The following is a 57671-nucleotide window of genomic DNA, read 5'->3' as shown; positions in this document are numbered from 1 at the left end:
GCCATGATTCGCACCTTTGGCGAAAAACGCGCTCCGTTTGCGCTGGGCGTGGCATCGCTGCTGTTTGGCTTCCCCATTTTCTTTGACGCAGGCTTGGTAGTGATGCTGCCCATTGTGTTTGCCGTGGCGCGGCGTATGAAATCCACCGTGCTGGCGTATGCCTTGCCCTCCATCGGCGCGTTTTCCGTGATGCACGTTTTCCTGCCGCCGCACCCCGGCCCGATTACCGCCGCCGAGCTATACGGCGCCAATTTGGGCTATGTGTTGATTTTGGGCATCCCCATCGCCGTGCTCACTTGGCTGGTTAGCGGCTACGCATGGGGTTTAACCGCCGACAAAATGTTCCCCATCAGCGTGCCCGATTTAATCGCAGGCGGCAAATAAGACAACGACCAGCCCAAAGCTCCCGCCAGCGCAGGCTTGGTGGTATCGCTGATGATGATTCCCATGCTGTTGATTTTCTTGAACACAGGCTTGCACATGGCCAGCGCATCGGGCTGGGTGGACGGCAAATCGCCCGCCGTGCAATTTTTGCGCATGGTGGGCAGCACGCCCGTTGCCTTGCTGATTTCGGTGTTGGCGGCGATGTATTTTCTCGGCACCAAACGCGGCATGAACGGTAGCGCGTTGGAAAAAACGCTGGATGGCACGCTCGGGCCGGTTTGCTCCGTTATCCTGATTACAGGCGCGGGCGGGATGTTCGGCGGCGTGTTACGCGCATCGGGCATTGGCGACGCGCTCAAAGACAGCATGGCGCATCTGGGCGTTCCCGTGTTGCTCGGCTGCTTTTTGGTGGCTTTGGCATTGCGCATCGCCCAAGGCTCGGCAACCGTTGCCCTAACCACCGCCGCTGGCTTGATGGCAAACGCCGTTGCCGCCGCTGGCTATAACGACTGGCAACTGGCGGGCGTGGTGCTGGCCACTGCCGCAGGTTCAGTCGCCGCCAGCCATGTAAACGATTCAGGCTTCTGGCTGGTGGGGCGACTGCTCAATTTAGACGTGGCGACCACGCTGAAAACATGGACAGTCAATCAAACCCTGATTGCGCTGATTGGCTTTGCGCTATCAGTGGGCGCAGTGGCTCTGTTGGGCTGATTGCTGGCGGGGCAGTTTTCAGGCTGCCTCAATCGCCCCCACGTTATACAAAAAAGGAAACGCACTATGACCAAGCACTACATCATCATGGGCATTTGCGGCTGCGGCAAAACCACCGTCGCCCAAGCCCTGCAACAGCATTTGCATTGCCCCTTTGCCGAAGGCGACGATTTTCACACCCAAGCCAACCGCGACAAAATGGGCGCAGGCATCCCGCTCAACGACGACGACCGCCGCCCGTGGCTGGAACGCCTGCGCGACTGGATGAGCGAGCAAGCGAAAAACGGCGCGCGCCACAGCATCGTTACCTGTTCCGCGCTCAAACGCTCGTACCGCGATATTTTGCGGCAGGCGCAAGGCGAAGTGTGTTTTATCCACCTGTCGCCGCCGATTGATGCCAACCGCAAGCGTATGGAATCGCGGCAAGGGCACTACATGAAAGCCAGCATGATTCAATCCCAGCTAGACACCTTGCAGCCGCTCGCTGCCAACGAGCAAGGCGTGGTGATTAGCAGTGCAGGCAAGCCCGATGAAGTGATGATGGACGTGCTGCGCTATGTGAACGCACAAGCGTGATAAAGATTAGGCAGCCTGAAACAAAGTTCAGCGTAGCAAAAACCATTCGCCAGCGCACGGCTTGCAAGCAAGCCGTAGAAAGCGCGAAACCCATTTCAGGCTGCCAACCATTCCGCCCGCGCCCAAACATTTTAGGTTTTAGGCTCTTGTTGGGGGGGGCAAAGGTTTCAGACTGCCTATTCATCACAACAATAAGCAGCCTGAAACCCATCAGGCTGCCCTATCAGCATAAAACATTACCACAATGCGCCAATGGCAAACATTCAGCGCACCCAGCGTGGGTATGGCGGCGCAACGCCATGCAACGGCAGAATAAACAGAAATGAGCGATGGAAAACAAGCAAGGCAGCCTGAAAATAACCAAAGCCAAAACACCTATGGCTAAACGCCGTTCCAGCGTCACCCATTTTCAGGCTGCCCATTGTCTGCCCGATTACGTTGCACTACCCACCCAACCTTGCCCACCACACCAAAGCAGCCTGAAAAGCCACATCCCGCTTTTCAGGCTGCCTTTATCGCCGCATCAAACGCGTGCCCATCACCGCTTAATCGCCAACACCAACACCCCTGCCGCCACCAGCGCAATGCCCAGCCAAGTTTGCCCATTCGGCCGCTCCCCCAAAAACACCACCGCAAACACCGCCACCAGCACCACGCTCAACTTATCAATCGGCGCAACTTGCGAAGCATCGCCCATTTGCAACGCCTTAAAATACGCCAGCCAAGAAGCCCCCGTTGCCAAGCCCGACAAAATCAAAAATAACCAATTCTTCGCCGACAAACTGCCCAGCGGCTGCCATTTTTTCGCATAAGTCAAAAACGCGCTCAACGCCGCGATAATCACCAGCGTGCGGATAAACGTTGCAAAATCCGAATCCACGCCATGCAAACCCAGTTTGGCAAAAATCGCCGTCATCGCCGCAAAAATCGCCGAAGCCAACGCCCAATAAAGCCAAGATTGCGCTGCCATTTTGTGTACTCCTTTGTTTGGAATGTGATGCCAATCATCATAGTGGATTTGGCTGGATTTTGCACGGCTGGCGCATGGTTTATCGTGCGCGCCTATCACTATTCGCAGCAACCAATTTCAATAAAAACAATATGCTAGCCATTTTCAGGCTGCCTATTTGCCCAGCGCTGCAGCCATCTCAACAATCCTGCCAACTGCATAAGGCAGCCTGAAAATGCTAAAATCCCATTTTTTCAATTGTTTCCCAATCATCATGGCAAAACCCGATTACCCCATCACCCCCGCCATCCGCTTTCTGCGCGAGCACAACATCGCCTTTGAGCCCAAACTCTATCCCTATGTGGAACACGGCGGCACCGCCACTCCCGCGCAACATTTTGGCGTGGACGAACACGCCGTAGTCAAAACCATCGTGCTAGAAAACGATAAAAAACAAGGCTTAATCTGCATTATGCACGGCGACAAACACATCTCCACGCGCAACCTCGCCCGCGAGCTGGGCATGAAACACATAGAACCCGCCCAGCCCAACCAAGCCAACAAATGGACAGGCTATCTGGTCGGCGGCACCAGCCCGTTCGGCACCAAAACCCCGCTGCCCGTGTTCGTCGAAGAAAGCATCTACGCGCTGCCCACCATCTACATCAACGGCGGCAAACGCGGCTTTCTCGTCGCCATTTCCCCGCAAGACCTCGCCCCTCTCAACCCCACCAGCGTGCACGTCGCCACCGAATAAGGAAAACACAATGAAAAAAACATGGAAAACCTGCCTGCTCACCGCCAGCCTGGCCGCATTCGCATTCGCCCCCCAAGCCGCGCTCGCCCAAGCCCCCGCCCAGCACAGCAAAAAAGCCAACGCCCGCAAAAGCGCCACCAACCAAGCCGTCTACAACCAAGCCATCGCCGCCGTGCAAAAAGGCGACTATGCCACCGCGTTCAAAATCCTAGAACCGCTCGCCAAAAAAGGCGACGCCACCGCGCAGCACAACCTAGCCGTGCTGTATCAAGACGGCTTGGGCACCACAGCCGACGCCAAACAAGCCCTGCATTGGTATGAAAAAGCCGCCGCGCAAGGCGAACCCGAAGCCCAATTTATGGCGGGCCTGATGTACAGCGACGGCATCGGCACCGCGCAAGACTACAAAAAAGCCGCCCAATGGTACGAAAAAGCCGCCCAAAAAGGACACGCCGAAGCGCAAAACAACCTCGCCGCGCGCTACGCCACAGGCACAGGCGTAACCCGAGACATGGCAAAAGCCAAATATTGGTATGGCAAAGCCGCCGCGCAAGGCAACAAACAAGCCGCCTACACGCTCCAACAGCTTGAAGCATTGGAGAAAAACAACGGCAGCCTGAAAACCCAAATGCTCAACGAAGCGCAAAAAACATTGCCGAACAAAAAATAAATTTCAGGCTGCCTCAACCAGATAAGGCAGCCTGAAAACGAGTAAAGCACGTTTTAGCGAAATGAATCATTAGGGCAGAGCAGGGCGGTTGCAACCGAACTATTACAACCAAACAACTTAAAACAATCATGCCAACGTGTTTTCAGGCTGCCTCATCGCACACCAAAGGCAGCCTGAAAAGCAAAAACGCATCCCATCAACAGGATGCGTTTTATCTTGTTCACAGCATTACAACGTCATCTGCGCGATGTTGCCCAAAGAACGCGCATCGCTGGCGCGGCTGGCGGAAGTTGCCGACCCTAGCACCACAATCACAACAGGCGTTTGCCCCATTTTCGCTTGCAGCACCATGGAACGCCCCGCCTCGCGGATGTAGCCCGTTTTTTGCAGCGTGATATTCATCAAACCCTCGCGCACCAAAACATTCGTGTTTTTATACTGCTGCAACTTACCATTGCTGGTATAAGCCTGACCATAATTGGAAGTCGTCAATTCGCGAATCTTCGCATAATGGCTTGCCGCTTGCACCATTTTGCCCAGTTCCAGCGCAGTGGAAACATTGCGTGGGTCTAAACCGGTCGGCTCATAAAAACGACTGTTCGCCATTCCCAAACTGCGTGCCTTGGCGTTCATCGCCGCCACAAACGCCGACATGCCGCCGGGGTAAGTCCGCGCCAGTGCATGAATCGCACGGTTTTCACTGCTCATCAACCCCAAGTGCAACAGTTGCGCGCGCGTTAGCGTCGTACCCACCGATAAACGGCTGCCGGTGCCCTTCAAACGGTCAATTTCCGCTTCGGTAATCGTAATTTGCTCATTCATATCCAAATGCGCATCCAGCAACACCATTGCCGACATCAATTTAGAAATGGAAGCAATCGAACGCACGCTGCTCATATTCTTTTGATACAAAACTTGCCCCGTTTTCGCATTCATAATCAACGCAGATTGCGCTTTAAGCATAGGACCAGCCTGTGCCGCCTGATATTGAATCGTGTTGGTGTGAACAGCATTAACAGGCGCAGCATTAAAATTGGCAGAAGGCTGCATATAAGCCGCCAGCGGATCATATTCCGCCGTTTGCAGAGGAACATTATTTTGAACTTGTTGCGTTGCGAATTTTTGTTCCAAAAATTGCCCCAAAACATCCTCATCATCAACCGCATAAGCATTACTCATCAAGCCCAAGCTCAATAATGACGTGATACAAATGGTTTTGCCAAATTTCAAAATTGCCATAAGATTTTGTATTCCAAAAGATTTAGTTGCAGTGAATTAAAAAGAAAAAAGGTGATGCGCCAACCAATAAACTTGCCGCGCGAAAATAGGAAGAGAATATATCATTATTTCGCAATGAGTTAAAGAGTTTTTTTGCAAATTTTGATGAGTATGTAAGTTCCAATAATGTATATTATGTTAAATATTTGGTTTGGAAATTATCTTTACATTTTCCTTACGCAATTCTGTCCTTTTCAGGCTGCCTGAAACCTATCTTTTTGCAAGAAAATTGTGTAAAATCTAGGTACTTGGTAACAAATTGCGCCAATTCTTTTTTTCTGGCTGCAAACACAAACAAACCAAGTTCTCCGCGTTTTCTTTGTGTTCTCATTTTAACCACACCACTATTTAAGGACAGCCCGCATGACTGCGCTTCTTCTTTATGCTTTTATTTATCTTTCGTTTGCTGTGGGAGCGGTTTTAATCTCGCAAAAATTGGGCTTGGGCTCTGTGTTGGGCTACTTAATGGCGGGAATGTTAATAGGTCCTGTTTTACATTTTGTTGGCAAGGAAGCGGAATCTATTCAACATGTTGCAGAATTTGGTGTGGTAATGATGCTGTTTTTGGTGGGCTTGGAGCTTGCGCCAAAAATGTTGTGGCAACTGCGGCATAAATTGCTGGGGTTGGGTGGCTTGCAAGTGGTGCTGACGGTGGCGGCGATTACGGGCATTTCTATGGCTTTGGGCTATAAATGGCAAATTGGCGTGGCGGTGGGCTGTATTTTGGCGTTGTCGTCCACAGCGATTGTGTTGCAAACGTATAACGAAAAGCAGTTGATGCAAACGGCGGGCGGTCAAGCAGGGTTTGCGGTACTTTTATTTCAAGATGTGGCGGCAATTCCTATGCTGGCGTTGATGCCGCTTTTGGCGACTTCGGGCATTGCGAAAAAAGGCGAAGGCGGGCACACGGCGGGCAATCTTTTGGCGCATCAGCCCGGTTGGATTGTGGCGATTGTGAGCGTGGCGGCGATTTTGCTGATTGTGTTGGCGGTGCGTTATGTGGTGCCGTTTATGTTTCGCATCATCATCAAAAGCCGTGTGCGCGAGATGTTTACGGTGTTTACCTTGCTTTTGGTGGTGGGCATTGCCACGCTGATGTCGCTGGTGGGCTTGTCGCCTGCGCTGGGGGCGTTTGTGGCGGGGGTTACGCTGGCAAACAGCACTTATCGGCACGAAATGGAAAGCCGTTTGGAGCCGTTTAAGGGGATTTTCTTGGGGCTGTTTTTTATCACGGTGGGCGCGGGGATGAATTTTGCGATTTTGCAAAGCAAGTTTTTCCCGATTATTGGGATGACATTGGCTTTGCTGCTGGTGAAGGCTGCGGTGCTGTGGCTGCTGGCTAAGATTTTCAGGCTGCCTTCATTGGCGACCAAACTGTTTGCGCTGAGTTTGGCGCAGGCGGGGGAATTTGGTTTCGTGTTGCTGTCGATTGCGCAGGCGAACCATGTTTTGCCGAAAACGGTGTTGGACCGCATTAATTTGGTGGTGGCGTTGTCGATGGTGCTAACGCCGCTGTTGTTTATTGTTTATGAAAAGATTTTTGCGCCGCGTGCCATTAAGGAAGAAAACGAGGAAAGCCGTCAAAACGATACGATTGACGAAGCTAATCCTGTGATTTTGCTGGGGCATGGGCGGTTTGGGCAGCACATCAACAGCATGCTGACGGCTTGCGGCTACCACACGACGGTGATTGATAACCACGCGGAGATGGTGGAAGGCTTGGCGAAGCTGGGCATCAAATCGTATTACGGCGACGCGACCGACCCCGAGTTGCTCGGCTCGGCGGGTTTGGCGCACGCGAAGCTGCTGATTGTGGCGATTGACGGCAAAAGCGACACCACCGCGGTGGTGGAATATGTGCGCCGCCACTACCCTACCCTGCCGATTATCGCGCGCGCGCATGACCGTGTGCATGCTTATGATTTGCGCCATGCGGGGGCGAGTTACATCATCCGCGAGCTATCGGATTCTTCGGTGCGCGCGGGGCGCATTGCTTTGGAAAAACTGGGCATGCAGCCTGAAAAAGCGCGCGAGTTGAGCAAATTTTATGCGGCGCGGGATAGATATATGTCTGACCGCTTGGCGGAAGTGTACGACCCGAGCTTGCCGCTGTTTACCAATGAAAATGTGATGAGCGTGGTGCGCGAGGTGGATGGCGAAACGCAGGCGATGATGCAGACGATTTTGCACGATGGGCAGGTGGATTGGCATGAGCAAACGGAAGTGCCTGAAACCAAAATGAAAACGGGTATTTCGTGATGGACTACACGCTGTCGCTGGCGCAGTGCGAAGATTTGCCCGAAATTGTGGCAATTTACAACAGCACCATTGCTTCGCGCCAAGTTACGGCGGATTTGCAGCCTGTTTCCGTTACCGAACGCGAGGCTTGGTTTGTGGCGCATCAGCGCGAGAATCGTCCGCTTTATGTGGTGCGCGATGTTTCAGGCTGCCTGATGGCTTGGGCGAGCCTAAGCGATTATTATCCGCGTGCGGCATACCATCGCACCGCCGAAGTAAGCATTTATATCCACGCGCAACATCGCGGGGCGGGTTTGGGCAAATGGCTATTGGGCGAGATGATTCGGCGCGCGCCTGCGTTAGGCGTGCATAAATTGGTTGCGGTGATTTTTGTGCACAACACGGCGAGCATGGCGCTGTTTCGTGGCTTGGGCTTTGAGATTTGGGGGCGGCTGCCCGAGGTGTGCGATTTGGATGGGATGCTGGCGGATGTTGTGTTGCTGGGGAAAACGGTTTGAATAAAACCATTTGATTTAATTGAATAAAGCGTTTTCAGGCTGCCTATTGGTGATCACGATAGGCAGCCTGAAAACGCTTTTGGCGTTGTTGTAATGAAGAAAATTCAAATGCTGTAATCTTCTGTTTTCAGCGTTTCGGCGGTGATGCGCTGTTGGCGGTATTGCTTGGGCGTGCAGCCGTAGTGTTTTTTGAACACTTTGCCAAAGTGGGTTTCGGATTGGTAGCCTGATTCTAGGGCGACGGCGAGGATGGTGCTTTGGCTGTTGCGCAGGAGCATGGCGGCTTTTTGTAGGCGCATGCTGCTAACGAAGGCGTGGGGGCTGGTTTGCATTTGGCTGCGGAAAAGGCGCATCAGCTGGGCGCGGGAGAGTTTGGCGAGCTCGGCGAGTTCTTCTACGCGCCAGTCGCGCTCGGGCTCTTGGGTTACGGCTTGCACAACGCTGCGCAGGCGGCGATCGCGCCAGCCGTTGAGCACGCCTGTTAAGGGGGCTTGATGCTCGTTTTGGCTTAAATAGGTGCGCAGGATGTGAACGAGTAATACGGTGGACAGGGCGTTGATGGCGGCGGTCGTGCTGTGTTCGTTTTGGCTGATTTCGTATTGCAAAAGGCTAACGATGGCTTGGGTAGTGCTGTATGGGGTGTTGAGAATGATGATTTCAGGCAGCCCTTGCAGCAGGCTGTTGTGGGTTTCGTAGGCGAAATGGGCGCAGTATAGATTGAGCTGGGCGGCGTTGGCGCTGGCGTTGGTTTGCTTGTGGGTGATACCGCCTTGTTGGCTGATGCTGGGGGCGTGTTGCGTGTTGTTGCAGCCGATTTGGCTGCTGAGCGTGTGGGCGGCGTTGCGCGGGAAAAAGATGATGTCGCCTGCTTGCAATTGGCGGGCTTGGGCTTCGTTGTCTAGTTTTAGATAGCCTGTGCCGTGGGTTACGATGTGCACGACGCCTTGGGTGCGCTGGCTGCTGTGGCGCACATACCAATCGCCGTTGAAGCTGCATTGCACGTCTATGCTGCCTGTGATTTGGGCTAGGGTGATGAGGTTGTCTAGGATGGTCATGGCTGTGGGGTGAAAATGGATTGAGCTGGGATTTTAGGCAGCCTGAAAACGTTATACAAATGGTTTGTGGCTGCGATGCGCGTTTTGGTGGAGAGAATGCGTTTTTTGGCGGGAATGGGGTTTTCAGGCTGTCCCAATGCGCCCTACCCCATCAGCCAGCCTAAGATGCCCGATGTGGCGACGGCAACGATTACCGTGGGCAGCATGGAAAAGCGCGCTGCCATAAATAGGGTTACGGCAAGGGCGATGAGTTCATGCGGTTTGTGGGAAATAAAATGCGGCGCGATAACGGACAGCAACACGCAGGCGGGTGCGGCTTCCAGCGTGCGTGCCATGCGCGGCGAGAGGGTTTTGTTTTTTAACAAGAAAAAGCCGAGCAGGCGGGTGGAATAGGTTACGCACAGCATGCCGATGATGGTGAAAAACGAAGCCCAGCTAATCATTTGGCTTCTCCGTTGGCAAAGTAGGCAAACAGCAGCCCTGCGAGTGTGCCTGCAGGGACATACCAGCCGCCATTGGGCGCAATGGCGTACACAATAATGGCAACGACAAGGCTGATGAGCCAAGGTTTGGCAGCCTGAAAACCGCGCCACATACCGCGCACCAACACCAAAAACACGGCAGGAAACGCCATGCCAAAGCCGAAGCGGGAAACGTCGCCGAGCAAAGGCCCGATTGACGAGCCAAGCAAACCGCAGACCACCCACATCACATACAGCACAATGGCCGTGCCCATGTAATAAGGATAGCTAAACGGCGGCAAGCCTGCCTGCTGGCGGTGTTTAGCATCGGCGATGCCCATTGCCCAGCTTTCGTCTGTCATCACAAACAAGGCGGGCAGCAGCTTTTTGAGCGGCAAATCGCGCAGATAGGGCACGAAAGCCGCGCCCATCAGGATGTGGCGGCTGTTTATCATGGCGGTCATGGTGATGATGAGCAGCACGGGCAGCGGCGATGTCCACAAGCCCACGGCGGCAAATTCGGAGCCGCCGGCAAAGTTCAGCCCCATCATCAGGGTGGTCTCCAATACGCTCATGCCTTTTTGCCCGGCTTGCGCGCCGAGAATCAAGCCGAAAGGAACAATGCCTATCATGATGGGGATGCAGTCTTTTGCGCCGCGTTTAAATTCTTGTTGGGTTTCTGATTTCATGGTGTGGATTGGGGGGTGGTTAAAGATGGGCAGCCTGAAATGGGGGGCATGGGGGAATGGTTTTCAGGCTGCCTTTGAGTTGGGCGGGATATGAACGGATGGATGGCGGTACACAAGATGGTGGGTGGTTTGCTGTGCGATGTTTACGTTTTCAGGCTGCCTTGACAAAACGCATTGAGGCAGCCTGAAAACGGTTTGCACCCTTATCGGCACACAAAACTTTCCGCTTGGTTGACATCGCCGTGGGTGTAGGTTGCCACTTTGGGATAGGCGCACAGCGGTTGCGATTTGGCGGGGAAGGCTTTGCCTGTTGCCCGCATGGATTCGGGGCTTTGCCGCTGTCGTGCCATTGTTCCAGCGCGGTGAGCGGGTCAAAGTTGTCCAATGCGCTGCCGCCGCCGCAATGGGTCATGCCGGGGACGTTAAACAGGCGCACGGTGTCGCGGGCGTTTCGGGTGTCCGCCAAAAGCTGTTTGTACCAATCGCGCAAGTCCACAGCGGAGAACACGGGGTCGGATACGCCTTCAAAAACAATCATTTTGCCGCCGCGTGCTTGGAAGGTGGAAAGGTCGGTGCTGGTGGCATCGTTTAACGCGCCGATTTGGTTGGTTTTGGCGACATCGCGGTCAAAATTGAAATCAAACGTGCTGAGCTGCGGTTGATAGAGGGTCATAAAATAGCTGGGCAAGCTGGCTGCGCCCAGTGTGATGTTGCGGGCGTTGGGCTGCGCGGTTTGCGAGTCGCCCAGTTTCCACGCGCGCCAGTCTGCTTGGTTGATGCCCGCATCGTAAAACTAGCCGCTGTAAATGGGCTCGCCTTTGCTGTTTTTTGCGCCATCAAAAATGGCATGCAGCAGTTTCACTTTATCTTTGCCGATTTGGTTTTGCACCATTTCGGGTTTGAAATCGCAGCTTTCCCATGCGTTGATGATGCCGTCTTTTAAGCCGTCATTTTTGTCGCAGCGGTTTAACACGCCTTGTGCGACAGCATCCAAGTCTTTTTGCGTCAAGGCGTTGGCAAAGATGCATTCGCCTTGGGCGTTTTTGGGCGCGGCAGCCTGAAAATGCTGGTTGTCCCACGATTGGGCGATGGCGCCGCGGGATAAACGGAAGCCCGGATTGCCCGCAACTACGCCATCAAACTCGGTGGGATAGCGCATGGCGGCGAGCATGGCTTCGCGCCCGCCGTTGGAGCAGCCCATAAAATAGCTGTGTTTGGGCTCGGCGCGGTAGGCTTGACGGATAAGCAACTTGGCGGCTTGGGTTACTTTGCCTGTGGATTGGTAGGCAAGATTGAGCCGCGCTTGCTGGTCTGCGCCAAACGATGCGTCGCCCGCGCCTTGATGCCCGCCATCCATGCTGACCACGGCGTAGCCGCGTTTGAGCGCGGGCGTGGCGGTTGAGCCTGCCACGGGCGTTGCGCCAACGGCGGGGGCGATGAAGCCATCCATGCTGCCACCACCTTGAAACAGAAATTTGCCGTTCCAGTTTTCAGGCAGCCGCATTTGGTAGCCAATGTAATACGGCTTGCCGTCTGCGCCTGTGCGCTTTTCCAACTCGCCCGACACCACGCAATGCGCGCCAAATTCCACATCAGCGGCGGCGCGGGATGCGCCTGTGAACGCGGCTTGGTCGTCACTGGGCAGCTTGCCTGCGTTCACCCATTGCGCGGAAACCACGCTATCGGCTGGGCGTATTGCTGGGCATTAAAAGCAGCAGCCTGAACGCTGCTGGCGGCAAACGCGGCGGCGAGGGCGAAACAGAGTTTTTTGCGGGATAACATGGGAATACTCCTTTGGGCGGCAATGATGGGTTGCGATAAAATGAAAGCGGCGATTGTATCATTTTGCGGGCGGCGGGAGTTTCAGGCTGCCTAATCGGCTTGGTTATGAAAGGCAAAATATGAAAACATTTGGCGCGGCATTCTTGTATGTATTTGCGCAGGGCTTGATTGCGCTGCTGTGGCATTATGTTTGGAATGATGATGAAGATGAGCCGTTTTGGAAAACACTATTTTATATTTGCTTGACATCGTTAGCATTGGCGGGGTTGAAGATTTGGTTGGATTAACAAGTGTTTCAGGCTGCCTGTTGATTAAGAATGATTAGGCAGCCTGAAAATAAAACAGTTTAAGCAAATAACGGAGCAATACCCCTGTTTCAGGCTGCCTCATCCCCCCAAGGCAGCCTGAAAACCATCTATCTTACCTGCCCATCCCCCAGCACCACCCATTTTTGCGAAGTCAGCCCATGCAAGCCCACGGGGCCGCGCACATGAATCTTGTCGGTGGAGATGCCAATTTCCGCGCCCAAGCCGTATTCAAAGCCATCGGCAAAGCGCGTGGAGGCATTGACCATCACGCTTGCGCTGTCCACCGCGCGCAAAAATTGGTTCGCGCGGGTGTAGTTTTCCGTGATGATGGTGTCGGTGTGGTGGCTGCCGTGCGTGTTGATGTGGACGATGGCGGCGTTCAAATCGTCCACGATTTTGATGGACAAAATCAGTGCGAGGTATTCGGTGTCCCAATCTTCATCGCAGGCAGCCTGAATATCGGGCAACACGGCGCGTGTGCGCTCGCAGCCGCGCAGTTCCACTTGCTTTTCGGCGAGCTTGGCGGCAACGGCGGGCAGCAAATCGGCGGCGCGGTTTTGATGCACCAGCAGCGTTTCCACCGTGTTGCACGTGCCGCAGCGCGAGGTTTTGGCGTTGAACACGATGTTGACGGCTTTTTGCGCGTCGGCGGTTTCGTCCAAATAAATGTGGCAGATGCCGTCCAGATGCTTGATAACGGGCACGCGGGCTTCCGCGCTGATGCGCGCCACCAGCGATTTGCCGCCGCGCGGAATAATCACGTCAATTAAATCAGGCAGTTGCAGCATCGCGCCCACGCTTTCGCGGCTGGTGTTTTCCACAAAGCAAACGGCGTGTTCGGGCAGTCCTGTTTCGCGCAGGGCTTGGGCGATGAGCTTTGCCAGCGCCATATTGCAATGAAACGCCTCGCTGCCGCCGCGCAAAATGCAGGCGTTGCCCGATTTCAAGCATAGCGCAGCGGCATCCACGGTTACATTGGGGCGCGATTCGTAAATAATGCCAATCACGCCCAGCGGCACGCGCATTTTGCCGATGCGCAAACCGTTGGGGCGCAGGCGGAATTCGTCCATTTCGCCCACGGGGTCGGGCAGCGCGGCGATTTGATGCAGGCCCTCTATCATGGTTTTCAGGCTGCCTTCGCTGATTTTGAGGCGGTCTAGCATCGCTTCGGACAAGCCTTTTTGTTTGCCGTTGGCAAGGTCTTGCCGATTGGCAGCAAACAGCGCGGCTTGGTTGGCTTGGATTAAATCGGCAAGGCGCAGCAAGGCGGCGTTTTTGGCGGCGCTGTCGGCTTGGGCGATTTGGTAAAACGCGGCTTTGGCGGACTGCGCGATTTGGCGGATGTAGGCGTGTGGCATCGGGTTTCCTTGTTGATTGGGCTGATGGGGCAGCCTGAAAAAGCGTGATTATAAAACGTTTCAGGCTGCCTTATTGGGCAAAGCGGGCGTTTGAGAAATCGCATTGGAAAAATGCGTCATACAAATAATCCGCAACAATCTACCCCTCGCGCACATCGTGGCGGCCTGAAAACACCCCCTTGCCCTACCCTGCCCCAACTTGCCATCTTTCTGCTGCACGCACGCCCAAAACAGCACAAAATGGCAAATTTGCATTTTCAGGTTGCCTCGGGCATTTTCGTTTGTCTTTTTTGTTACATGGCTATTTTGCGGCAGCCTGAAAACGAGAATAACCCATTCAAAATACATTGTTTGTGGATAACTGCCCTATTCTGCCCCAGTCAAGCAAATGACCATTATCACAATACAAAACAAATAATTACAATATGGGAGTTTTTGTCAAGCTATGCAAGCAGTCTGAAAATTCGTAAAATTTGCCCACTCAAAACCCCCCAAGAAATGCCGAATATAAACTCGGCATTTTGCATTTTCATAGGGAGACGCACACATGACCGGCAACATGCAAGTAACCAAACGCGACGGGCGGCTGGAACCCATCAATTTGGACAAAATCCACAAGGTCGTAACGTGGGCGGCCGAAGGCTTGGACAATGTGTCCGTGTCGCAAGTGGAGCTGAAATCGCACATCCAGTTCTACAACGGCATCCGCACCGACGACATCCACGAAACCATCATCAAATCTGCCGCCGATTTAATCTCCGAAGAAACGCCCGATTATCAATATCTTGCTGCGCGTCTCGCCATTTTCCACCTGCGCAAAATTGCCTACGGCGAATATGCGCCGCCGCATCTGTTTGCCCATGTGCAAAAAATGGTGGCGTTGGGCAAATACGACGCGCATCTGCTGCAAGACTACACCGAAGCTGAATACAACGAAATCAACGGCTATATTGACCACGAGCGCGATTTGACCTTTTCCTACGCCGCCGTAAAACAAATGGAAGGCAAATATTTGGTACAAAACCGCGTAACGCGCCAAATCTTTGAAAGCCCGCAATTTTTGTATATTTTGGTGGCGATGTGTTTGTTTGCCAAATACCCCAAAAACACCCGTCTGGATTATGTGAAACGCTTTTACGATGCCGTTTCCCAATTCAAAATTTCCTTGCCCACGCCGATTATGAGCGGCGTGCGCACGCCCACGCGCCAATTTTCAAGCTGCGTGTTGATTGAATGCGACGACAGCCTAGACAGCATCAACGCCACCACTTCATCCATCGTGAAATACGTTTCCCAACGCGCGGGCATCGGCATCAACGCAGGGCGCATTCGCGGCTTGGGCAGCGAAATTCGCGGCGGCGAAGCGCAACACACAGGCTGCATTCCGTTTTTCAAAATGTTTCAGGCTGCCGTGAAATCTTGTTCACAAGGCGGCGTGCGCGGCGGCGCGGCAACGCTGTTCTACCCGCTGTGGCACATTGAAGTGCAAAGCCTGCTGGTGCTGAAAAACAATCGCGGCGTGGAAGAAAACCGCATCCGCCAACTGGATTATGGCGTGCAAATCAACAAATTGATGTACACACGGCTAATTAAAGGCGGCAACATCACCCTGTTCTCGCCCCACGAAACCCCAGGGCTATACGAAGCCTTTTTCGCCGACCAAGACGAATTCGAGCGCCTGTACACCCAATACGAAAACGACCCCAGCATCCGCAAAGAAACCATCAGCGCGGCAGATTTGTTCTCCATGCTGATGCAAGAGCGCGCGGGCACAGGGCGCATCTATGTGCAAAACGTGGACCATTGCAACACGCACAGCCCGTTTGACCCGAAAGTCGCGCCCGTGCGCCAATCCAACCTATGCTTGGAAATCGCCCTGCCCACCAAGCCGCTGAACAACATCAACGATGAAAACGGCGAAATCGCCTTGTGCACGCTATCGGCGTTTAACCTCGGCGCATTGGAAAACTTGGACGAATTTGAAAACTTGGCGGATTTGACCGTCCGCGCCCTAGATGCGCTGCTGGATTACCAAGACTACCCCATCCCCGCCGCCAAAAAAGCGACAATGAACCGCCGCACCTTGGGCGTGGGCGTGATTAACTACGCTTATTATTTGGCGAAAAACGGCGTGAAATACAGCGACGGCAGCGCCATCGGCTTAACCCACCGCACCTTTGAAGCCATGCAATATTATTTGCTCAAAGCCTCGGTGAACCTGGCCAAAGAATACGGCGCGTGCCCATTGTTTAACGAAACCAACTACGCCAAAGGCATCCTGCCGATTGACACCTACAAAGCCGATTTGGACAAATTCTGCACCGAGCCTTTGCATTACGACTGGGACGCCTTGCGCGCCGACATCGTGCAATATGGTTTGCGCAACAGCACATTAAGCGCGTTGATGCCCAGCGAAACCAGCTCGCAGATCGCCAACGCCACCAACGGCATTGAGCCACCGCGCGGCTTGGTAACCATTAAGCAATCCAAAGACGGCATCTTGAAGCAAGTGGTGCCTGAGTTTGAGCGCTTGAAAAATCAATACGAAACGCTGTGGCAAATGGGTGGCAACGATGGTTATTTGAAGCTGGTGGGCGTGATGCAAAAATTTGTGGATCAAGCCATTTCTGCCAACACCAGCTACGACCCCAAACGCTTTGACGGCGGACGCGTGCCGATGAACCAAATGTTGAAAGATTTGCTTTCGGCGTATAAATATGGCGTGAAAACGCTGTATTACCACAACACGCGCGATGGCGCGGATGATAGGCAATCGGATTTGCAAGATGATGATTGCGTGGGCGGGGCGTGTAAGATTTAGTTTCAGGCTGCCTCAAAATGAAATTTCTCAATTTTAATTACAAAGGGCAGGTATTTGATTTATCACATCTTGCCCCTTTTTATTGTGAGTATATTCATCCAGCAAGCGCATCTTCTGATGAGAAAATTTATCGTTGTATTGTAGAGTTTAGCGGGCATTGTTTTACTAAGTCGCCCAACCAGCGCAAAGGCGAAACTCTTGCCAGCTATGAGTCCGAATTGCATTATTCTCTTGCAACTGAAACGCGAATTTTTTGTTTTGAACGGCATCGCTATTCTTTGCAATTACCGCAAATAATCAAAGAGCTTGCTAATAGAAAATGCTTTTTCACTTCGGCAGACGATAAATTTTTAACCATAGAAGTACAAAACGAAGAGGGTAAAACAGTTGATTATGAAATTTATTTCTCGTTGAAAAAATCAAAAGAAAAACAATGCGATATTCATCTGTTTATCAATAGTGCATACATCCGTAGCGATGATTACAAACCAGTTAATCATCCCATTCGTCGTAAATCTATTTCATTTTTTGTTTTGCTTCACAATACGCTGACTAATAAACGCATCAAAAACCATGCTAAAAAATACGCCCCTGAAACTCTCAGGGGCGTTTGTACAGGCATCGCTTTATAACTGCTCTTGGGCTAGTAGCCAAACTGGCTGGATAAACGCTGAATTAAATTCAAGCCTGCTCATACGTTTTATTGGACGTGGATTTTACTTTTATTGTTGTGTTTCATCAACTCTATTTTTCAGGCTGCCTTTGTGTAATGCAATAGGCAGCCTGAAAACGTTTAATTCACTGTGCCGAGCAGTTCGCCGACGCGGGTTTCGGCGTTTTTTTGCAGGCGGTTGTCCAGTGTGATGGCGTTGTGTGGGAACAGGTTGATAACGGTTGAGCCGAGCAAGAACGCGCCCATTTCGTCGCCTTTGTTGAAGCGGATGGCTTGCTCGCCGTCGGCGGGGTAGTCCCACACGCGCACGGTTTCGCTGCGTGGCGGGTTGATGATGCCTGCCCATGTGGTGCGGATGCTGGCGGTGATGGTGGCGCCAACGAGAATTTGCACCATTTTGTCAAAGGCGGTGTCAAACACGCAGATAACGCGTTCGTTGCGGGCAAAAAGGTTGGGGATGTGTTGAGCGAGAAAGGGATTAACGGAATAAAGCTCGCCAGGGACGTAAATCATTTGGCGCAAGGTGGCGGCGCAGGGCATGTGCACGCGGTGGTAGTCGCGCGGGGAAAGGTAGGTGGTGATGAATGTGCCGTTGGCAAATTGGGCGGCTAGGGCTTCGTCGCCTGCGAGCAGGTCTTCCAGCGTGAAGCTGTGTCCTTTGGCTTGCAGTAGTTGGTTGGCTTGGATGGCGCCGCTTTGGCTAACGCGCCCGTCGGCGGGCAGGGCGATTTGGTTGTCGCCTGCTACGATGGGGCGTGCGCCGTCTTTGAGGGCGCGGGTGAAGAATTGGTTGAAGGTGGGATAGTCGCTGGGGTTGGGCTGGGCGGTTTCTTGCCAGTTGATTTTGTAGGCGCGGGCAAATTGTTTGATGATGAAGTGGGTTGCGCCGCCCCATTGTTGGTTTGCTACCCAGCCTGCTAGGCGGGTGAGCGTGTGTTGGGGGGTGAGATAGTGCAAGGCGAGTTTGATGCGTTGGCTGGGGGTGGGTTTGGGGTAGAGTTTATGCGACATGGGTTGTCCTTGGGTTGAGGCAGCCTGAAAATGGGTTTGTGAATTACAAGAAAGGTTTGGGCTGCGGGGCGTGGTGCGCGGCGCAACGCGCGAGAATGGCTTGTTTGAAAATTGATGGGCAGCCTGAAAACTGTGGAATGGCTTTTCAGGCTGCCTTTGGCTGGAGGTTATAAGCCCATTTCGTCTAGCTTGGCGAGTGCGTCTTTGGCATCTTGGTTGTCTTGGGCTTGGGCTTTGTTCCACCAATGCCGCGCGTGGGTGTATTGCTTGGCGTTGGCGTAGAGCACGCCGAGATTGTATTGGGCGGGGGCGTGTCCTTGCAGGGCGGCGGCTTCGTACCAATCGGCGGCGGTGTCGGTGTCTTGTGGCACGCCGATGCCTTGGGTGTAGAGTGAGCCGAGTTGGTATTGGGCGTCGTCGATGCCGTGTTCGGCGGCGCGTTGCCAATAGTGGGCGGCTTTTTCGGGATTGGGGGTGCCGATTTCTTCGTCCATTAGCAAGTAGCCGAGATAGTGTTGGGCGGGCGGGATGTCGTTGTCGGCGGCAAGGGTGCAATAGGCGATGGCTTTGGCAGCATCGGGTTCGGTGCCTTGCCCGTTGTGGTACATGATGGCTAGGTTGAACTGGGCTTGGGCATCGCCTGCATCGGCAAGCGGTTGCCATGCGGCAAACGCAGTGGCGTAGTCGCCGTTTTGGTAGGCGGTTAGGGCTTCGTCTTGGGCGGGGTGGTTTTTGTCGGTTTCGTGTTGGGTTTGGGGTTCGGTGGTCATGGTGGGCTTTCGTTTTGAGTGGAAGAAATGGAGGAGTGTTGCAAGTGGTGTGCCAGTTTTGGGGTGGGGGTTGAATAGGCAGCCTGAAAAGCCAAAAGATTGGTGTAACGCTGTGGCGCAGTAGGCAGCCTGAAACCTTTGCGCAGCCCGCAAGCGAAGGCATCAAAGGTTCGCCGATATTGCCAACCAATACAGCTCCATTGAATAAACCATTTGGCGATGAGCCGTCGCCGCTCCATTTTGGTTTTCAGGCTGCCTATTATTTTTTCAACAGCAAAGTCAAACCATCGCCCAGCGGCAGAGTAAGCGGGATGATGCGGTTATCTTGCGGTAGGCTGGCGTTGAATGTTTGCAAAATGGCTTGGCTGGCGGGGCTGCGTTCGCTGGTGGGCTGGATGATGCGCCCGCCCAGCAATAGGTTGTCGATGGCGATGATGCCACCGCTGCGGATGAGTTTCAGGCTGCGTTCGTAGTAATGCGGGGTGGGCAGCTTGTCGGCATCGATGAATATCATGTCGTAGCTGCCTGCTTTGCCTTGGGCAAGAAGCTCGTCTAGCGTGATGATGGCGGGTTGCAGGTGCAGCGTGATTTTGTGGGCGATGCCTGCGCGTTGCCAATGCTGTTGCGCGATGGCGGTGTGGGTTACGTTAATATCGCAGCAGGTGAGGCGCGCGCTTTCGGGCAGGGCTAGGGCGATGGTGGTGCTGCTGTATCCTGTGAACGTGCCGATTTCTAGGTAGTTTTCCACGCGCAGCAGCCGTGCCAACCATGCGAGCAAGGCGGCTTGCTCGGGGGCAATCGCCATTTTGCCAAGGCGGTGCGCTGCGGTGTGGGCGCGGATTTGGGCGAGTATGGGATGCTCGGGTTCGCTGATTTGGCGCAGGTAGGCGAGTAAATCGGGGGTGAACTGGGGGGCGTGAACAGTCATTTTCAGGCTGCCTAATTAAAATTCAGACAACCCATGTTGTGGCATGGATTGTCTTGTTGTGCCCTTAATCGGCTTGATAGGTGTAAGGTTTTTTGGCGATGCGCGCTTCGGCAAAGGCTTTTTGTTCATCGGCATTGAGTTCTACGTCCCACAACAAACGGCGGTTTTTCAGGCGTTGCTCGGCTTCTTCGGGGTGTTGTTCAATGAATTCGTTTAAAAATTGCGTGGTGTCGGATTGGTAGTTATACATGGTGTGTCCTTTGTGAAAGGGCGCATTTTACTGGGAAAGTTCATGCCGGGGAAAGGGTTTCGGCTTTTCAGGCTGCCTTTGGCAGATACGGCAGCCTGAAAACAGCATTCAAGCGGATTATGCAAAATATTGCTCAACCAATGCTTCTGCCTGTTGCAACCATGTTTTTCGTTCCGCTTCGCTGCTGTCGGCAATCACGCGAAACATCAAGCGGTCAAACACGTTTACGCCACAAAAAGCGAAAATGCAATCGCGCCACAAGCGTTGCAAAGGGTCGCCAAACACTTCGTTTTCCCGCTCCGGCGGCGTGTTAGACGTATTAAACACCAACGCCGCTTTTGCTTTGAGCAAACCCAATGGCAAACCGCCGCCATTGTCGCCCTCCGGAAAAGCATACGCCACATTTTCCCGCAACACCCTATCCACCCAGCCCGTCAAAATGGCAGGCGGCTGCCCCCACCAATTGGGATGCACGATAACAATGCCGTCTGCTTGGCGGATTTCTTCTTGATGCAAGCGCACAAGCGCATCATCTGCGGCATCGCTTGCCAATTCTCGTGCGGGCATAATCGGGTTGAACTGCTCGCGGTACAAATGATGAAACCACACTTCATGCTCCTTGCGTTGCAAAGCGTTTACAACAGTTTCTGCAATCGCGGCATTAAAACTGCCGTCATACGGATGCGCCAAAATCACCGATATTTTCATTATCCCTCCCCAAAAGTAAAAAGGCAGCCTGAAAAGCATGCCGTTTAAGCCGTCTAAAATAAACGGACGCAGGCAGCATACATAAAGCAAAACCGCAAATCAAGCAGCCATCAAAAAACACCGCCGCACAAATTGCGTTAAACCATTTATCAAAAACCCCAACACTATTTACAAAAAAAACTACATCCCCTTACATAACTTCACAAAAAAACATTACAATAGCCCGCAGCAGGCATAGGCAGCCTGAAACGCTGTTCAGCGAAGCTAAAACCACCACCCCTGCCCCAAAGGAATAATGTGCCATGAAAGAAGCCCGCAACTTCTCCTACCTATTCGGTTCAAACGCGCCCTATATCGAAGAACTCTACGAATCCTATCTCGACAACCCCCAATCCGTTGAAGAAACATGGCAACGCTATTTCGCCGACCTTGCCGCCACGGGCGACAGCGAAAAAGACGTTGCCCACCATCCCATCCAAGAATCCTTCGTGCAGCTTGCCCGGCAACACCGCACCGCCACCAACGCCGCCAAAGGCTTGGACGAAGAATTGCTGAAAAAACAAATCGCCGTGCTGCGCCTGATTACCGCCTACCGCATTCAAGGCTCCGATGCCGCCGATTTAGACCCGCTCAAACTGCGCCATCCGCGCCCCGTGCAAGGCTTGCAGCCTGAAGAACATGGCTTAACCAACGCCGACATGGCGGTGCAGTTCGGGCTGGGCGACGGCGATTTTTCCGTGGGCGATGCGGGCAAAATGCCACTATCCGAAATCATCAACAAACTACAACGCACCTATTGCCAGCACATCGGCGTGGAATACATGCACATCGGTAGCCGCGAGGAACGCCTGTGGATACGCAACCGCTTTGAGCGCGATTTGTCCACGCCGCATTTCAGCGCAGACCAAAAACGCTACATCCTCAAACAAATCACCGCCGCCGAAACGCTGGAACGCTATCTGCACACCAAATACGTCGGGCAGAAACGCTTTTCGGTGGAAGGCGGCGAAAGCGCGATTGTCGGCCTGAATTATCTGATTCAAAACGCAAGCAAAGACGGCGTGGAAGAAATCATCATCGGCATGGCGCATCGCGGGCGGCTCAATGTGCTGGTGAACGCGCTGGGCAAAAAACCCGCCGATTTGTTTGCCGAATTTGAAGGCAAGCAAGACATCAAATTCCCCAGCGGCGACGTGAAATACCACAACGGTTTCAGCTCCAACATCGCCACACCCCACGGCGCGGTGCACGTTTCGCTGGCGTTTAACCCTTCGCATCTGGAAATTGTGAACCCCGTGGTGGAAGGCTCGGCGCGCGCCAAACAACGCCGTCGTGGCGAAAAAGGCGCAGAACAAGTGTTGCCCGTGTTGATTCACGGCGACAGCGCCTTCATCGGCTTGGGCGTGAACCAAGCGACGTTTAACCTATCGCGCACACGCGGCTACGGCACAGGCGGCACGGTACACATCGTAATCAACAACCAAATCGGCTTCACCACATCCGACACCCGCGACACGCGCTCCGCCGTGTATTGCACCGATATCGCCAAAATGGTGGAAGCGCCGATTTTCCATGTGAACGGCGACGACCCCGAAGCCGTGTGCTATGTGATTCAGGCTGCCCTAGACTATCGCCACACCTTCCATAAAGACGTGGTTGTTGACATCGTGTGCTTCCGCAAACTGGGGCACAACGAAGGCGACGACCCCACCTTAACCCAGCCTTTGATGTATCGCGCCATCGCCAAACACCCTGGCACGCGTGCGCTGTATGCCGAGAAATTGGTTAACGAAGGCGTGCTCACGGCAGAACAAGCCGATGGCTTTGTAACCGCGTATCGCGAAGCCTTGGATAAGGGTGAACACGTTGAACTCACTCGCCTAACCGATTACGAAAACAAATACCGTGTGGATTGGAGCAAATACCAAAGCAAAGATTGGCGCGAGGCTGTGGAAACAGGGTTGCCTTCCGCCGACATCGCGCGTTTAACCGAAAAATTCACCGCCGTGCCCGAAAACTTTGGCTTGCACAACACCGCCAAGCGCGTTATTGAGCAGCGCAAAGCCATGGCAAAAGGCGAGCAGCCGATTGACTGGGGCATGGCAGAAACCATTGCCTACGCCAGCATGGTTACCAACGGCATCCCCGTTCGCATTTCGGGCGAAGATTCGGGGCGCGGCACGTTCTCGCACCGCCATGCCGTGTTGCACGACACGCAACGGCAAAAACACGACTTGGGCATTTACACCCCGCTGGAACACATGGCTGAAAACCAAGCATCGTTCACCGTGATTGACAGTATTCTCAACGAAGAAGCGGTGTTGGCATATGAATACGGACACGCTTGCTCCGCGCCCGAGCAGCTCACCATTTGGGAAGCGCAATTCGGCGATTTTGCCAACGGCGCGCAAGTGGCGATTGACCAGTTTATCTCGTCTGGCGAAACCAAATGGGGGCGGATGTGCGGCTTAACCGTTATCCTGCCGCATGGCTACGATGGGCAAGGGCCCGAGCATTCATCGGGGCGGTTGGAGCGTTGGCTGCAACTGTGTTCCGAAGAAAATATGCAGGTGATTATGCCCAGCGAGGCCGCGCAGATGTTCCATATTTTGCGCCGCCAAACGCTGCGCTCTTACCGCAAGCCGTTGGTGATTTTTATGTCTAAACGCTTGCTGCGCTTTAAAGATTCCACCAGCCCGCTGGCGCAGTTTGTGGAAGGCACGGCGTTCCGCCCCGTGATTGGCGACGGCTTGGCGCGCGACAACGGCAAGGTGAAACGCGTGATTGTGTGCGCGGGGCAAGTGTATTACGACCTGTTGGCAGGGCGCGCCGAGCGCGGTTTGGACAACGAAATCGCCATCGTGCGGCTGGAACAGCTTTATCCGATGCCGTATCCCGAATTGGCCGCCGAGTTGGCAAAATACCCCAACGCGCAGCTGATGTGGGCGCAGGAAGAGCCGAAAAACCAAGGCGCGTGGTATCAAATCCGTCATCGCTTGGAGCGCGTGTCGCCGCACACGCATTGGCGGGTTGCCGCGCGTCCGTCCAGCTCGTCGCCTGCGGTGGGCTACGGCAGCCTGCACGCGGCGCAGTTGAAGCAGTTGGTTGAGGATGCGTTGAAGCCGGATTGACGGTGCTGTTTGAGGCAGCCTGAAAACGGTTGCTCCGCCCCAACCCTTATTCGCAAACAAACACACGGCAGCCTGAAAGCCATTTTCCCGTTTTCAGGCTGCCCAAGAGTGAAACTAAACCCCATTGGAGACAAATCATGATTGTTGAAGTAAACGTACCCGTATTCGCCGAAAGCATCACCGAGGGCACCTTGCTCAAATGGTATAAGAAAGTGGGCGACAGCGTTGCCCGCGACGAAACGCTGGTGGATATTGAAACCGACAAAGTGGTGCTGGAAGTACCTGCGCCGCAAGCGGGCGTGTTAGTGGAGATTGTGGTGCAAGACGGCGAAACCGTTACCACGCAGCAACTGCTCGCCAAAATTGATACTGCAGCCGTTGCCGCGCAAGCCGCGCCTGCCGAAATTCAGGCTGCCTCTGCTGCGCCAGCGTCTAACAGCCAAACGGGCGTTGCCATGCCCGCCGCCGCCAAACTCGCCGCCGAAAAAGGCGTGGACGTGAGCCAAATCCAAGGCTCGGGGCGTGGCGGCCGCGTGTTGAAAGAAGACGTGCAAAACGCGCCTGCCGCGCCCAAAGCCGCCCCTGCCTTTCAGGCTGCCGCACTGCCTGCGGGCGAACGCTTTGAACAGCGCGTGCCGATGAGCCGTTTGCGCGCGCGGGTGGCGGAACGTTTGCTGGAATCGCAAGCGCAAAACGCCATTTTGACCACGTTTAACGAAGTCAACATGAAGCCTGTAATGGATTTGCGCGCCAAATACAAAGACAAATTTGAAAAAACATACGGCGTGAAGCTGGGTTTTATGTCGTTCTTTGTGAAATCCGCCGTTGCCGCGCTGAAAAAATACCCCGTGGTGAACGCATCGGTGGACGGCAAAGATATTGTTTATCATGGCTATTTTGACATCGGCATCGCCATCGGCAGCCCGCGCGGCCTGGTTGTGCCCATTTTGCGCGACGCCGACCAAATGAGCATCGCCGACATTGAACGCGCCATCGCCGATTACGCGGCAAAAGCCAAAGACGGCAAAATTGCGATTGAAGATTTGACAGGCGGCACGTTCAGCATCACCAACGGCGGCACGTTCGGCTCGATGATGTCCACGCCGATTATCAACCCGCCGCAATCCGCCATTTTGGGCATGCACGCCACCAAAGAGCGCGCGGTGGTGGAAAACGGCGAAATTGTGGTGCGCCCGATGATGTATCTGGCGCTGTCGTATGACCACCGCATTATTGACGGGCGCGAAGCCGTGCTCACCTTGGTTACGATTAAAGAATTGCTGGAAGACCCTGCGCGGCTGGTGTTGGATGTTTGATTGTTGTGTCGTGCATAGAGAGGCAGCCTGAAAACGGGTTTAAGCGTTTTCAGGCTGCCTTTTTTATGGCGCGTCGGCGGCTTGTTGATCCGGCACCCCCCCATTTCAGGCTGCCTTTGGATATTTGGAAACAGTATAGGCAGAAACTTTTGCACAAAGCCTGAGGCAGCCTGAAATCTTTGCAAAACCTGCAACCGATGGAGCGTCGGCGGCTCGCCGACATTTTTCCAATCAGTAACCCTCAGTTGAACAAAATATTTGGCGACGAGCCATCGCCGCTCCATGTGGAATTTCAGGCTGCCTTGAAACAGCAAACCATATAGGTAGCCTGAAACCTTTGTTTACAGCAAAACACTCGCCACCCACAAAACAAAGGCAGCCTGAAAACGCATTTAAGCATTTTCAGGCTGCCTACTCTTTTTCAGGCTGCACTAGAACTTGTATTCACTATTTTTGCAAATAATGAATACAGGTTCTTATTTAACCAACGGCTGCCATTTCCATTCTGCCACCTCGGGAATATCCGTGCCGTGTTCGCGGATATAGCTGCGGTGGAATTGCAGCGTTTCATCCATCTTGTTAGCAAAATCCGCCGCTTTGTCGCCGTACACGGCTTGCGCGGCATCTTTGGCAACGTGGAATCGATCCATTTCCGATAACACGCGCATATCAAACGGCGTGGTGATGTCGCCATTTTCGCGGTAGCCGTGAATGCGCACATTGTGGTTGTGGCGTGGGAAGAAAATATCGCGCACCATGTTTTCATAGCCGTGGAAGCAGAACACAACAGGCTTGTCTTTGGTGAACAGCGCATCAAATGCTTCGTCGCTCAAACCGCGCGGGTCAATGCTGGGGTGGCGTAGTTTCAAAATATCCACCACGTTGATGAAGCGGATTTTCAGCGCAGGGTATTGTTTGTGCAGCAGATTAACCGCCGCCAACGCTTCCATGTTTGGCTCTGTGCCCGCCGCCGCTATCACCACATCAGGCTCGCCATCGTGGCAAGTGGATGCCCATTCAATCACTTTGTAGCCTTCGCGCACCAATTCTTTGGCTTCGTCCGCGCTGTAAAACTGCGGGCGCAAGTGTTTAGACGACACGATTAAATTAATGCGGTCGCGCGAAGTCAAAACTTCGCTCATCACCGCCAACAGCGTGTTGGCATCGGCAGGCAAATATTCGCGCACAAATTCGGGCTTTTTCTCTGCCAAATGGGTGAGCAAGCCGGGGTCTTGGTGGGTGTAGCCATTGTGGTCTTGCTGGAACACGGTGGAAGTGGCAATCAAGTTCAGCGATGGATAATCCTTGCGCCAAGGCGCGTGGGTTTTGCATTTGCGCAACCATTTAAAATGCTGCGTAATCATAGAATCCACCACACGGAAGAACGATTCGTAACTGGCAAAAAAGCCATGCCGCCCCGTTAAAACGTAGCCTTCCAAAAAGCCTTCGGCTTGGTGTTCCGATAATTGCGAATCAATCACCCGCCCAACAGGCGCAATCCATTCGTCATACGCCGCATCGCGCACGCCCAGCCATTGACGGTTGGTTACTTTAAACACTTCGTTCAAGCGGTTGGATTTGGTTTCGTCTGGGCCAAAGATGCGGAAATTATCGGGGTTGGCGGTAATCACATCCGCCATCAAGCGTCCGCACTCAATCATATCTTGCGCATCGTGGCTACCAGGAGTGCCAATTTTTAGCGCGTGTTTCGTCCAATCGGGCATCACCAAAGCCTTGGGCGCAACGCCACCATTGGTAATCGGGTGCACCGACATCCGTTTTGCGCCTTTGGGCGAAATTTCGCGCCATTTGTCTAAAAAGCGACCGTTGTCGTCAAACAATTCTTCTGGGCGATAGCTGCGTAACCATGCTTCCAGCGCATCGGCGGTGCTCATATCGTGCGAATTGGTGGGAATGGGCACTTGGTGGGCGCGGAAGCCACCTTCAATCGGCTCGCCGTTCCATGTTTTCGGCCCAGTCCAGCCTTTGGGAATACGCGCCACCAACACGGGCCAACGCGGCATGGTGGCATCGTCTGCGCTGCGGCTGCGTGCGTCTTGCCAAATCGCCAAAATGCGCTCAATGGCTTCGTCCAATTTTTGCGCCATGATGGCGTGGCTATGGGCAGGGTCACTTACTTCCACAAAAATCGGCTCCCAGCCCATGCCGTTGAAATATTGGGTTAATTCGGCATCGGTTTTACGCGCCAAAATGGTGGGGTTGTGGATTTTGCCGCCGTTCAAATACAAAATCGGCAACACCGCGCCATCGTTCACAGGGTTGATAAAGGTGTTACCAAACCAGCCTGCGCATAAAGGCCCAGTTTCCGCTTCGCCATCGCCAATCACGGCAGCGGCGATGATGTTGGGGTTATCCAACACCGCGCCAAAGGCGTGCGACAAGGCATAGCCCAATTCGCCGCCCTCGTGGATAGAGCCTGGGGTTTCAGGCGCGGCGTGCGAAGCGATGCCGCCGGGGAACGAGAAGATTTTGCACAGTTTTTTTAAGCCCGCTTCGTCTTGCGTGATGTCGGGGTAGATGTCGGTGTAGCTGTGGTCAAGATAGGAATTGGATACCATCACTTGCCCGCCGTGCCCTGGCCCTTCAATGTAGAACATATCTACATCGTATTTGTTGATGGCGCGGTTTAAGTGGGCGTAGATGAAATTTTGCCCCGGTACCGTTCCCCAATGCCCGATAGGGTGCGCTTTCACATCGTTTGCCGTTAGCGGTTTTTTGAGCAATGGGTTGTCTTTTAAATACATTTGCGCGGCGGAAATGTAGTTGGCAGCGCGCCACCAAGCATCTACTTTGGCGAGGTATTCGGGAGTGTCAAATTGCGTGTTTTGCATATTTTTCTCTTTCTATCGTTGTTTACAATGGATTACGGTGTGCAATCATACTCCCTTTGCCCCGATTTTTGTAATAAAACTAGAATAGTTTGCGCATAAATTGCGCATAAACAAAGGCAGCCTGAAAACTAAATTTCAGGCTGCCTTAATTATGCTGGCAACGGCGTGATTAAATTACAAGCCAGACAAACGCGCGGTGTCGTGGGCAATCATCAATTCTTCGTTGGTGGGGATGACTACGCCAGCCACGGGGCTGTTTTCGGCGGTGATGTAGCCACCATTGCCAAAGCGGGCGGCAAGGTTACGCTCGTGGTCGGCTTTCAAGCCCAAGAATGCGCAGTATGCCAACACTTTTTCGCGGATGGTGCTGGAATTTTCGCCGATGCCGCCGGTGAACACCACAGCATCCAAGCCGCCTGCGGCAACTGCCATCGCGGCAACATATTTAGCCAAGCGGTATGAGAAGATTTCTAATGCCAAAACCGCGCCTTCGTGCCCTTTTTCGGCGTTTTCTTCAATGGTGCGGCAGTCGTTAGACAAGCCTGAAATGCCCAGCAAGCCGCTTTCTTTGTTCAACATATCGGTGATTTGTTGAATGCTCATGCCTGCGTTGTTTGCCAAGAATGAGAACACGCTGGGGTCAATGTCGCCAGAGCGCGTGCCCATTACCAAGCCTTCCAATGGGGTTAAGCCCATGCTGGTGTCCATACATTTGCCGTTGCGTACGGCAGCGATGGATGCGCCGTTGCCCAAGTGGGCAATCACCAGTTTCAGGTTGCTGCTGTCTTTGCCCATAAAACGCGCGGTTTCTTCGGCAACAAAACGGTAGCTGGTGCCGTGCGCGCCATAACGGCGCAAGCCCAAATCGGTGTAGTATTTGCGCGGGATGGCGTAGATGTAGGCGTGTTCGGGCATGGTTTGGTGGAATGCGGTGTCAAACACGACAACATTGGGCAAGCCCACGAAATATTTGCGCGCGGCGTGGATGCCGAGCAAGTGCGCAGGGTTGTGCAAAGGAGCGAGCGGGATGCATTTTTCAATGCCCGCAATCACTTCGTCTGTAATCAACACAGAGTCGCTATACAATTCGCCGCCGCTCACCACGCGATGACCGATTGCGCCCACTTTTTCATACAGCCCCAATTTTTTCAATTCTGCCAACAAGGCTTCCACCGCGCCCGTGTGGTTGGGCGCGTGTGCCAATTCCACGCGCTCTTTTTCGCCGTTTACTTTGAATGTGATGTAGGCATCGGGCAAGCCCATTTTTTCTGCCAAGCACGTCATCAACACATCGCCGTTGTCGTTGTTTAATACCGCGCCTTTGAGCGATGATGAGCCACAGTTCAATACCAAAATCAGTTTATCTGTCATGATTGAGATGTCCTTTAAATAAAGTTGTGAAGTTAATCAGGCTTGCGCCCAAAAAAACCTGCGCATTCTAGCATGAAAAAGCCCCCGATATCGGGGGTTTTCGTTTTGGCTTTACTGATTTTCAGGCTGCCTCAATGCCGCTTGCCCAGCATTTTGCTCAACGGCAACACTAGCGCACACGCCACCGCACCCACCGCCATGCCCACACCGATGGTGAAGCCCGTATCCGCCCAAAAATTGTCCCATTGAAAATGATGCAGCCAAACGACGTTGTGCATAAAAATGCCGCCGCCCACAAGGAACATCGCCAGCGTGCCCGCCACGCTCAAACCGCGCATCAGCCAAGGCACAACCCGCACCAAACCTTTGCCCAGCCACCACATAATTTTGTTCGGTTTGCGCATCAGGTAAAAGCCGAAATCATCGGTTTTCACAATCATCGCCACCAAGCCATACACGGCAACCGTCATCCCCACGCCCACCAGCGACAACGCCAGCACTTTGCCCAGCATGGTCGCATTGCCGATGCTGTCAATCGCGCCCAACGCCAAAATCACAATCTCTGCCGACAAAATAAAATCGGTGCGAATCGCGCCGCGTATTTTGTCTTTTTCCGAATTTAATGAATCGGTTATCACTTCATCGCCAGAGTGCTGATGGTGCGGCAAAAATTTGTGCAGCAGCTTTTCCGCGCCTTCAAAACACAAATATGCGCCGCCCACCATCAGCAGGGGCGTAATCCATTTGGGGGCAAACGCCGCCAGCAACAGCGCAATCGGAATCAGGATAAGCTTGTTGATGAACGAGCCTTTCGCCACTTCCCACACAATCGGAATTTCCCGCTCCGCCGCCGCGCCCGTTACTTGGTTGGCATTCAACGCCAAATCGTCGCCTACCACGCCTGCGGTTTTTTTGGCGGCAACTTTGGTCATCAACGCCACATCGTCGAGCACAGAAGCGATGTCGTCCAGCAAGGTGAAAAGAGAAGCTAATGCCATTTGGATTCCTATTTAAGCAAGGTGGTTGAAGGGCTGGATTATATTTTTAGGCAGCCTGAAAGTCTATTGCGGCGTTTTCAGGCTGCCTTGATGCGCGGATTGGGGTGAGGCAGCCTGAAAATCAAAATTGTCTAATCGTTTGCCATCGGTTGAGCGGCAAGGCAAATGCCGTTGATATTTTCAGCTGCCCCATCATGCCAACAAAGGCAGCCTGAAAATAAAATCAGCCCATCGCCCAATCAATCCAAACATCCAACCAGCCAATCATCCTTTGCCAGCGCACGGCTTGCCAGCAAGCCGTAGGAGCGCGGGTAAACATTTCAGGCTGCCCAGCTTTCGCGACCGCGTTTGCATTTTCAGGCTGCCTCATCGTACCAGCCAAAGGCAGCCTGAAAGCCACCCCACCCCGTTTTCAGGCTGCCTAATCAAACAAATCCCCCTGCTTCTGCAAACTCAACACCTGCACATCGCTCGCCCCATGCGCAAACGAAACGTGCAACGTCTGCCCCTGCTTCAACGAATCCGCATCACGCACCACCTGCCCCCGCGCGTTTTGCACAATCGCAAAGCCCCGCTCCAACACCGCGTGCGGCGACATCGCTGCCAACACATCCGCCTGCTTCGCCACCCGCGCCGAGGCAGCCTGAAAACGCGCCTGCCACGCAAACGATAAGGCAGCCTGAAAACGCTCCACCCGCTGCTGCAAACGCGCTACATCAGGCTGTTGCCCACGCAACGCCTGTGCCGCTTGTGTCAAGCGATGCCGTTGCCCACCAAGTTGCTGCCCCATCGCCCATGTTAATTGCACGTGCCACTGCGCCACTTGCGCCCGCTGCGTTTGCCATTTTTGGTGCGGATGCTGCAACTGCTTCGCCAAAAAATCCATCTGTTGCGCCGCATTCTGATAACGCTGTTGTAAGGCAGCCTGAAACCGCGCCTGATAATTCGCCAGCTTGTGCAGCAGCTCCGCGCGGTTGGGGCTCACCAATTCCGCCGCCCCCGTGGGCGTAGGCGCGCGCACGTCCGCCACAAAATCCGCCAGCGTAAAATCCGTTTCATGCCCCACCCCGCTCACAACCGGCAAGCTGCAATCCGCAATCGCCCGCGCCACCGCCTCCTCGTTAAACGCCCACAAATCCTCCAAGCTCCCCCCGCCACGGCACACAATCAGCACATCCACTTCCGCGCGTTCATCCGCCGTGCGAACCGCCTGCGCAATTTGCTGCTCGCTGCCCGCCCCCTGCACAGGCGTGGGATACATCACCAGCGCAATATGCGGCGCACGACGGCGCAGCGTAGAAACCACATCGCGCAGCGCAGCCGCCGCCAAACTCGTTACCACACCAATGCGCTGCGGATTTTCAGGCAGCCTTTGTTTACGCTCAGGCGCGAATAAACCTTCCGCATCCAGCTTCTTTTTCAAGCGCTCATAACGCTCAAAAAGCTGCCCCACGCCCACTTGCCGCACCTCGTTCACATTGATTTGAAACTCACCCCGCGCCGCATAAATCCCAATCCTGCCGCTCGCTTCAACATGATCGCCCTCGCGCAACGGTTGCGCCAAACGCGCCGCCGCAAATTTAAACAAAGTGCAACGCACCTGCGCCAAATCGTCTTTCAGCAAAAAATAATAATGCCCGCTCGCCGCCCGCGTTAAATTAGACACCTCCCCCGCCACCCACACGCCGAGAAACTGCTGTCCTAACAATTCGTCTGCGATACTGTTTAACTCGCTCACCGATAGCGCGCCGGGCGCAAATAAATCATCCATCGTATTTCCCGTTCGCCACATAAAGAAAGCTGCCTGAATTTCAGGCAGCCTGTTTAGCATCACGCTAATTATTTCTTTTTGGCAGCTTTTGCCAGTTTGCTTGCTGCAACCGCGTCTTTCAAAGTTTTGCCGGCGGTAAATTTAGGCACGCGGGCCGCAGGAATTTTAATCGCTTCTTTGGTGCGTGGGTTCAAGCCTTGGCGGGCAGCGCGTTCAGCCACTTTAAAAGTACCAAAGCCAACCAAAGCGATGCTGTCGCCTGATTTCAACGCGTCTTTTACAACGGTTGTGAACGCGTCAACGGCTTTGCCTGCGTCGGTTTTAGTTAAACCGGCTTGTTGGGCAATCGCTTCAATCAATTCAGATTTATTCATAGTGAAGTTTCCTTTATATTATGGTTAGGATATTCATTCAAACGCCCGAAAAATCGGGCATTCACGCGGTTTTTTACAACAAACGGGTTTATATCAATTCCTAAATTACCGTGTCAAGCACAAAAGTTAAAATTGTTAAGAAATCGTGTTGAAAGCGACACAATTGGTTAATGTTGCTGCGCTTTTCTGCCCGATTTCGCTTTTGGCTTGGCGGGCACGGTTTCAGGCTGCGTTTGCGCGATGTAAGGCGTAGGCTGACGCTCCAAGCCCCATTCAAACACTTCATCAATCCATTTGACTGCATGAATTTCCAAACCGTCTTTCACGTTTTGCGGGATTTCTTCCAAATCTTTCACGTTGTCTTTGGGGATTAAAACGTGTTTGATGCCGCCGCGCAACGCTGCCAATAGCTTCTCTTTTAAGCCACCAATCGGCAATACTTCGCCGCGCAACGTGATTTCGCCGGTCATCGCCACATCGGCGCGCACGGGAATGCCTGTGAGCGCGGATACCATAGACAGCGTCATCGCAATGCCTGCGCTGGGTCCGTCTTTGGGCGTGGCGCCTTCGGGAACGTGAACGTGCATATCGTTTTTCTCGTAAAAGTCAGGCGCAATGCCCAAACTTTCGGCGCGGGAGCGCACCACCGACCACGCGGCGGTAATCGATTCCAGCATCACGTCGCCCAATTTACCCGTGCGAACGATGTTGCCTTTACCTTTGAGCGCCACGGCTTCAATCGTCAACAGCTCGCCGCCCACTTCCGTCCACGCCAAGCCGGTTACTTGCCCCACGCGGTTTTCGCCTGCGGTTACGCCGTAATCAAAACGGCGCACGCCCAAATAATCGTTCAAGTTATCGGCGGATACGGTGATGACTTTGGCTTTTTTCGTTTTCAGGCTGCCTGAAAGCTCGTTTTTAATCACGGCTTTGCGGCAGATTTTGGCGATTTCGCGGTCTAGCGAGCGCACGCCTGCTTCGCGCGTGTAATAGCGCACGATGTCGCGCACGGCGGTTTCGTCAATCCGCAATTCGCCGTCTTTCACGCCGTTGCGTTTCATTTGCTTGGGCACAAGGTATTGCATGGCGATGTTGATTTTTTCGTCTTCGGTGTAGCCCGACAGGCGGATGATTTCCATGCGATCCAGCAGCGCGGGCGGGATATCAAAGCTATTGGATGTGGCGATAAACATCACATCGCTCAAATCAAAATCCACTTCAACAAAATGGTCGGCAAACTTGGCGTTTTGCTCGGGGTCTAGCACTTCCAACAACGCTGCCGCTGGGTCGCCACGAAAATCGTTGCCCAATTTGTCAATCTCGTCCAACAGGAACAGCGGGTTTTTTACGCCTGCTTTCACCATGCTTTGCATGATTTTACCCGGCATCGAGCCGATGTAGGTGCGGCGATGTCCGCGGATTTCGCTCTCGTCGCGCACGCCGCCCAACGCCATGCGGACGTATTTACGCCCTGTGGCTTTGGCGATGCTTTCGCCCAGCGACGTTTTGCCCACCCCCGGAGGACCGACCAAGCACAAAATCGGACCTTTCAGCTTATCGGTGCGTTTTTGCACGGCAAGGTATTCCAAAATGCGCTCTTTGACTTTTTCCAAGCCGTAGTGGTCTTCATTGAGCACCAAATCGGCTTTGGTTAAATCTTTGCTAACGCGCGTTTTTTTCTTCCACGGTAGCTCAATCAGCGTTTCAATATAGTTGCGGACAACGGTCGCTTCGGCAGACATGGCGGGCATCATTTTGAGTTTTTTCAGCTCGCTCATGGCTTTTTCTTCGCCTTCTTGGCTCATGCCTGCGGATTTGATTTGCTGTTCCAGCTTGTCCAACTCACCTTTTTCGTCTTCTTCGCCCAGCTCTTTTTGGATGACTTTAATCTGCTCGTTGAGATAATAATCGCGCTGGTTTTTCTCCATTTGGCGTTTGACTTTGCCGCGAATGCGTTTTTCCAGTTGCGAAATTTCTAGTTCGCCTTCAATTTGGGCAAGCAAAAATTCCATGCGCTCGCCCACATCTGCCAGTTCAAGCAGTTTTTGGCGTTGTTCTAATTTGAGCTGCAGATGGGCGGCGATGGTGTCGGCTAAGCGGCTGTTGTCTTCAATTTCCTGAATACTGGCGAGCACTTCGGCGGCGATTTTTTTATTGTGCTTGGCGTATTGGTCAAACTGCGATAACAGGCTGCGGCGCAGGGCTTCTTGGTCGGCGGGCGCGGCGATGCTGTCTGCCAGCACGGTTACTTGCGCTTCAAACAGTTCGCCCGTGTCTTGCAGGGCGTTCACGCTGGCGCGTTGTTTGCCTTCTACCAACACTTTAACCGTGCCGTCGGGCAGTTTTAACACTTGCAGGATTTCGGCGATTGTGCCGGTTTCGTGCAAATCGTTTACGCCGGGGTCTTCGTCGTTACCGTTTTTTTGCGCGAGCAGGAAGACGGTTTGGTCGGCTGGCATCGCAGTGTTCAGCGCAGCAACGGATTTGGCGCGCCCGACAAACAGGGGCAGCACCATGTGCGGATAAACCACCATGTCGCGCAAGGGCAATGTGGGCAATGTGATGTGTTGGGATTTTTTTCTTGCCATGATGTTCTCTTGTATTCGTGAATCAGTGGGCAGCAAATGGGGTATGCCGAGGGATATTTCAAGCGACGGGGACGAAAAGTTTTCAGGCTGCCTTTCACGATAGGGATGAGGCAGCCTGAAAATGTTTAGCGTGGTCGTCCTGCTTTGCGTTTGCCGCCTTGCTGGCGTTGCTGCTTCATCATTTCTTGATTGGCGGCTTGCTTGCTGATGCGGGCGCTCAGTTGCTTTTCGGCTTCCTGCACGGAGCAGCGCATGGCTTGGCTGGCGATAAACAGCGCGTCTTTGCGGTCTTTGCCGCCGGAGAAATACATGCGGCGCAAATCGGCGGGGTTGATTTTGCCTGCTTTGAGGTCGATGTTGAAGCGGGCGGCGTTGTCAATCAGTTTTTTTTGTTTCCAATAAACGGTGCCTGTGGCGATGCCGACAATGGCGGCAACGGCGGCGATGCCGATAAGGGCGGCAACGATGGGATTGGCGCCTGAAAGGTAGGCAATCAATCCGATGGCGATTGCCATGGCAATCCAAATAACGATGGCGCGTTTTTTATCCATGATGTGTTCCTTGTGGTGTTGCGTGAAAGGGTTGGTGTGGTTTTCAGGCTGCCTAACGGGGGAAGCTGGATAGGCAGCCTGAAAATAGGGTTTAGGGTTTTCAGGCTGCCGATTTAAACAGAATAAGCAGCCTGAAAAAGCCAATCGGGCAAAGGGATGCGGGCTGATTCCGCCCTATTTGGTTATTCCAAAGGCAGCCTGAAAACGATGTTTGCGCTGTTTTCTGTTTTCATGCTGCCTTATGTTGCCAACTGCATCACCAGCTGGCGCAAGGCAGCCCGTGCATCGCCTGCTTCCGTGCCTTTGATTTGGCGGTCGATTTGGGCGCAGGTTTTCAGCGCATCCATCAAGCGCGGCACGGTCAAACGCTGGGCGGCTTGGCTGGCGTATTGTTGCTTATCGCCCCACAAGCGCAGTTCGTTGCGCACGGCTTGCACGCTTTTGCCTTGTTTGAATGCTGCGCTTAACCGAATCAGCGTGCGGATGTCTTCGGCAACCGCCCACAGCAGCAAAACGGGTTCTTCGTCGTCCGCCGCCAGCCCGTCTAACAAGTGGGCGGTGCGGCGCACATTGCCGCCCATCCACGCCGCGGCAAGCTGGAAAACATCAAACCGCGCCACGTTGGCAATGCTCTCTTGCGCGTCTTGGATGCTGATTAAATGCCCTTGCGGGAACAGCAGCGCGAGTTTGTCCACTTCTTGTTTGGCGGCGAGCAAATTGCCCTCCACCCGTTCGGCAAACAGCGCAACGGCGGCGGCTTCGGCTTCCAAGCCATGTTGTTGCAGGCGGGTGTTAATCCACGCGGGCAAGGCGTTGGGGCTAACGGCTTTGGCTTCCAGCATCGTGCCGTGTTTGCTTAATGCGGTGAACCATTTGGCTTGGGTTTGCGCGCGTTCCAGCTTGGGCAACACAATTAGCGTAACCGTGTCGCGCGGCAGGTTTTCTGCCAACTGCTGCAAGACTTCGCCGCCGTTTTTGCCCACTTTGCCGCTAGGGATGTGGATTTCCAGCAGTTTCAAATCGGCGAACAAGCCTGCGCTGTCGGCGTTGGCGAGCACTTCGTTCCAGTCAAAATTGGCGTTTTCTACGGTGTAGCTTTCGCGATTCAGATAGCCGCGTTGCTTGGCGACGGCGCGGATGCTGTCTAAGGCTTCAATCCGCAGCAAATCTTCTTCGCCGTGGATAACATAAAGCGGTTGCAACGCGCCTTTCAGGCTGCCTGAAAGCTGGTTGATGTCAAGCTGGGGCATTATGGCGCAGGCTCGCCGGCGGTTGGCGCGGCGGGCTGTGATGGGGAAGATTGGTTCAAAAAGCCGAGCTGACGCACGATTTGGTCGGCGGCATCGTTATACATATCGCGCCAAATGGTGGCGGTTTCTTCGTCTTTGCCCAGCGTTAAGCCGTCCGAATACGGCATGTTGCGGCGCACATGGGCAACCAGCGGCGCGCCCCAAGGTTGGTTGTGGCGATAGGCTTGCGCGGTTACGTGCAGGGTAAACAAGTATTCGTTGAGCTTGGCGGCGCGGGTGATGGTGTAGATGTCGCGCTTGCCGCCAAAGCCGGTTACGCGCAATTCGGCTTGGGCGGCGGCTTGGGCAACGGGTGTGCCCGATGCGTGGCGAATGGCGTTTTCCAATGGTTTTTGCAACTGCCCGCCCGAGATGTACCATTTTTGTTCAGGCAGATGGTCGTAAGCGTATGTGCCTTTAAGGTGGAAACCGCAGGCGGAAAGTGCGCTTACGGCGATAAATGGAACAAGTTTTTTCATGGCGTTTCGGTGGATTGGGCGGCAAATAAAGTGGCGCATTATAGCGTTAAAAATTTTTATTTTCCATTAATAAAGCCTTTACAAACGCGGGAGGCGGTTTGCAAAGGCTTGGGTAATGCGGGCGGATTGGGGCAGCCTGAAACTACATGCGGCTCAACTCGCGCTGCAAGGCTTGGATGTTTTGCTGGCGATCCAACACCGCGCTTTCCAGCTGTCGGATGCGGGCATCGCGGTTGGTGTCGTTTGCGCCTTTCACAATGCGCCCATCGGCTAGATTTTGCTTGGCTTGGGCAAGAGCGTTGCGCTCGTTGTTCAACTCTTGTTCCAAGATAGTGCGCCGTCCGTTGGCGCGTGCGCTGCTGAGTTTGGGCGCGGCGGGCATGGCAGGCTGCATATTGGCAACGGGCACGCTGCGTGCGGGTGCTGCACCGCCACTGGGGCGGTAGCTGCTGCGCGTGGCGACGGATGTGCTGCCATGCGATGCTTCAACAGGCGGTTCATAGCGATGTTTCACGCTGGTGTAGCTACCGATTTTGTTGCCCAAATCAGCTTTGCCGCTGCCTTTTTTGGCGTTGGATGTGTAGCAACCTTCGCCGCAGCTGTAAATCTCGGCAATCGCGCCTTGCGATAGGGTTAATAAAACCATGCTGGCTAAAAGTGTTTTTTTCATGTTTACAAGTCCTTTTTCAGGCTGCCTGAAACTCGCTATTGATTTGTTTGTTAATGGTTTCCAAATCTTCTTGCCATTGCAGCCATTCTTCTTCCAATTTTGTTAATTTTACTTTAATTTCGTTGGTTTTTGCTAATGTTTCTTGCAATTTGGCTTTGTTTTCAGGTTGATAGATGCTTTCTTGCGACAGTATAGCTTCGCACGCTTGTTGCTCGGCGGTGAGCGTGGCGATTTCCTTTTCGGCTTGGTCTATTTTTTGTTGCACGGGCTTGCTGCGGCGGGCGCGTTCTTGCCGCATTTGCGCTTCCTGCCGTTTGGTGTCTTTGCGGCTTTGCGACTGGCTGGATTGGGCGGGCGCGGCGGTGGAGTTTTCTTGCGCCAGCCGCCATGCGCGGTAGTCGTTTAAATCGCCGTCAAAGGTTTTCAGGCTGCCTTGGTCTATCAGCAAAAATTGGTCGGTGGTGGCTTCTATCAGGCTGCGGTCGTGCGACACCAATATCAACGCGCCTTCAAAACTTTGCAGCGCAAGGGTGAGCGCGTGGCGCATATCCAAATCCAAATGGTTGGTGGGTTCGTCCAACAGCAGCAGATTGGGCTTTTGCCACACCAGCATCGCCAGCGCAAGCCGTGCTTTTTCGCCGCCCGAAAATGGGGCAATCGGCGCGGTTGCCATTTCGCCTGTAAACAAAAATCCGCCCAAAAAATTGCGTATTTCCTGCTCGCGGGCTTCGGGCGAGAGTTTTTGGATGTGCCACATGGGGCTTTGGTCGCTGCGCAGGGTGTCTAATTGGTGTTGGGCGAAGTAGCCGATGTTGAGTTTGTCGGAGCGGAGAATCTGCCCGTTTTGCGGTTTCAGGCTGCCTGAAAGGGCTTTGATAAAGGTGGATTTGCCGCTGCCGTTTACGCCGAGCAGCCCGAAGCGTGCGCCGTTTTCCAGCGATAGACTGATGTTTTTTAATACGGTTTCTGCGCCGTAGCCCAAATCGGCATGTTCCATTTTGAGCAGCGGATTGGGCAGATGCTCGGGCGCGGCAAATTCAAACAGAAATTCGTTGTCCAACTGGGCGGGCGCGATTTTCTCCATTTTTTCCAAGGCTTTGACGCGGCTTTGCGCCTGCGTGGCTTTGGTGGCTTTGGCTTTGAAGCGGTTGATAAACGATTGCAGATGTTGGATTTTTGCCTGCTGTTTGGCAAACGCGGCTTGCTGGTTTGCCAAGCGTTGGGCGCGTTCTTTCAGGTAGAAATCGTAGCCGCCACCGTAGAGCGTGAGTTTCTGCTGCGCCAGTTCCAGCGTTTGCGTGGTGGTGGCGTTGAGAAAATCGCGGTCGTGCGAAATGATGATTTGGGTGCAAGGCAAGCTGGCGAGGTGGTTTTCCAGCCACAGCACGGTTTCTAAATCCAAGTGGTTGGTGGGCTCATCCAGCAGCAGCAAGTCGGCGCGGCACATCAGGGCTTGCGCGAGGTTGAGCCGCATCCGCCAGCCGCCCGAAAAGGCTTTGACGGGCTTGGCGTGTTCGTCTTGCGCAAAGCCCAGCCCGCTCAATAATTTGGCGGCGCGGGCGGGCGCGGAATAGGCATCGATTTCGTCTAATTTGGCGTGCAGCTCTGCTTGTTTCATGCCATCGTTTTCGGCTTCGGCGGCGGCTAAGGCAGCCTGAAAATGCTGTAATTCGGCATCGCCTTGCAATACATAATCCAGCGCGGGCGTGTCCAGCGCGGGGGTTTCTTGGGCGACGGCGGCGAGCTTCCATGTTTTGGGCAGCAGTAAATCACCTTTGTCTTGCCCGATTTCGCCTTTTATCAGCGCAAACAGGCTGGATTTGCCTGTGCCGTTTTTGCCGATTAAGCCGACGCGCTGGCGCGGGTTGATGGTGGCGGTGGCGTTGTCTAGCAGGATTTTGCTGCCACGTTGCAGGGTGAGATTTTTGATTTCTATCATTTTGGTTGTGAGTGTGAAGTGATTGTATTCAGCTTAGTTTTTGTGTTGTGGCGCACGTTATAGACAGCCTGAAACGGGTAACAAACAGGCTTGTAAGCATGGCATTGGGCGTTTTCAGGCTGCCTTTTGTGTACAAAATCAGAAGCGGTAATAAGACCAGTTCGGGTCATATTGGCAGCTTATGGTAGTCGGCAAGGGGCATTGTTCGCACAGCGCAAACGCTTTTTCTACCAATCCAGCAGGATTGCTGGTGCTGTAACACATACAGCGTGTGCCATCCGTCATATTCATAATGCTTAACGCGAAAATGCCTTGCTGGTTCAAGCTGGCTTCGGCTTCTACGCTGTCTTGCAGCGCGTAAGCGGCATCCAAATCGGCTTTGCTGCCCAACTGCGCTTCTACATACACCACCCAGCCCATATCGGCGCGTCCGAGCAGGCTGGCGGCGGATTCGTTGCGCATCAGCACCAAGGCATCTTGTTCTTTTTCTTCATTTTCTTCAATTTGGTATGTGCCAAACTGCCATTCTGGCTCGGGGTAAACGCCTGTGTAGCCCAGTTTTTGCCACATTTGGTTGAGTTTTTCGGGCAGCTCGGTGAACGAGAGGGCGCGTTCGGGCGCGATTTCGTTTACAAAATCCACCATGCTGATTTTAACGCTGGCTGCCCATTCGCCTATGATGTGGTCTAGCATGATGATTGCTATATTTTGGGCGCGGTCGCGCATATCAGCGGAGATGGGGCGGGTGAACGCGATTTCCAGCGCGGGCAGCATACCCCATTCGTCCAAGGCAACGGCGATGTCGCTCACGCTCAAACGAAAGCCGTCTATTTCAATACCAAAATTAAACACATCGCTGCCGCCCTGTGGCGAGCGAAACGCGGTAACACGGTAACGCTGGGTTTGCGCCAATTCTGCCAAGGCTTGCACTTGCGGAAAATGCTCGCGGATGCCGTTGGCGGAAAACACCAAGCTGGGCAGCTCGCCAGAAGCGGGCGCAACGCCTTCCAGCTCCACAATGCACTCGGGGCAAAATTGGTGCAGCAGTTCGTTTGCCTGTTCCACAAAATCAATATTATCCAACTGCGCTAGTCGGGCTTCTGCTTGCTGCCATGCTGCCCAAAATTGGCGGGCGTTTTGGCGCAGGGTGTGGATTTGGGCGAGGTGGGGATTGCTCATTGTGGTCTCCTTGGGCGGTTAGACGGGGGAGGCAGCCTGAAAACGGCAAGGGTTTTAGCTTGGTGCAAGCGCATGAACCCGCTTTCAGGCTGCCTTTATGATGCCCCAAAGCCAAGCTGCGTAGCGAAGCTAAAACGTTTACGCTTTCATGTATTCGCACACCTTATCAATCTGCTCGGCGATGCTGCCTGAAAATTGGTTATCAAAAAACGCGCTGCCGATGGTGAACGCCCACGGTTGCGCGGCTTTGAGTTCGTCTAGGCGTTGATAGCTGTTGACGCTGCCTGCGATGCACACGGGGATGGACACGTTTTTCACCAGCTCGGCGTTGAGTTGAGCCGCGTCGCCTGTGTAGCGGTAGCCGAGCAAATCTATGCCGTGCACGCCTTGGGCGGCGTAGCTTTGCGCTTCGGCAATGATGTCGGCGATGTTGCCGCGCAATATGGTGGGGCGTTCGGCAAGCTCGCCCACAAAGGGCATATATTTCAAGCGGTTGGCTTGGCAAAATTGGTTGATGGATGGGTAGAATTTTGTGCCCATCAAAATATCGCAGCCGCATTCTAGCGCGACTTCTGCGCCTGCCAAGCCTGCGTCTTCGGTGTATTCCACCACTTCTAAAAACGTGGTTTTGCCGTCTGCTTTCATCAGGGCGAATAAGTCTTTCATTTCTTGGCGCGACAGCGGTTCTTCTTTGAAGCCCCAAAATTGGGCTTGGCTGTGGCGGTTTTGCAGGTAGATTTCGCGGGCGTTGGCAACGGTGTGGTCGTTGTGGGTGAGCATAACGATTAGGTGGGGCGTGGGCATGGTGTTGTTCCTTGATGGGTGGGCGGGGGCGGTTTCAGGCTGCCTTGGTCGGTTTTATTTTGTTAGCAATAGGCAGCCTGAAAACTAAATTTGCCAATTAATCGGCGCAATGCCGTGTTGCGCCAAATAGGCGTTGGCTTGGGAAAAATGCTTGCAGCCAAAAAAGCCGCGATAGGCAGACAGCGGCGATGGGTGTGGCGCGGTGAGCACCAGGTGGCGGTGGCGGTCTATCATCGCGCCTTTTTTCTGCGCGTGGCTGCCCCATAGCATGAACACGATGTTTTGGCGGTGCGCGTTAAGCTGGGCGATGACGCGGTCGGTAAACGTTTCCCAGCCAAGGTTGGCGTGCGAATGCGCTTGGTGGGCGCGCACGGTGAGCACGGTGTTGAGCAGCAATACGCCCTGCTCCGCCCAATGGTTAAGGCAGCCTGAAACGGGGATTTGAAAGCCCGCGATGTCGTCTGCCAATTCTTTATAAATGTTCACCAGCGATGGCGGCACGCTGATGCCGTGTTGCACCGAAAACGCCAGCCCATGCGCTTGATGCTCGCCATGATACGGGTCTTGCCCAAGGATAACGACTTTGGTTTGGGCAAACTCGGTAAGCTTAAAGGCGTTGAACACATCGGCAGCAGGCGGATAGACGGTTTGTCCGCTTTGGCGTTCGGCGCGAACGGTGGCGAGAATGTGTTGAAAATAGGGCTGGGCTTTTTCTGCGGCAAGGGCATCGTGCCAAGTCTGCATAGACTGCATGGGGTTGTCCTTTGGGATGACGGCGTTTCAGGCTGCCTATGATGCGGCATTAGGCAGCCTGAAAACTGGGCGCGTTGGGATGGTTTGAAAAATGCTTTTCAGGCTGCCTTGCTTATCCGCATCAGCATGATGCCGCCTGAAAGCGATGCAGCGCGGCATCCACTCTGGCTCGCGCTTCTGCATAACGGATGCCGTGCGTGTAATCGCGCACCAGCGGATGCTCGGCTTGATGCGGCGCGATAAACGGGCGGCGACCATCGGGCTGCGTGTTCACATTGCAATGCAAAAACATCGTGCTCGGCTCGTAGCCCGCGATGTGGTTGCAAATCATGCCGAAATAAGTGGCTTCGTGGTCGTCATCAAAATGGGCGCGGTAGTCGTTGAAACTGGCTTCGCTCACCGATACCCACACGCCGTATTCCAGCGTTTCTTCGTGGTCAATAATCGGAATGTCCAGCACCACGCGGATAAAGTAGTCGGTTTGCTCGGGATAGCGGATGATGCAAAAATTATCATCGCACTCGGCTTGGAACTGGGCGCGCTCCGCGGCGGAAAGCTCGGCATACGGGTCGGGCACAATAAAGCCCAGCGCGGGTAAATCTTCGTGTGTTTCGTGGCAAACGGTGCAAGTGTAGGTTGTTGAATGGTCTGTCATGGTGTTGTCCTTGTGATGATGCCGTTATCCATTTTCAGGCTGCCTTTTGATAATAATAGGCAGCCTGAAAACCATAAGGCAGCCTGAAAGCCCGCTCCAACCACGCCAGCAAACTACTCCGCTTCATGCCCTTCCATCACCACCTTCAACTCCTGATACAACGCGCGAAACGCCTTGGGCGGCTTGTTCAACTCCGCTTCCTTGCGTGCATTGCGAATCAGCGTACGCAGCGTGCCCACATCCGCGTGCGGGAAATCCGACACAAACGCCGTCAGCGCATCATCGCTTGCCAGCAAACGCGTCCGCGCCTGCTCCACCCGCTGCAAAAAGGCGTTATGCGCTTGGTTGTCGCCTTTGAGCTTCGCCAAAAAATCGCGTATCGGCGCGGAGTCAATATCGCGCATCAGCCGCCCGATGTATTGGCGCTGGCGTTTCAACGCGCTGTTGGAAGTAATCTTTTTATACTCGCGGATGGCATCCAGCAAATCCTCGGGCAGCGCGAGCTTTTTTATCGTTTCGCTGGATAACTCGGTTAATTCCATGCCCAAATCTTGCAGCGCGTCCATCTGTTTTTTCATTTGGGTTTTGCTTACCCATTCTTCTTCGTGTTGATTTTCCATAGCCGTTTGTCTTGTTTACAAAGGGCGCAATCATAGCAAAAAAACGTTGAGGCAGCCTGAAAAAGTCTTGCTATAACGCCGCCCTCCCTACCTCCATCCGCGCAATAATCCAGCGTTTCCGTCGCAAAAAATCGCCTTAATAGCCAAAAATTTAGCTTCTTTAATATTTTTTAACGCCCAAGCCGCCCGAAAACGGCTAAAATCCAGCCGTTTTTTGTTCGCTCAAACCCATTCAAGAGTATTCAATGTTCCAACACACCGCTGATGAACTCAAACAAGCCGCCCAAGCCGCGCTAGAGCTTGCCAAACAAAAAGGCGCAACCGCCGCCGAAGTAGATTTAAGCGAATCGCTGGGGCAAAACGTGCAAGTGCGCTGGCGCGAAATTGAACAAATTGAATATCAGCAAGACCAATCGCTGGACATCACCGTGTTTGTGGGACACAGCAAAGGCCGCGCCAGCACCGCCGATTTATCGCCCCAAGCCCTTGCCAGCACCGTTCAGGCTGCCTGCGACATCGCCCGCTACACCGCCGCCGACCCCTTTGCAGGTATTGCCGATGCCAGCCTAATGGCAACGCACATCGCCGATTTAGACCGCTACCACGAATGGGATTTATCCAGCGAAAACGCCATCGCCATCGCCAAAGAATGCGAAGAAGCCGCGCTATCTGCCGACAGCCGCATCAGCAATTCCGAAGGCGCAAGCATCAACACATCACTCTTTCAATTCGTCTATGCCAATTCGCACGGCTTTTGCCAACACCAGCGCGGCACGCGCCACAGCCTATCATGCAGCGTGGTTGCCAGCGATGAAAACGGCATGGAACGCGATTTTTGGTATGACCTTGCCAGCGATCACCACGATTTAGACACTCCCGCCCATATCGGGCGCACCGCCGCCGAACGCGCCACGCGCCGCCTTTCTCCGCAAACCGTTGCCACGGGCAACTATCCCATTTTGTTTGATGCTGCCGTAGCAGGCAGCCTGATTGGGCATATTGTGGGCGGCTTGAACGGCGGCGCACTCTATCGCCAAAGCAGCTTTTTGCAAGACAGCATCGGCACGCAAATTCTCCCCGATTTCATCAGCTTGCGCGAAGAGCCGCATATTCCCCGCGCGCTTGGCAGCACTTATTTTGACAGTGAAGGCGTTGCCACTCAGCCGCGCTTTGTGATTGAAAACGGCATCGTGCGCGGCTATTTTTTGGATAGTTACAGCGCGCGCAAGCTCAAGCAAACCAGCACAGGCAACGCAGGCGGCGCACACAATCTTTATCTAACCGCCACCGAAAACAGCCAAACCGCCCTGCTCAAACAAATGGGCACAGGCTTGCTCATCACCGAACTGATGGGACAAGGCGTGAACATGCTCACGGGCGATTATTCGCGCGGCGCAGCGGGATTTTGGGTAGAAAATGGCATCATCCGCCACCCCGTTTCCGGCATCACCATCGCAGGCAGCCTGAAAGAAATGTTGCGCAACATCGTCGCCACAGGCAGCGATTTCCGCCGCAACGCTAGCAGCAAAATCGGCTCGATTCTCATCAGCAACATGACGGTTGCAGGAGCATAACCATGACACGCCAACCACACATCTTTTTCATCATCCTCACCGCCGCCTTCGCGCCGCTTGCCGCCGATGCCTGCTCGCGCATGCAGCCCGTCGCCGCCTTCATCATGCTCAACGACCAAGACAGCGACCGCGCGCTGAACCTGACCGAATGGCTTGCCGCCGGCACGGGAGAAAACCTGATTGCCTCGTTCAAGCTCAACGACCCCGAAGAATTCGCCATCTACGACATCGACCGCAACGGCGTGGTGGAAGCGCGGGAATTGGGCTTTAACTCGGTGCGCTATCGGCTTGACCCGTGCCTGCGCATCCAGTCGTCCCATTTTATGAACCTTAACGCCAGCAGCGTTGCTCTGCATTAACGACCCATCATAGGCAGCCTGAAAATGGAAAAACAGCATTTTCAGGCTGCCTATTGGTGTATAGCATGAATGGCAAACAATTAGGCAGCCTGCGGAGCGAAGCGGAGTTGCGGAGCTAAAACTAAAATGAAGCGGCGACGGCTCGTCGCCAACTGGTGCAATCTGTCGGCGAGCCGCCGACGCTCCATTGTTTGCAGATTTGGCAAAGATTTCAGCCCGAAACGCCTGCGCGTATTGCGTATTGATACACGCCCGCCATCCCACCTACCATATAGGCAGCCTGAAAACCCCCGCCATACGCCAAACTCTTTTTCAGGCTGCCCCATCCCACCACAAGGAAACCCATCATGACCGACTACCTAATCGCCCACAGCCGCGACAACCAACCCATCCACCTGCATTCCCAACTCGCCAACCGCCACGGCTTAATCGCCGGCGCAACAGGCACGGGCAAAACCGTAACCCTGCGCAAACTCGCCGAAGCGTTCAGCCAAGACGGCGTACCCGTGTTTATGGCGGATGTGAAAGGCGACCTTTCAGGCATCTGCCGCGCAGGCAAAAACGAAGGCAAGGTTGCCGAGCGCATCGCCCAATACCAGCTGCCTGCCGATTATCTGCAAGGCTTCCCCGTGCGCTTTTGGGATGTTTACGGCGAAACAGGCATCCCCGTGCGCGTGAGCATTTCTGCGATGGGCGCGATGCTGCTGGCGCGGCTGATGACCCTAAACGACACGCAAGAAGGCGTGTTAAACCTTGTGTTTAAAGTGGCAGACGACAAAGGCTGGCATCTGATTGACCTTAAAGACCTGCGCGGCGTGCTGCAATACGTTTCCGAACACGCCGCCGAATTTCGCAACAGCTATGGCAACGTTTCCGCCGCCAGCATCGGTGCCATCCAACGCCAGCTTTTGCAACTGGAAAGCGAAGGCGCAGACCAATTTTTCGGCGAACCCGAGCTCAACCTGCAAAACTGGCTGCAAACCGAAAACGGGCAAGGCATCATCAACATCCTCAACGCCGAAAAATTGATGCGCTCGCCGCGTTTATACAGCGCGTTTATGCTGTGGTTTCTTGCCGAATTGTTTGAAACCCTGCCCGAAGTGGGCGACCCCGAAAAGCCCAAATTTGTGCTGTTTTTTGACGAAGCGCATCTGATTTTTGATAACGCCAGCAAAGTGTTGATTGAGCAAGTGGAGCAATGCGTGCGGCTGATACGCTCCAAAGGCGTGGGCGTGTATTTTGTTACGCAAAATCCGCTGGATTTGCCCGATACCGTGCTCGGGCAGCTGGGCAACCGCGTGCAGCACGCCTTGCGCGCCTTTACCCCGCGCGACCAAAAAGCGGTGAAATCCGCCGCCGACACCTTCCGCAGCAATCCGCAGCTTAACGTGGCCACCGCCATCACCGAGCTGGGCGTGGGCGAAGCGCTGGTGTCTTGCTTGGACGAAAAAGGGCAGCCTGAAATCGTGCAACGCGCGTTTGTCATGCCGCCGCAATCGCAGCTTGCACCGCTGCCCGAAGCCGAACGCAACGCCGTATTCCAAGCCGACAGCCTGTATCCCGTGTACAAAGACTTGGTGGACAACTTCTCCGCCTACGAAGCCCTGCAACAGCTTGCGGGTGAACAGGCGCAGGCAGCCGAGAGCGCGAAAAAATCAGAAGACGGCTTGCTCGGCGGCTTCTTGGGCGGGCTGTTTGGCAGTCGCAAAAAAGCGGGCAAAGGCTTGGGCTACGACTTGGCAGACAGCGTGGGCAGCCAAATCAACAAACAAGTAACCAAAGCCATCAGCCGCAGCATCATGGGCGTGATTAAAAATATGTTGAAATAAGGTATAATCGCCCCCGTTTCAGGCAGCCTGAAAGAACCGTTTTCAGGCTGCCTTAATCGTTTATAAACCGAAACTTGCCATCAATGGAAGGTGGGCGGCTCGCCGATGTTGCCAACCAATAAAGTCCTAGCTAAACCATTTGGCGACGAGCCGTCGTCGCTCCATATTTAGATTTCAGGCTGCCGTTGGCGTTTTGCAAAGGCTTCGGGCTTATCCATCCGCACCATCAAACCTAAATGTTGGCAAATCGCCAACGCACTATTATTAGGCAGCCTGAAACGCCGTTCTCCACGCTATTCGTTTCGCGCCGCCCAAACTCACACCCCTGCCCCACCCATGATTGCCAAAATTTTCAAATCCCAAAAATCCGCCCCGCAACCCAAAAAATCGGCGAAGAAATCCACCAGCAGCCGCGCCCCGCAGCCGAAAAAAACCACCGCCAAGCCGCTGAACCCCAAGACGAAAAGCAAAGCCGCCGATGCACCGCGCAAGCAGCCCAAAACCGTGCTGTCCGTGCAACACGGCGGCAGCAGCGCCGAGCGCGACCGCAATTTAACCAGCGACACGCTGTGGCTGTTTGGCTTGGTGGCAACTTGTTATTCCGCCATCGCCTTGCTCACGTTTACCATGCGCGACCCCTCTTGGTCGCGCAGCGTGCCGCATTTGGGCATGGTGAAAAACCTGGCGGGTTTGCTGGGCGCATATCTGGCAGACATCGCTTACTATTTGTTCGGCTTTTCGGCTTGGTGGTGCATCATCGCCGCGGGCGTGGCGCTGTATCGCACGTTCCGCCCGCTGGTGGACGCAGGCATGCCGCCCTACAAAAAAATCAACGCGGGCATCGGCTTAGGCATGATGATGATTGCCAGCCCCGTGCTGGAAGCGTTTGCCTTTAACGCGCATTTGGATGCCTCGCTGCCCTTTGGCGCTGGCGGCTTGGTGGGCTCGCTTACCGCAGCGGGCATGAACCACATGCTCGGCAGGGTGGGCGGCACGTTTGTGTTGGTGATTTTGATACTGCTGTCGCTGTCGTTTATCGTGCAGATTTCGTGGCTGGATTTTATGGAAAAGCTGGGCGTGCAGTTGGAACGCTTTTTCCGCGCTGTGTTCAGCCAAAAAGACCGCTTGATGCAGCCTGAAATCATCGCCGAAACCAAATTGCAGCCGCGCGTATTGGCAGAAGTGGAAAACATCATCGCCGCGCCTGTGGCAGAAAAGGTAAGCAGCACCAGCAATCGCAAAAAAATGGCGGTAACCATCGCCAACCCCGCGCAGCAGTCCAACCGCCGCGCGCCTGCCGAGCCTGCCCTCAGGCAGCCTGAAAACGGCATCTACCGCCTGCCCGAATTAGGCAGCCTGAAAATCCCCGAAAACCAAAATGTTATCCTAGCCAGCGAAGAGCAGCTGCGCCAAACGGGCAAGCGCATTGAAGCCAAGCTCTCCGAGTTTGGCATTGATGTGGACGTGGTTTACGCCACCGCAGGCCCAGTCATCACGCGCTATGAAATCATCCCCGCCAAGGGCGTGAAAGGCAGCCAAATTGTGAACCTAGCCAAAGATTTGGCGCGCTCGCTGGCGGTGCAATCGGTGCGCGTGGTGGAAACCATTGCGGGCAAAAACACGATGGGCATTGAGCTGCCCAACGAGCATCGCCAAGAAGTGCTGTTGCACGAGATTTTCACCGCCGATGTGTTTGCCGATGCCAAATCCAAATTATCCGTGGCGCTGGGCAAGGATATTGCTGGCGATGTGGTGGTGGGCGATTTAGCGAAAATGCCGCATTTGCTGGTGGGCGGTATGACGGGCTCGGGCAAATCGGTGGGCGTGAACGCGATGATTATGTCCATGCTGTTTAAAGCCACGCCCGATGAAGTGCGCTTTATTATGATTGACCCGAAAATGCTGGAATTAAGCATTTATGACGGCATCCCGCATTTGCTCTGCCCCGTGGTAACCGATATGCGCGAAGCGGGCAATGCGCTCAATTGGTGCGTTGCCGAAATGGAAAAACGCTATCGCCTGCTCGCTTATGCGGGCGTGCGCAATTTGGCGAGCTACAACGAGAAAATTCAGGCTGCCCAAGCGGCGGAAAAACCGCTGTTTAACCCATTTAGCCTGAACCCCGATGAACCCGAACCACTGGAAAAACTGCCGCAGATTGTGGTGGTGATTGATGAGCTGGCCGATTTGATGATGACCGAGAAAAAAGCGGTGGAAACGCAAATCGCCCGCTTGGCGCAAAAAGCCCGCGCCGCTGGCATCCACATGATTATCGCCACCCAGCGCCCCAGCGTGGATGTGATTACAGGCTTAATCAAAGCCAACGTGCCCACCCGCATGGCCTTCACCGTGCAAAGCCGCATTGACAGCCGCACCATCCTAGACCAAATGGGCGCGGAAGATTTGCTCAAATACGGCGACTTACTGTTCTTGCAACCTGGCAACGCCGAGCCGACTCGTTTGCAAGGCGCGTTTGTGAGCGATGATGAAGTGCATCGCGTGGTGGATTTCATCAAGCAGCAAGCCGAGCCCAATTATGTGGACGGCATCTTAACGGGCGAAGCCACCGAAGCCACCAACCAATTTATCCACCCCGAAGCCAGCAGCAACCACGGCGACGATTTGTTTGACCAAGCCGTGCAGTTTGTGGTGAGCACGCGCAAAACGTCCATTTCCTCGCTGCAACGCCAACTGCGCATCGGCTACAACCGCGCCGCCAACCTGATGCAAGCCCTTGAAGACGAAGGCATCGTTTCGCCCGCGAGCGTGGACGGCAAGCGCAGCATTTTGTCGCGCAGCGAGGGGTAGATTTCAGGCTGCCTTTGTCGCTGCGCCATAAGGCAGCCTGAAAAACGTTTAACCCAGCCAATACGCACCCGCAACGTTTCAGGCTGCTCTTGCTGCCCCATCAAAGGCAGCTTGAAAACAAGTTTCCGCGCTGCCGCAAAACCAAAATCCACACAACCCAACCCAAACAACCATAACAACAATGCCCACCGCCGCCCAAATCAACGCCCTGCTCCCGCAAACCCAATGCCGTGAATGCGGTTTTTCAGGCTGCCTACCCTATGCCCAAGCCCTTGCCGACAGCCAAGCCCCCATCAACCTTTGCGCCCCCGGCGGTGCTATCGTTATCCGCGACCTTGCCCAGCTTTTACGGCAGCCTGAAATCGCCCCCGCCAAAACGCAAACGCCCGCACTCGCATGGATAGACGAAGCCGTCTGCATCGGCTGCACCGCCTGCATCCGCGCCTGCCCCGTGGATGCCATTATGGGCGCGAGCAAACAAATGCACACCGTGTTAGCCGACGAATGCACAGGCTGCGGCTTATGCGTTGCCCCCTGCCCCGTGGACTGCATTTATATGCGCCCCACCGCCGCTGCCCCGCTCCCGCAAGCGCGCGTGTTAAGCAAAGATTCACACGCCGCCGAGCGTTTTCAGGCTGCCCAACACGCCCAAGCGCGCTACGAAAACCAAATCGCACGCAAACAACGCATAGAAGCCGAGCGCAAACAAAAAGCCGCCGCCTACCAAGCCAAACTCGCCGCCCACCCAAGGCAGCCTGAAAACGGGCGCAACGCATTTGCACAAAGCCAAAACGAACCAAACGAACGCAACGAGTTTCCAAAAAACCAAAACGAGCGCAACGAATTACGACAAAACCCAAACGAACCCGCCCCATCGCACCCCCAAAATCCCCAGCCTCAGCCCCGCCGATTTAATCGCCCAAGCCATGCAGCGCGCGCAAAAACAAAGCAACGAGCGCATCGTGCCCAGCAACCACAGCGACTTCCGCCAAAACCAAATCCGCGAAGCCCAACAACGCGCCACTTACCGCCGCTACCAACGCGATGCCCAATACGGCACGCCCGCCGAAAAAGCCGCCGCCATCGAATGGCTGCGGCAACACAAAGCGGAACAAGAAGCGCGCGAAGCCGCAAACCAACAGGCAGCCTGAAAACAGATTTGCAAGCCATTGCGCCCGCCCAACCATTTTCAGGCTGCCGCACCCGCCCGATGCAGCCTGAAACCCAAACCCACATCCCCAGCAAGGAATCATCTCATGTCCAAACCCAAAAGTGGTCTCGGCAGAGGCCTAGACTCCCTCATCGCCCTATCCGGCAACCTCCCGCCCGCCGAGCAAGACAACCGGCTCACCCACATCCCCATTGCCCAAATCCGCCCCAGCCGCTACCAAGCCCGCACCCAGTTTGACGACGACAGCTTGCAAGAACTCGCCGACAGCATCAAAGCCCAAGGCATCATCCAGCCCATCACCGTGCGCGAATACGGGCTGGACAACTACGAACTCATCGCAGGCGAACGCCGCCTACGCGCCGCCCAACTCGCAGGCTTAACCGAAGTGCCCGTCGTCATCAAACACATCAACGACAAAACCGCGATGGCGATGGGCTTAATTGAAAACATCCAGCGCGAAAACCTCAACCCCATAGAAGAAGCCCAAGGTTTGCGCCGCCTGATTAACGAATTTGAGCTCACCCACGAAGCCATCGCCCAAGCCATCGGGCGCAGCCGCAGCACCATCACCAACAGCCTGCGCCTGCTCAAACTGCCCGAGCCCATCCAAGACATGATGGCGCAACACCACCTAGAAATGGGACACGCCCGCGCCCTCATCAACCTGCCCGTGCAGCAGCAGCTAGAACTGGCGCACAAAGCCGTAAAAAACGCATGGTCGGTGCGCGAAATGGAACGCCGCAGCCAAGAAATCCTAAAAGACAAACCCGCCCCCGCCCAGCCCCACCCCGACATCCAACACATCGCCGAGCAGCTCACCGAAAAACTCGGCGTGTTGGTAGAAATCAAAACCCGCAATCAAAAATCAGGGCAAATCATCCTAAAATTCAACAGCCCCGAGCAATTTGAACAACTATTGGAACAACTATAACCCCTTCATCTAACCCTAAGGAGCAAACATGAAAATTCTCGTAACAGGCGGCGCAGGCTTTATCGGCTCAGCCGTAGTGCGCCACATCATCAACCACACCCAAGACAGCGTGATCAACCTAGACAAGCTCACCTATGCAGGCAATCTAGACAGCATCGCCAGCGTTGCCGACAGCGAGCGCTATGCCTTCGTGCAAGCCGATATTTGCGACCGCGCCGAGCTGGATAAAATCTTCGCCGAGCATCAGCCCGATGCGGTGATGCACCTTGCCGCCGAAAGCCATGTGGACCGCAGCATAGACAGCGCAGGCGAATTTATCCAAACCAATATCGTGGGCACGTTCACATTGCTAGAAGCCGCCCGCGCCTACTACCAAACCCTGCCCAGCGAGCGCAAAGCCCAATTCCGCTTTCACCACATCTCTACCGATGAAGTGTATGGCGACCTACACGGCACAGACGACCTGTTCACCGAAACCACGCCCTACGCGCCATCCAGCCCCTATTCCGCCAGCAAAGCCAGCAGCGACCACCTTGTCCGCGCATGGCGGCGCACTTACGGGCTGCCCACCATCGTAACCAACTGCTCCAACAACTACGGCTGCTACCACTTCCCCGAAAAACTCATCCCCCACATGATACTCAACGCCCTAGACGGCAAACCCTTGCCCGTGTATGGCGATGGCAAGCAAATCCGCGACTGGCTGTATGTAGAAGACCACGCCCGCGCGCTGTATTTGGTGGTAACGCAAGGCAAAATCGGCGAAACCTACAACATCGGCGGCTTCAACGAAAAACAAAACATCCAAGTGGTGCGCATCATTTGCGAACTTTTGGAAGAACTCGCCCCCAACAAACCCCAAGGCATCGCTCATTATGCCGACCTAATCACCCACGTTACCGACCGCGCAGGGCACGACGTGCGCTACGCCATTGATGCCAGCAAAATCCAGCGCGAGCTCGGCTGGACACCGCAAGAAACCTTTGAAAGCGGCATCCGCAAAACCGTGCAATGGTATTTAGACAATAAAGACTGGTGGCAGCGCGTGCTAGATGGTAGCTACAAGCTAGAACGCCTTGGCAAAGCCGAATAACGCCGCTATCGGCTGTTTACCCGTTTTCAGGCTGCCTATGCTGTTGAACCCATAGGCAGCCTGAAAACGTGCAGCGCACCATAACCCCCCCTGCGGCAGCCTGAAAACCAGTTTTGCCGCCCCTTAACGCCATTCCCACAAGAGCCCAATATGACCGACACTCCACACAATCCCCCCCACCGCAGCATCAAATCCTACGTCCTACGCCAAGGACACATGACCCCCGCCCAACAAAAAGCCATAGACGACAACTGGGCAACCATCGGCATCAACTTTCAAGCAGCCCCACTCAACCTAACCACCACCTTCAACCGCCCCAACCCCAAAGTCCTAGAAATCGGCTTTGGCATGGGCGTTGCCACCGCCGAAATCGCCCAAAGGCTGCCTGAAACCGACTTTCTCGCCATTGATGTGCACGGCCCAGGCGTAGGCAACCTATGCAAACTCATCGCCGAGCAAAGCATCACCAACATCCGCGTCATGCGCCACGATGCCGTAGAAGTCGTAGAAAAAATGTTGCCCGACAACAGCCTAGACGGCATCCATATCTTCTTCCCCGACCCGTGGCACAAAAAACGCCACAACAAACGCCGCCTGATTCAAGCCCCCTTTGTCGCCAAACTGCTGCCCAAGCTCAAAAGCGGCGGCTATATCCATCTGGCAACCGATTGGCAAGAATATGCCGAGCAAATGCTGGCGGTGCTGCAAAGTTTCCCCGAGCAGCTTGCCAACACCGCCGCCGATTTCGCCCCCACGCCCGATTACCGCCCCGAAACCAAATTTGAAGCACGCGGCAAACGCTTGGGACACGGCGTGTGGGATTTGGTGTTCCGCAAACGATAAGGCAAACAACAAGGCAGCCTGAAAAAGGATTTTTCCCTTTTCAGGCTGCCTTTGTATAGATTACCCCTATTCCGCGCCCTACCCCGCAGCAAATAACGCAGCAACCGATCGCCGCGCAAATATAGTCGCTCCAATTAAGCCTTATACAGCGTTGGCTCGTCTTGCTGTACTACTTGTACTATCTGCGACTCGCCGCCTTGTATAAGACTTAATTGGAACGACTATATCCATCGCGCGTTAAAGCGATTACCCTGCCAGCGCACGGCTTGCCAGCAAGCCGTAAGAGGCGCGGGGCAAGCGTTTCAGGCTGCCCAACGTTTGCGCCCGCGTTCAATTATGATGCCGCACTTCATTTCAGGCTGCCTCAATGGAGCGGCGACGGTTCGTCGCCAATCACGCATTTAAACAGCATCACGCTTGCAACAAATAGGCAGCCTGAAAACAAAAAACCGCTTGGTGTTGAACCAAACGATTTTTACTGGATAGCTTGTAGGTCGGGCATTTATGCCCGACAAATCCCGTTCGCCAAGTTCGGGTATAAATGCCCGACCTACCGCTCTACACCCAAAAGCCAGCCACAAAGCACTAACCCATTTTCAGGCTGCCTCATCCCGAAACAACACCCTATCCGCCCACCAAACCAACAGCAAAATCGGCACACCCAGCGCGGCGGTAAACAAGAAAAACCCCGTGTAATCAATCTGCTTCACAATCGCGCCCGAATAGCCTCCCAGCGTTTTGGGCAGCAGCGTCATCAGCGATGAAAACAGCGCGTATTGCACCGCCGTAAAGCGGATATTGGTAAGCGCGGATAAAAACGCCACAAACACCGTGCCCGCCAAGCCTGCGGCAAAATTGTCCAGCCCGACTGCCGTGTACATCAGCGGCACATCATGCCCGCGCATCGCCAGCCACACAAACAGCAAATTGGTTGCCGCCGCTGCTACCGCGCCCAGCATCATCATGTTCATCAAGCGAAACCGCTGCGCCAACACGCCGCCCGCAATGCCGCCCAAAATAGACATCGCCACGCCAAAGGTTTTCACCGCACCCGCAATCTCCACCTTGCTAAACCCCATATCGGCGTAAAACACATTAGAAATCACGCCCGACACAATATCCGAAATGCGATACAGCCCAATCAGAGCCAGCAGCAGCACCGCGCGTTTGCCATAGCGGGCGAAAAAATCCGCCAGCGGCGCAATCCACACGCGGCGCACCGCATCTGCGCGCACCAATTTGATTTTCACCGCTGCCAAGCCCACCGCCACCGCCGCCAGCAATGACCCCGCCAGCCGCAGCGTTTCCCACAGCAACGCCGCCACAGGCGAAGCCGCGTTTTCAGGCAGCAGCGTGTTGATTTGGCGAAAGGCGAACACAAACGCCAACACCGCCAGCACAAACATCGCCAGCAAGCGCACATTGTCGCCCACATTCTGTTCCGTCGTTTGCGCCTGCTGCGCCACAGGCTCGCGCACCCACAGCGTCGCCGCCACGCCCACCAGCATCGTCGCCGCCATCGCCCAATAAGTCTGCTGCCATGCGCTGTAAACATAATGCGCCTTGGTTGAACCCAGCCATTGCGCCAGCATCAGCGACCCCGCCCCCGCCACAATCATGCCCAGCCGATAGCCAGCCGTGTAGGTGGACGACATCACCGATTGCATCGCGCTATCATCAGGCGCGGCTTCAATGCGATACGCATCAATCACCACGTCTTGCGTGGCAGACGAAAAGCCCAGCAGCACCGCGCCCCAAGCCATCGCGTTCAGGCTGCCTGAAAACTGCGGATTGATGGACGACATCAACACAATCGCCACAATAATCAACCCCTGCGCCAGCAACAACCAACCGCGCCGCTTGCCCAACACGCGCGACAGTAGCGGCACGGGCAGCGCGTCAATCAGCGGCGACCACACGAATTTAAACGAATAGCCCAACGCCGCCCAGCTGAACATGGTAACCGTTTCGCGCTGCACGCCCGCCTCCAACAGCCACAGCGACAGCGTGGAAAAAATCAGCAAAATGGGAATGCCGGCGGAAAAGCCGAGCAGCAGCAAGGCGATGGCGCGGCGGTCTTGATAGCCTTTGAGCGAATGAGCGAACGTTTGCATGGGACGGATTGAATGGGGTGGAAAGAAAGCGCGGATTATAGCATTCGGGCGGGGCAGGCGTTTTCAGGCTGCCTATGCCCGCGCGGATGGATAATGGCGGCATAGAGGCAGCCTGAAACCTTTACAAAAGCCTTGGAGACGGTCTGAGTAGCGAAGCGGCGTTGCGAAACTAAAAGGCAGTACAACAGCAAAGGCAGCCTGAAAACAAGAAACGCCGTCATTCCCGCGCAGGCGGAAATCTTGTTTGATATTCGGAAACGATTGTAAAAACAAACTGTTGTCTCAGGTCTGGCATTGATGCCCGACAAACGCCGACCTGTTTACTGAATACGCCGCAACCTAAAATGTCGGGCAAACGTCGGGCATCAATGCCCGACCTACGAACTGGGCACGTTCGGCTATCAGGCGGCGTTGCAGTTTGTGGCGCGGCAGAAATAAGTTTCGGGCCTGCAAGCCCTTTATCCTGCCCCGCCAAAACAAAAACAGGGCGGATATATCCGTCCCTCCTGCAAAACACCCCGTTCAGGCAGCCTGAAAACCGCTATTTCACGGCATAACGCAATAGGGTTTTGCGTTTTTCGGGCGCAGTGCGGTTGGCATTGCTCAGATAAATTTCGCGATGGATATCGCTGCGGCGCTGCAAACCGTGCTCCCTGCAGAAACGGTCCATTTCGGCGAACGAACGCGGTTCGTCGTCAAACGCACCGATGTGCA

The 57671-nt window shown here is 54.4% G+C and carries 52 protein-coding genes and 3 pseudogenes (2 of these 55 only partly in view); 21 read left to right on the top strand and 34 right to left on the bottom strand.

Annotated features, from left to right (window positions below; all coding sequences use genetic code 11):
• Both JDW22_RS01720 and JDW22_RS01715 read left to right on the top strand, forming a co-directional pair.
• A pseudogene (locus JDW22_RS01720) lies at nt 1–1095 on the top strand (GntP family permease) (it extends 294 nt beyond the left edge of the window).
• A 66-nt stretch (nt 1096–1161) separates the two neighbouring features.
• Nucleotides 1162–1671 (top strand): gluconokinase, encoded by a 510-nt coding sequence (locus JDW22_RS01715; protein WP_200521329.1) that lies wholly within the window; start codon nt 1162–1164, stop codon nt 1669–1671.
• Nucleotides 1672–2209: 538 nt separating this feature from the next.
• Here the strand turns inward: JDW22_RS01715 and JDW22_RS01710 are convergent.
• Complete coding sequence (locus JDW22_RS01710) at nt 2210–2641, bottom strand: EamA family transporter (protein ID WP_200521327.1); 432 nt, start codon at nt 2639–2641, stop codon at nt 2210–2212.
• 253 nt (nt 2642–2894) lie between these two features.
• On the opposite strand from JDW22_RS01710, the gene ybaK reads away from it, so the two are divergent.
• Together ybaK and JDW22_RS01700 are read left to right on the top strand one after the other, a co-directional pair.
• A complete protein-coding gene (gene ybaK / locus JDW22_RS01705) occupies nt 2895–3377 on the top strand; it encodes a Cys-tRNA(Pro) deacylase (protein WP_200521939.1) in 483 nt (160 codons plus the stop codon).
• A 10-nt stretch (nt 3378–3387) separates the two neighbouring features.
• Nucleotides 3388–4047, top strand: a complete 660-nt coding sequence (locus JDW22_RS01700; RefSeq protein WP_003795601.1) for a tetratricopeptide repeat protein — start codon at nt 3388–3390, stop codon at nt 4045–4047.
• A gap of 228 nt (nt 4048–4275) precedes the next feature.
• Here the strand turns inward: JDW22_RS01700 and JDW22_RS01695 are convergent, their stop codons facing one another.
• Nucleotides 4276–5286 carry a D-alanyl-D-alanine carboxypeptidase family protein gene (locus JDW22_RS01695; RefSeq protein WP_200521325.1) on the bottom strand — a complete coding sequence of 337 codons (1011 nt, stop codon included), beginning with the start codon at nt 5284–5286 and terminating at the stop codon, nt 4276–4278.
• A 402-nt stretch (nt 5287–5688) separates the two neighbouring features.
• On the opposite strand from JDW22_RS01695, the gene JDW22_RS01690 reads away from it, so the two are divergent.
• Both JDW22_RS01690 and JDW22_RS01685 read left to right on the top strand, forming a co-directional pair.
• Nucleotides 5689–7584: a monovalent cation:proton antiporter-2 (CPA2) family protein gene (locus JDW22_RS01690; RefSeq protein WP_200521323.1), complete on the top strand. Its 1896-nt coding sequence runs from the start codon at nt 5689–5691 to the stop codon at nt 7582–7584.
• On the top strand, nt 7584–8081 hold the full coding sequence (locus JDW22_RS01685) for a GNAT family N-acetyltransferase (RefSeq protein ID WP_003795610.1): 498 nt from the start codon (nt 7584–7586) through the stop codon (nt 8079–8081). Before JDW22_RS01690 ends, JDW22_RS01685 begins: the two co-directional genes overlap by 1 nt.
• Before the next feature lie 104 nt (nt 8082–8185).
• Here the strand turns inward: JDW22_RS01685 and JDW22_RS01680 are convergent, their stop codons facing one another.
• The 5 genes and pseudogenes from JDW22_RS01680 to JDW22_RS13835 form a co-directional block, all read right to left on the bottom strand.
• Nucleotides 8186–9136: a cupin domain-containing protein gene (locus tag JDW22_RS01680; protein WP_200521315.1), complete on the bottom strand. Its 951-nt coding sequence runs from the start codon at nt 9134–9136 to the stop codon at nt 8186–8188.
• A 143-nt stretch (nt 9137–9279) separates the two neighbouring features.
• Nucleotides 9280–9579 (bottom strand): AzlD family protein, encoded by a 300-nt coding sequence (locus JDW22_RS01675; protein WP_003795615.1) that lies wholly within the window; start codon nt 9577–9579, stop codon nt 9280–9282.
• Nucleotides 9576–10286 carry an AzlC family ABC transporter permease gene (locus tag JDW22_RS01670; RefSeq protein ID WP_200521313.1) on the bottom strand — a complete coding sequence of 237 codons (711 nt, stop codon included), beginning with the start codon at nt 10284–10286 and terminating at the stop codon, nt 9576–9578. Before JDW22_RS01670 ends, JDW22_RS01675 begins: the two co-directional genes overlap by 4 nt.
• A 151-nt stretch (nt 10287–10437) precedes the next feature.
• Nucleotides 10438–11853, bottom strand: a pseudogene (locus tag JDW22_RS13550) (tannase/feruloyl esterase family alpha/beta hydrolase).
• Between the two features lie 89 nt (nt 11854–11942).
• Entirely contained in the window at nt 11943–12068 is a 126-nt protein-coding gene (locus JDW22_RS13835; protein WP_003795626.1) for a hypothetical protein, read from the bottom strand.
• Between the two features lie 119 nt (nt 12069–12187).
• On the opposite strand from JDW22_RS13835, the gene JDW22_RS01655 reads away from it, so the two are divergent.
• The gene (locus tag JDW22_RS01655; RefSeq protein ID WP_003795628.1) at nt 12188–12355 is read left to right on the top strand and encodes a hypothetical protein; all 168 of its coding nucleotides are present in this window, start codon (nt 12188–12190) and stop codon (nt 12353–12355) included.
• A 128-nt stretch (nt 12356–12483) separates the two neighbouring features.
• Here the strand turns inward: JDW22_RS01655 and JDW22_RS01650 are convergent, their stop codons facing one another.
• Complete coding sequence (locus JDW22_RS01650) at nt 12484–13734, bottom strand: glutamate-5-semialdehyde dehydrogenase (RefSeq protein WP_200521305.1); 1251 nt, start codon at nt 13732–13734, stop codon at nt 12484–12486.
• A gap of 547 nt (nt 13735–14281) precedes the next feature.
• Between JDW22_RS01650 and nrdA the strand changes: the two genes are divergently transcribed.
• Both nrdA and JDW22_RS01640 read left to right on the top strand, forming a co-directional pair.
• A complete protein-coding gene (gene nrdA, locus JDW22_RS01645) occupies nt 14282–16555 on the top strand; it encodes a class 1a ribonucleoside-diphosphate reductase subunit alpha (protein ID WP_200521303.1) in 2274 nt (757 codons plus the stop codon).
• Nucleotides 16556–16572: 17 nt separating this feature from the next.
• Nucleotides 16573–17187 carry a hypothetical protein gene (locus JDW22_RS01640; protein ID WP_200521301.1) on the top strand — a complete coding sequence of 205 codons (615 nt, stop codon included), beginning with the start codon at nt 16573–16575 and terminating at the stop codon, nt 17185–17187.
• A gap of 161 nt (nt 17188–17348) precedes the next feature.
• On the opposite strand, the gene asd is transcribed toward JDW22_RS01640, so the two are convergent.
• The 6 genes from asd to JDW22_RS01610 form a co-directional block, all read right to left on the bottom strand.
• On the bottom strand, nt 17349–18239 hold the full coding sequence (asd, locus tag JDW22_RS01635) for an archaetidylserine decarboxylase (protein ID WP_200521299.1): 891 nt from the start codon (nt 18237–18239) through the stop codon (nt 17349–17351).
• Between the two features lie 167 nt (nt 18240–18406).
• Nucleotides 18407–19009 (bottom strand): tetratricopeptide repeat protein, encoded by a 603-nt coding sequence (locus JDW22_RS01630; protein ID WP_200521297.1) that lies wholly within the window; start codon nt 19007–19009, stop codon nt 18407–18409.
• Complete coding sequence (locus JDW22_RS01625) at nt 19006–19248, bottom strand: hypothetical protein (protein WP_200521295.1); 243 nt, start codon at nt 19246–19248, stop codon at nt 19006–19008. The genes JDW22_RS01630 and JDW22_RS01625 overlap by 4 nt, the downstream gene beginning before the upstream one ends.
• Before the next feature lie 20 nt (nt 19249–19268).
• Nucleotides 19269–19937 carry a class I SAM-dependent methyltransferase gene (locus JDW22_RS01620; RefSeq protein WP_200521293.1) on the bottom strand — a complete coding sequence of 223 codons (669 nt, stop codon included), beginning with the start codon at nt 19935–19937 and terminating at the stop codon, nt 19269–19271.
• Between the two features lie 64 nt (nt 19938–20001).
• Nucleotides 20002–20187: a DUF3460 family protein gene (locus tag JDW22_RS01615; RefSeq protein WP_200521291.1), complete on the bottom strand. Its 186-nt coding sequence runs from the start codon at nt 20185–20187 to the stop codon at nt 20002–20004.
• 117 nt (nt 20188–20304) lie between these two features.
• Complete coding sequence (locus tag JDW22_RS01610) at nt 20305–20895, bottom strand: NAD(P)H-dependent oxidoreductase (RefSeq protein ID WP_235964667.1); 591 nt, start codon at nt 20893–20895, stop codon at nt 20305–20307.
• 302 nt (nt 20896–21197) lie between these two features.
• Between JDW22_RS01610 and JDW22_RS01605 the strand changes: the two genes are divergently transcribed.
• The 3 genes from JDW22_RS01605 (at nt 21198) to JDW22_RS01595 (ending at nt 25665) form a co-directional block, all read left to right on the top strand.
• Nucleotides 21198–24026 (top strand): 2-oxoglutarate dehydrogenase E1 component, encoded by a 2829-nt coding sequence (locus tag JDW22_RS01605; protein ID WP_200521289.1) that lies wholly within the window; start codon nt 21198–21200, stop codon nt 24024–24026.
• A 137-nt stretch (nt 24027–24163) separates the two neighbouring features.
• On the top strand, nt 24164–25342 hold the full coding sequence (odhB, locus tag JDW22_RS01600; protein WP_200521936.1) for a 2-oxoglutarate dehydrogenase complex dihydrolipoyllysine-residue succinyltransferase: 1179 nt from the start codon (nt 24164–24166) through the stop codon (nt 25340–25342).
• Between the two features lie 179 nt (nt 25343–25521).
• Entirely contained in the window at nt 25522–25665 is a 144-nt protein-coding gene (locus JDW22_RS01595) for a hypothetical protein (protein ID WP_200521288.1), read from the top strand.
• A gap of 153 nt (nt 25666–25818) precedes the next feature.
• Here JDW22_RS01595 and JDW22_RS01590 read toward each other — a convergent pair whose 3' ends face one another.
• The 16 genes from JDW22_RS01590 to yjgA all read right to left on the bottom strand — a co-directional run bounded on the left by JDW22_RS01590 (nt 25819) and on the right by yjgA (nt 44235).
• Nucleotides 25819–28194, bottom strand: coding sequence for a phosphoketolase family protein (locus JDW22_RS01590; RefSeq protein ID WP_200521286.1), 2376 nt, complete (start codon nt 28192–28194; stop codon nt 25819–25821).
• Between the two features lie 174 nt (nt 28195–28368).
• Nucleotides 28369–29565, bottom strand: coding sequence for an acetate kinase (locus tag JDW22_RS01585; protein WP_200521284.1), 1197 nt, complete (start codon nt 29563–29565; stop codon nt 28369–28371).
• A gap of 131 nt (nt 29566–29696) precedes the next feature.
• Nucleotides 29697–30563 carry a DUF808 domain-containing protein gene (locus JDW22_RS01580; protein WP_200521282.1) on the bottom strand — a complete coding sequence of 289 codons (867 nt, stop codon included), beginning with the start codon at nt 30561–30563 and terminating at the stop codon, nt 29697–29699.
• A gap of 421 nt (nt 30564–30984) precedes the next feature.
• Nucleotides 30985–32334: an exodeoxyribonuclease VII large subunit gene (gene xseA / locus JDW22_RS01575; RefSeq protein ID WP_200521280.1), complete on the bottom strand. Its 1350-nt coding sequence runs from the start codon at nt 32332–32334 to the stop codon at nt 30985–30987.
• 68 nt (nt 32335–32402) lie between these two features.
• Nucleotides 32403–32708, bottom strand: coding sequence for an HU family DNA-binding protein (locus JDW22_RS01570; RefSeq protein ID WP_200521272.1), 306 nt, complete (start codon nt 32706–32708; stop codon nt 32403–32405).
• Between the two features lie 167 nt (nt 32709–32875).
• Nucleotides 32876–35296, bottom strand: a complete 2421-nt coding sequence (lon, locus tag JDW22_RS01565; protein WP_200521271.1) for an endopeptidase La — start codon at nt 35294–35296, stop codon at nt 32876–32878.
• A 125-nt stretch (nt 35297–35421) separates the two neighbouring features.
• Nucleotides 35422–35991, bottom strand: a complete 570-nt coding sequence (locus tag JDW22_RS01560; RefSeq protein WP_235964665.1) for a magnesium transporter — start codon at nt 35989–35991, stop codon at nt 35422–35424.
• A gap of 95 nt (nt 35992–36086) precedes the next feature.
• Nucleotides 36087–37097: a DNA polymerase III subunit delta gene (gene holA / locus JDW22_RS01555; RefSeq protein ID WP_200521269.1), complete on the bottom strand. Its 1011-nt coding sequence runs from the start codon at nt 37095–37097 to the stop codon at nt 36087–36089.
• Nucleotides 37097–37615, bottom strand: a complete 519-nt coding sequence (locus tag JDW22_RS01550) for an LPS-assembly lipoprotein LptE (protein ID WP_200521267.1) — start codon at nt 37613–37615, stop codon at nt 37097–37099. The genes holA and JDW22_RS01550 overlap by 1 nt, the downstream gene beginning before the upstream one ends.
• Before the next feature lie 142 nt (nt 37616–37757).
• On the bottom strand, nt 37758–38285 hold the full coding sequence (locus JDW22_RS01545; RefSeq protein WP_200521265.1) for a hypothetical protein: 528 nt from the start codon (nt 38283–38285) through the stop codon (nt 37758–37760).
• Between the two features lie 16 nt (nt 38286–38301).
• The gene (locus JDW22_RS01540) at nt 38302–40224 is read right to left on the bottom strand and encodes an ATP-binding cassette domain-containing protein (RefSeq protein ID WP_200521263.1); all 1923 of its coding nucleotides are present in this window, start codon (nt 40222–40224) and stop codon (nt 38302–38304) included.
• 138 nt (nt 40225–40362) lie between these two features.
• Complete coding sequence (locus JDW22_RS01535; protein WP_200521255.1) at nt 40363–41403, bottom strand: hypothetical protein; 1041 nt, start codon at nt 41401–41403, stop codon at nt 40363–40365.
• 138 nt (nt 41404–41541) lie between these two features.
• Nucleotides 41542–42207 carry a beta/alpha barrel domain-containing protein gene (locus tag JDW22_RS01530; RefSeq protein ID WP_200521253.1) on the bottom strand — a complete coding sequence of 222 codons (666 nt, stop codon included), beginning with the start codon at nt 42205–42207 and terminating at the stop codon, nt 41542–41544.
• 84 nt (nt 42208–42291) lie between these two features.
• Nucleotides 42292–42951, bottom strand: coding sequence for a uracil-DNA glycosylase (ung, locus tag JDW22_RS01525; RefSeq protein ID WP_040558465.1), 660 nt, complete (start codon nt 42949–42951; stop codon nt 42292–42294).
• Between the two features lie 130 nt (nt 42952–43081).
• A complete protein-coding gene (locus JDW22_RS01520; protein WP_003795688.1) occupies nt 43082–43615 on the bottom strand; it encodes a DUF2199 domain-containing protein in 534 nt (177 codons plus the stop codon).
• Nucleotides 43616–43728: 113 nt separating this feature from the next.
• Nucleotides 43729–44235 carry a ribosome biogenesis factor YjgA gene (yjgA, locus tag JDW22_RS01515; protein WP_200521251.1) on the bottom strand — a complete coding sequence of 169 codons (507 nt, stop codon included), beginning with the start codon at nt 44233–44235 and terminating at the stop codon, nt 43729–43731.
• Nucleotides 44236–44480: 245 nt separating this feature from the next.
• On the opposite strand from yjgA, the gene pmbA reads away from it, so the two are divergent.
• Both pmbA and JDW22_RS01505 read left to right on the top strand, forming a co-directional pair.
• Nucleotides 44481–45809 (top strand): metalloprotease PmbA, encoded by a 1329-nt coding sequence (pmbA, locus tag JDW22_RS01510; protein ID WP_200521249.1) that lies wholly within the window; start codon nt 44481–44483, stop codon nt 45807–45809.
• Nucleotides 45810–45811: 2 nt separating this feature from the next.
• Nucleotides 45812–46168 (top strand): UDP-glucose 6-dehydrogenase, encoded by a 357-nt coding sequence (locus JDW22_RS01505; RefSeq protein ID WP_200521247.1) that lies wholly within the window; start codon nt 45812–45814, stop codon nt 46166–46168.
• Nucleotides 46169–46379: 211 nt separating this feature from the next.
• Here the strand turns inward: JDW22_RS01505 and JDW22_RS01500 are convergent, their stop codons facing one another.
• Nucleotides 46380–46517, bottom strand: a complete 138-nt coding sequence (locus JDW22_RS01500) for a hypothetical protein (RefSeq protein WP_200521245.1) — start codon at nt 46515–46517, stop codon at nt 46380–46382.
• On the opposite strand from JDW22_RS01500, the gene JDW22_RS01495 reads away from it, so the two are divergent.
• The 3 genes and pseudogenes from JDW22_RS01495 to JDW22_RS14130 form a co-directional block, all read left to right on the top strand.
• Nucleotides 46516–47997: a helicase HerA-like domain-containing protein gene (locus tag JDW22_RS01495; RefSeq protein WP_200521243.1), complete on the top strand. Its 1482-nt coding sequence runs from the start codon at nt 46516–46518 to the stop codon at nt 47995–47997. The two genes, JDW22_RS01500 and JDW22_RS01495, sit on opposite strands and share 2 nt — an antisense overlap.
• A gap of 336 nt (nt 47998–48333) precedes the next feature.
• Nucleotides 48334–50805, top strand: coding sequence for a DNA translocase FtsK (locus tag JDW22_RS01490; protein WP_200521235.1), 2472 nt, complete (start codon nt 48334–48336; stop codon nt 50803–50805).
• 181 nt (nt 50806–50986) lie between these two features.
• Nucleotides 50987–51331, top strand: a pseudogene (locus JDW22_RS14130) (RnfABCDGE type electron transport complex subunit B); the annotation flags it as partial.
• Between the two features lie 84 nt (nt 51332–51415).
• Here the strand turns inward: JDW22_RS14130 and JDW22_RS14125 are convergent.
• Complete coding sequence (locus JDW22_RS14125; protein WP_407929579.1) at nt 51416–51595, bottom strand: hypothetical protein; 180 nt, start codon at nt 51593–51595, stop codon at nt 51416–51418.
• Between JDW22_RS14125 and JDW22_RS14120 the strand changes: the two genes are divergently transcribed.
• The 4 genes from JDW22_RS14120 to trmB all read left to right on the top strand — a co-directional run bounded on the left by JDW22_RS14120 (nt 51582) and on the right by trmB (nt 54843).
• Nucleotides 51582–51956, top strand: a complete 375-nt coding sequence (locus JDW22_RS14120) for a hypothetical protein (RefSeq protein WP_407929578.1) — start codon at nt 51582–51584, stop codon at nt 51954–51956. The genes JDW22_RS14125 and JDW22_RS14120 overlap by 14 nt on opposite strands.
• A gap of 105 nt (nt 51957–52061) precedes the next feature.
• Nucleotides 52062–52907, top strand: coding sequence for a ParB/RepB/Spo0J family partition protein (locus JDW22_RS01480; protein ID WP_200521229.1), 846 nt, complete (start codon nt 52062–52064; stop codon nt 52905–52907).
• Nucleotides 52908–52935: 28 nt separating this feature from the next.
• Nucleotides 52936–54000 (top strand): dTDP-glucose 4,6-dehydratase, encoded by a 1065-nt coding sequence (rfbB, locus tag JDW22_RS01475; protein ID WP_200521227.1) that lies wholly within the window; start codon nt 52936–52938, stop codon nt 53998–54000.
• A 150-nt stretch (nt 54001–54150) separates the two neighbouring features.
• Entirely contained in the window at nt 54151–54843 is a 693-nt protein-coding gene (trmB, locus tag JDW22_RS01470) for a tRNA (guanosine(46)-N7)-methyltransferase TrmB (protein ID WP_200521225.1), read from the top strand.
• Nucleotides 54844–55439: 596 nt separating this feature from the next.
• On the opposite strand, the gene JDW22_RS01465 is transcribed toward trmB, so the two are convergent.
• Together JDW22_RS01465 and JDW22_RS01460 are read right to left on the bottom strand one after the other, a co-directional pair.
• Nucleotides 55440–56957, bottom strand: coding sequence for an AmpG family muropeptide MFS transporter (locus tag JDW22_RS01465; protein ID WP_200521223.1), 1518 nt, complete (start codon nt 56955–56957; stop codon nt 55440–55442).
• Nucleotides 56958–57498: 541 nt separating this feature from the next.
• A protein-coding gene (locus tag JDW22_RS01460) for a GyrI-like domain-containing protein (RefSeq protein WP_200521222.1) crosses the window boundary here: on the bottom strand, nt 57499–57671 show its final stretch. The gene runs 442 nt beyond the window's last position; only the last 173 of its 615 coding nucleotides appear in the window; the start codon falls outside the window, past its right edge; the stop codon is at nt 57499–57501.

The organism is Kingella bonacorsii, from assembly GCF_016623605.1.
GTDB classification, from domain to species: domain Bacteria; phylum Pseudomonadota; class Gammaproteobacteria; order Burkholderiales; family Neisseriaceae; genus Kingella_B; species Kingella_B oralis.
Note: the sequence above shows the minus strand (reverse complement) of the source record. Positions and strands in the feature narration are given on the sequence as shown.

Coding starts and splice junctions, on each gene's coding strand:
- JDW22_RS01480 (WP_200521229.1), top strand. CDS start 52,062: ATGTCCAAACCCAAAAGTGGTCTCGGCAGAGGCCTAGACTCCCTCATC.
- odhB (WP_200521936.1), top strand. CDS start 24,164: ATGATTGTTGAAGTAAACGTACCCGTATTCGCCGAAAGCATCACCGAG.
- JDW22_RS01655 (WP_003795628.1), top strand. CDS start 12,188: ATGAAAACATTTGGCGCGGCATTCTTGTATGTATTTGCGCAGGGCTTG.
- JDW22_RS01540 (WP_200521263.1), bottom strand. CDS start 40,224: ATGATAGAAATCAAAAATCTCACCCTGCAACGTGGCAGCAAAATCCTG.
- JDW22_RS01495 (WP_200521243.1), top strand. CDS start 46,516: ATGACCGACTACCTAATCGCCCACAGCCGCGACAACCAACCCATCCAC.
- JDW22_RS01520 (WP_003795688.1), bottom strand. CDS start 43,615: ATGACAGACCATTCAACAACCTACACTTGCACCGTTTGCCACGAAACA.
- xseA (WP_200521280.1), bottom strand. CDS start 32,334: ATGGATGATTTATTTGCGCCCGGCGCGCTATCGGTGAGCGAGTTAAAC.
- JDW22_RS01690 (WP_200521323.1), top strand. CDS start 5,689: ATGACTGCGCTTCTTCTTTATGCTTTTATTTATCTTTCGTTTGCTGTG.
- rfbB (WP_200521227.1), top strand. CDS start 52,936: ATGAAAATTCTCGTAACAGGCGGCGCAGGCTTTATCGGCTCAGCCGTA.
- JDW22_RS01490 (WP_200521235.1), top strand. CDS start 48,334: ATGATTGCCAAAATTTTCAAATCCCAAAAATCCGCCCCGCAACCCAAA.
- JDW22_RS01545 (WP_200521265.1), bottom strand. CDS start 38,285: ATGAAAAAAACACTTTTAGCCAGCATGGTTTTATTAACCCTATCGCAA.
- JDW22_RS01615 (WP_200521291.1), bottom strand. CDS start 20,187: ATGTATAACTACCAATCCGACACCACGCAATTTTTAAACGAATTCATT.
- ung (WP_040558465.1), bottom strand. CDS start 42,951: ATGCAGACTTGGCACGATGCCCTTGCCGCAGAAAAAGCCCAGCCCTAT.
- JDW22_RS01570 (WP_200521272.1), bottom strand. CDS start 32,708: ATGAATAAATCTGAATTGATTGAAGCGATTGCCCAACAAGCCGGTTTA.
- JDW22_RS01695 (WP_200521325.1), bottom strand. CDS start 5,286: ATGGCAATTTTGAAATTTGGCAAAACCATTTGTATCACGTCATTATTG.
- lon (WP_200521271.1), bottom strand. CDS start 35,296: ATGGCAAGAAAAAAATCCCAACACATCACATTGCCCACATTGCCCTTG.
- JDW22_RS01680 (WP_200521315.1), bottom strand. CDS start 9,136: ATGACCATCCTAGACAACCTCATCACCCTAGCCCAAATCACAGGCAGC.
- JDW22_RS01620 (WP_200521293.1), bottom strand. CDS start 19,937: ATGACTGTTCACGCCCCCCAGTTCACCCCCGATTTACTCGCCTACCTG.
- JDW22_RS01715 (WP_200521329.1), top strand. CDS start 1,162: ATGACCAAGCACTACATCATCATGGGCATTTGCGGCTGCGGCAAAACC.
- pmbA (WP_200521249.1), top strand. CDS start 44,481: ATGTTCCAACACACCGCTGATGAACTCAAACAAGCCGCCCAAGCCGCG.
- JDW22_RS01610 (WP_235964667.1), bottom strand. CDS start 20,895: ATGAAAATATCGGTGATTTTGGCGCATCCGTATGACGGCAGTTTTAAT.
- JDW22_RS01675 (WP_003795615.1), bottom strand. CDS start 9,579: ATGATTAGCTGGGCTTCGTTTTTCACCATCATCGGCATGCTGTGCGTA.
- JDW22_RS01700 (WP_003795601.1), top strand. CDS start 3,388: ATGAAAAAAACATGGAAAACCTGCCTGCTCACCGCCAGCCTGGCCGCA.
- JDW22_RS01580 (WP_200521282.1), bottom strand. CDS start 30,563: ATGGCATTAGCTTCTCTTTTCACCTTGCTGGACGACATCGCTTCTGTG.
- JDW22_RS01640 (WP_200521301.1), top strand. CDS start 16,573: ATGAAATTTCTCAATTTTAATTACAAAGGGCAGGTATTTGATTTATCA.
- JDW22_RS01685 (WP_003795610.1), top strand. CDS start 7,584: ATGGACTACACGCTGTCGCTGGCGCAGTGCGAAGATTTGCCCGAAATT.
- JDW22_RS01465 (WP_200521223.1), bottom strand. CDS start 56,957: ATGCAAACGTTCGCTCATTCGCTCAAAGGCTATCAAGACCGCCGCGCC.
- nrdA (WP_200521303.1), top strand. CDS start 14,282: ATGACCGGCAACATGCAAGTAACCAAACGCGACGGGCGGCTGGAACCC.
- JDW22_RS01605 (WP_200521289.1), top strand. CDS start 21,198: ATGAAAGAAGCCCGCAACTTCTCCTACCTATTCGGTTCAAACGCGCCC.
- JDW22_RS01500 (WP_200521245.1), bottom strand. CDS start 46,517: ATGATGGGTTTCCTTGTGGTGGGATGGGGCAGCCTGAAAAAGAGTTTG.
- ybaK (WP_200521939.1), top strand. CDS start 2,895: ATGGCAAAACCCGATTACCCCATCACCCCCGCCATCCGCTTTCTGCGC.
- JDW22_RS01505 (WP_200521247.1), top strand. CDS start 45,812: ATGACACGCCAACCACACATCTTTTTCATCATCCTCACCGCCGCCTTC.
- JDW22_RS01550 (WP_200521267.1), bottom strand. CDS start 37,615: ATGAAAAAACTTGTTCCATTTATCGCCGTAAGCGCACTTTCCGCCTGC.
- JDW22_RS01710 (WP_200521327.1), bottom strand. CDS start 2,641: ATGGCAGCGCAATCTTGGCTTTATTGGGCGTTGGCTTCGGCGATTTTT.
- asd (WP_200521299.1), bottom strand. CDS start 18,239: ATGTCGCATAAACTCTACCCCAAACCCACCCCCAGCCAACGCATCAAA.
- holA (WP_200521269.1), bottom strand. CDS start 37,097: ATGCCCCAGCTTGACATCAACCAGCTTTCAGGCAGCCTGAAAGGCGCG.
- yjgA (WP_200521251.1), bottom strand. CDS start 44,235: ATGGAAAATCAACACGAAGAAGAATGGGTAAGCAAAACCCAAATGAAA.
- JDW22_RS01650 (WP_200521305.1), bottom strand. CDS start 13,734: ATGCCACACGCCTACATCCGCCAAATCGCGCAGTCCGCCAAAGCCGCG.
- JDW22_RS01530 (WP_200521253.1), bottom strand. CDS start 42,207: ATGCCCACGCCCCACCTAATCGTTATGCTCACCCACAACGACCACACC.
- JDW22_RS01630 (WP_200521297.1), bottom strand. CDS start 19,009: ATGACCACCGAACCCCAAACCCAACACGAAACCGACAAAAACCACCCC.
- JDW22_RS01535 (WP_200521255.1), bottom strand. CDS start 41,403: ATGAGCAATCCCCACCTCGCCCAAATCCACACCCTGCGCCAAAACGCC.
- JDW22_RS01670 (WP_200521313.1), bottom strand. CDS start 10,286: ATGAAATCAGAAACCCAACAAGAATTTAAACGCGGCGCAAAAGACTGC.
- trmB (WP_200521225.1), top strand. CDS start 54,151: ATGACCGACACTCCACACAATCCCCCCCACCGCAGCATCAAATCCTAC.
- JDW22_RS01585 (WP_200521284.1), bottom strand. CDS start 29,565: ATGACAGATAAACTGATTTTGGTATTGAACTGTGGCTCATCATCGCTC.
- JDW22_RS01590 (WP_200521286.1), bottom strand. CDS start 28,194: ATGCAAAACACGCAATTTGACACTCCCGAATACCTCGCCAAAGTAGAT.
- JDW22_RS13835 (WP_003795626.1), bottom strand. CDS start 12,068: ATGTTATCCCGCAAAAAACTCTGTTTCGCCCTCGCCGCCGCGTTTGCC.
- JDW22_RS01625 (WP_200521295.1), bottom strand. CDS start 19,248: ATGGAGCGGCGACGGCTCATCGCCAAATGGTTTATTCAATGGAGCTGT.